Annotated in this window: 54 protein-coding genes and 1 pseudogene (2 of these 55 cut by a window edge); 25 read left to right on the top strand and 30 right to left on the bottom strand. The window is 70.9% G+C overall.

Annotated elements, in window-relative coordinates; all coding sequences use genetic code 11:
- From ACU6WY_RS13815 to ACU6WY_RS13795, 5 genes are all read left to right on the top strand, one after another.
- Positions 1-32: the end of a TetR/AcrR family transcriptional regulator gene (locus ACU6WY_RS13815; protein ID WP_483820215.1), read on the top strand. It extends 535 nt beyond the left edge of the window; the window shows 32 of its 567 coding nt (coding positions 536-567); its start codon lies off the left edge, out of view; the stop codon is at positions 30-32.
- 52 nt (positions 33-84) lie between these two features.
- Entirely contained in the window at positions 85-1,449 is a 1,365-nt protein-coding gene (locus ACU6WY_RS13810) for an MFS transporter (RefSeq protein WP_483820214.1), read from the top strand.
- A gap of 70 nt (positions 1,450-1,519) precedes the next feature.
- Positions 1,520-2,218, top strand: coding sequence for a GNAT family N-acetyltransferase (locus tag ACU6WY_RS13805; RefSeq protein ID WP_483820213.1), 699 nt, complete (start codon positions 1,520-1,522; stop codon positions 2,216-2,218).
- A 126-nt stretch (positions 2,219-2,344) separates the two neighbouring features.
- Complete coding sequence (locus ACU6WY_RS13800) at positions 2,345-2,557, top strand: helix-turn-helix domain-containing protein (protein WP_483820212.1); 213 nt, start codon at positions 2,345-2,347, stop codon at positions 2,555-2,557.
- Positions 2,547-3,854: a HipA domain-containing protein gene (locus tag ACU6WY_RS13795; protein ID WP_483820211.1), complete on the top strand. Its 1,308-nt coding sequence runs from the start codon at positions 2,547-2,549 to the stop codon at positions 3,852-3,854. Before ACU6WY_RS13800 ends, ACU6WY_RS13795 begins: the two co-directional genes overlap by 11 nt.
- 1 nt (position 3,855) lies before the next feature.
- On the opposite strand, the gene ACU6WY_RS13790 is transcribed toward ACU6WY_RS13795, so the two are convergent.
- Positions 3,856-4,065 (bottom strand): multidrug transporter, encoded by a 210-nt coding sequence (locus tag ACU6WY_RS13790; protein WP_483820210.1) that lies wholly within the window; start codon positions 4,063-4,065, stop codon positions 3,856-3,858.
- A 7-nt stretch (positions 4,066-4,072) separates the two neighbouring features.
- The gene (locus ACU6WY_RS13785; RefSeq protein ID WP_483820209.1) at positions 4,073-4,879 is read right to left on the bottom strand and encodes an SDR family oxidoreductase; all 807 of its coding nucleotides are present in this window, start codon (positions 4,877-4,879) and stop codon (positions 4,073-4,075) included.
- A 758-nt stretch (positions 4,880-5,637) separates the two neighbouring features.
- Here ACU6WY_RS13785 and menC point away from each other — a divergent pair.
- The 5 genes from menC to ACU6WY_RS13760 all read left to right on the top strand — a co-directional run bounded on the left by menC (position 5,638) and on the right by ACU6WY_RS13760 (position 11,293).
- Positions 5,638-6,771 carry an o-succinylbenzoate synthase gene (gene menC / locus ACU6WY_RS13780; protein WP_483820208.1) on the top strand — a complete coding sequence of 378 codons (1,134 nt, stop codon included), beginning with the start codon at positions 5,638-5,640 and terminating at the stop codon, positions 6,769-6,771.
- Between the two features lie 77 nt (positions 6,772-6,848).
- Positions 6,849-8,237 carry a glycine--tRNA ligase gene (locus tag ACU6WY_RS13775; RefSeq protein ID WP_483820207.1) on the top strand — a complete coding sequence of 463 codons (1,389 nt, stop codon included), beginning with the start codon at positions 6,849-6,851 and terminating at the stop codon, positions 8,235-8,237.
- A 142-nt stretch (positions 8,238-8,379) separates the two neighbouring features.
- Positions 8,380-9,390: an ATP-binding cassette domain-containing protein gene (locus ACU6WY_RS13770; protein WP_483820206.1), complete on the top strand. Its 1,011-nt coding sequence runs from the start codon at positions 8,380-8,382 to the stop codon at positions 9,388-9,390.
- Positions 9,387-10,190 carry an ABC transporter permease gene (locus ACU6WY_RS13765; RefSeq protein WP_483820205.1) on the top strand — a complete coding sequence of 268 codons (804 nt, stop codon included), beginning with the start codon at positions 9,387-9,389 and terminating at the stop codon, positions 10,188-10,190. The genes ACU6WY_RS13770 and ACU6WY_RS13765 overlap by 4 nt, the downstream gene beginning before the upstream one ends.
- A gap of 104 nt (positions 10,191-10,294) precedes the next feature.
- Positions 10,295-11,293: an IS481 family transposase gene (locus ACU6WY_RS13760; protein WP_483820204.1), complete on the top strand. Its 999-nt coding sequence runs from the start codon at positions 10,295-10,297 to the stop codon at positions 11,291-11,293.
- Here the strand turns inward: ACU6WY_RS13760 and ACU6WY_RS13755 are convergent.
- Together ACU6WY_RS13755 and ACU6WY_RS13750 are read right to left on the bottom strand one after the other, a co-directional pair.
- The gene (locus ACU6WY_RS13755; protein WP_483820203.1) at positions 11,290-14,127 is read right to left on the bottom strand and encodes an ATP-binding protein; all 2,838 of its coding nucleotides are present in this window, start codon (positions 14,125-14,127) and stop codon (positions 11,290-11,292) included. The two genes, ACU6WY_RS13760 and ACU6WY_RS13755, sit on opposite strands and share 4 nt — an antisense overlap.
- A gap of 10 nt (positions 14,128-14,137) precedes the next feature.
- Positions 14,138-15,145: a LacI family DNA-binding transcriptional regulator gene (locus ACU6WY_RS13750; RefSeq protein ID WP_483820202.1), complete on the bottom strand. Its 1,008-nt coding sequence runs from the start codon at positions 15,143-15,145 to the stop codon at positions 14,138-14,140.
- 200 nt (positions 15,146-15,345) lie between these two features.
- Here ACU6WY_RS13750 and ACU6WY_RS13745 point away from each other — a divergent pair, with 200 nt between their 5' ends.
- Genes ACU6WY_RS13745 through ACU6WY_RS13730 form a run of 4 tightly spaced genes read left to right on the top strand, consistent with a single transcriptional unit; the run spans position 15,346 to position 20,983 of the window.
- Entirely contained in the window at positions 15,346-16,605 is a 1,260-nt protein-coding gene (locus ACU6WY_RS13745; protein WP_483820201.1) for an MFS transporter, read from the top strand.
- Positions 16,602-18,224, top strand: coding sequence for an amidohydrolase (locus ACU6WY_RS13740; RefSeq protein ID WP_483820200.1), 1,623 nt, complete (start codon positions 16,602-16,604; stop codon positions 18,222-18,224). The genes ACU6WY_RS13745 and ACU6WY_RS13740 overlap by 4 nt, the downstream gene beginning before the upstream one ends.
- 33 nt (positions 18,225-18,257) lie before the next feature.
- Positions 18,258-19,292: an agmatine deiminase family protein gene (locus ACU6WY_RS13735; protein ID WP_483820199.1), complete on the top strand. Its 1,035-nt coding sequence runs from the start codon at positions 18,258-18,260 to the stop codon at positions 19,290-19,292.
- Positions 19,289-20,983 (top strand): amidase, encoded by a 1,695-nt coding sequence (locus tag ACU6WY_RS13730; protein WP_483820198.1) that lies wholly within the window; start codon positions 19,289-19,291, stop codon positions 20,981-20,983. The genes ACU6WY_RS13735 and ACU6WY_RS13730 overlap by 4 nt, the downstream gene beginning before the upstream one ends.
- A 128-nt stretch (positions 20,984-21,111) precedes the next feature.
- Here ACU6WY_RS13730 and ACU6WY_RS13725 read toward each other — a convergent pair whose 3' ends face one another.
- The 22 genes and pseudogenes from ACU6WY_RS13725 to ACU6WY_RS13620 form a co-directional block, all read right to left on the bottom strand.
- Positions 21,112-22,032 carry a Fic family protein gene (locus ACU6WY_RS13725; RefSeq protein WP_483821929.1) on the bottom strand — a complete coding sequence of 307 codons (921 nt, stop codon included), beginning with the start codon at positions 22,030-22,032 and terminating at the stop codon, positions 21,112-21,114.
- A gap of 202 nt (positions 22,033-22,234) precedes the next feature.
- Entirely contained in the window at positions 22,235-23,518 is a 1,284-nt protein-coding gene (locus ACU6WY_RS13720; protein WP_483820197.1) for a hypothetical protein, read from the bottom strand.
- 115 nt (positions 23,519-23,633) lie between these two features.
- On the bottom strand, positions 23,634-23,996 hold the full coding sequence (locus ACU6WY_RS13715; protein WP_483820196.1) for a hypothetical protein: 363 nt from the start codon (positions 23,994-23,996) through the stop codon (positions 23,634-23,636).
- Positions 23,986-28,152, bottom strand: coding sequence for a type VII secretion protein EccCa (gene eccCa / locus ACU6WY_RS13710; RefSeq protein ID WP_483820195.1), 4,167 nt, complete (start codon positions 28,150-28,152; stop codon positions 23,986-23,988). The genes ACU6WY_RS13715 and eccCa overlap by 11 nt, the downstream gene beginning before the upstream one ends.
- Complete coding sequence (locus tag ACU6WY_RS13705) at positions 28,149-28,943, bottom strand: P-loop NTPase family protein (RefSeq protein ID WP_483820194.1); 795 nt, start codon at positions 28,941-28,943, stop codon at positions 28,149-28,151. The genes eccCa and ACU6WY_RS13705 overlap by 4 nt, the downstream gene beginning before the upstream one ends.
- Positions 28,940-30,277: a ubiquitin family protein gene (locus ACU6WY_RS13700; RefSeq protein WP_483820193.1), complete on the bottom strand. Its 1,338-nt coding sequence runs from the start codon at positions 30,275-30,277 to the stop codon at positions 28,940-28,942. The genes ACU6WY_RS13705 and ACU6WY_RS13700 overlap by 4 nt, the downstream gene beginning before the upstream one ends.
- A complete protein-coding gene (locus ACU6WY_RS13695) occupies positions 30,274-30,534 on the bottom strand; it encodes a hypothetical protein (protein ID WP_483820192.1) in 261 nt (86 codons plus the stop codon). The genes ACU6WY_RS13700 and ACU6WY_RS13695 overlap by 4 nt, the downstream gene beginning before the upstream one ends.
- Positions 30,534-31,607, bottom strand: coding sequence for a DUF6177 family protein (locus ACU6WY_RS13690; RefSeq protein WP_483820191.1), 1,074 nt, complete (start codon positions 31,605-31,607; stop codon positions 30,534-30,536). Before ACU6WY_RS13690 ends, ACU6WY_RS13695 begins: the two co-directional genes overlap by 1 nt.
- The gene (locus tag ACU6WY_RS13685) at positions 31,604-32,377 is read right to left on the bottom strand and encodes an FHA domain-containing protein (RefSeq protein WP_483820190.1); all 774 of its coding nucleotides are present in this window, start codon (positions 32,375-32,377) and stop codon (positions 31,604-31,606) included. Before ACU6WY_RS13685 ends, ACU6WY_RS13690 begins: the two co-directional genes overlap by 4 nt.
- A 103-nt stretch (positions 32,378-32,480) precedes the next feature.
- Positions 32,481-32,771: a hypothetical protein gene (locus tag ACU6WY_RS13680; protein WP_483821945.1), complete on the bottom strand. Its 291-nt coding sequence runs from the start codon at positions 32,769-32,771 to the stop codon at positions 32,481-32,483.
- A gap of 262 nt (positions 32,772-33,033) precedes the next feature.
- Positions 33,034-33,285 (bottom strand): annotated as a pseudogene (locus ACU6WY_RS13675) (hypothetical protein); the annotation flags it as partial.
- 125 nt (positions 33,286-33,410) lie between these two features.
- The gene (locus ACU6WY_RS13670) at positions 33,411-34,259 is read right to left on the bottom strand and encodes a hypothetical protein (protein WP_483820189.1); all 849 of its coding nucleotides are present in this window, start codon (positions 34,257-34,259) and stop codon (positions 33,411-33,413) included.
- A gap of 12 nt (positions 34,260-34,271) precedes the next feature.
- Entirely contained in the window at positions 34,272-34,517 is a 246-nt protein-coding gene (locus ACU6WY_RS13665) for a hypothetical protein (protein ID WP_483820188.1), read from the bottom strand.
- A gap of 236 nt (positions 34,518-34,753) precedes the next feature.
- Positions 34,754-35,452 carry a hypothetical protein gene (locus ACU6WY_RS13660; RefSeq protein WP_483820187.1) on the bottom strand — a complete coding sequence of 233 codons (699 nt, stop codon included), beginning with the start codon at positions 35,450-35,452 and terminating at the stop codon, positions 34,754-34,756.
- 429 nt (positions 35,453-35,881) lie between these two features.
- Positions 35,882-36,175: a hypothetical protein gene (locus ACU6WY_RS13655; RefSeq protein WP_483820186.1), complete on the bottom strand. Its 294-nt coding sequence runs from the start codon at positions 36,173-36,175 to the stop codon at positions 35,882-35,884.
- Between the two features lie 158 nt (positions 36,176-36,333).
- Complete coding sequence (locus ACU6WY_RS13650; protein ID WP_483820185.1) at positions 36,334-36,696, bottom strand: hypothetical protein; 363 nt, start codon at positions 36,694-36,696, stop codon at positions 36,334-36,336.
- A gap of 224 nt (positions 36,697-36,920) precedes the next feature.
- Complete coding sequence (locus ACU6WY_RS13645) at positions 36,921-39,515, bottom strand: ADP-ribosyltransferase (protein WP_483820184.1); 2,595 nt, start codon at positions 39,513-39,515, stop codon at positions 36,921-36,923.
- Complete coding sequence (locus ACU6WY_RS13640; RefSeq protein ID WP_483820183.1) at positions 39,515-39,859, bottom strand: DUF6507 family protein; 345 nt, start codon at positions 39,857-39,859, stop codon at positions 39,515-39,517. The genes ACU6WY_RS13645 and ACU6WY_RS13640 overlap by 1 nt, the downstream gene beginning before the upstream one ends.
- 95 nt (positions 39,860-39,954) lie before the next feature.
- On the bottom strand, positions 39,955-40,266 hold the full coding sequence (locus tag ACU6WY_RS13635; RefSeq protein WP_387055757.1) for a pore-forming ESAT-6 family protein: 312 nt from the start codon (positions 40,264-40,266) through the stop codon (positions 39,955-39,957).
- 20 nt (positions 40,267-40,286) lie between these two features.
- Positions 40,287-40,607 (bottom strand): hypothetical protein, encoded by a 321-nt coding sequence (locus ACU6WY_RS13630; RefSeq protein ID WP_483820182.1) that lies wholly within the window; start codon positions 40,605-40,607, stop codon positions 40,287-40,289.
- Between the two features lie 133 nt (positions 40,608-40,740).
- Positions 40,741-41,313, bottom strand: a complete 573-nt coding sequence (locus ACU6WY_RS13625) for an HhH-GPD-type base excision DNA repair protein (protein WP_483820181.1) — start codon at positions 41,311-41,313, stop codon at positions 40,741-40,743.
- A gap of 269 nt (positions 41,314-41,582) precedes the next feature.
- Entirely contained in the window at positions 41,583-42,908 is a 1,326-nt protein-coding gene (locus tag ACU6WY_RS13620) for a glutamyl-tRNA reductase (RefSeq protein ID WP_483820180.1), read from the bottom strand.
- Positions 42,909-43,019: 111 nt separating this feature from the next.
- Between ACU6WY_RS13620 and hemE the strand changes: the two genes are divergently transcribed.
- The 5 genes from hemE (at position 43,020) to ACU6WY_RS13595 (ending at position 46,765) form a co-directional block, all read left to right on the top strand.
- Positions 43,020-44,057, top strand: a complete 1,038-nt coding sequence (gene hemE, locus ACU6WY_RS13615) for a uroporphyrinogen decarboxylase (protein ID WP_483820179.1) — start codon at positions 43,020-43,022, stop codon at positions 44,055-44,057.
- Entirely contained in the window at positions 44,054-45,565 is a 1,512-nt protein-coding gene (locus tag ACU6WY_RS13610; protein WP_483820178.1) for a protoporphyrinogen/coproporphyrinogen oxidase, read from the top strand. The genes hemE and ACU6WY_RS13610 overlap by 4 nt, the downstream gene beginning before the upstream one ends.
- Before the next feature lie 116 nt (positions 45,566-45,681).
- Positions 45,682-46,083 (top strand): hypothetical protein, encoded by a 402-nt coding sequence (locus tag ACU6WY_RS13605; RefSeq protein WP_483820177.1) that lies wholly within the window; start codon positions 45,682-45,684, stop codon positions 46,081-46,083.
- A gap of 3 nt (positions 46,084-46,086) precedes the next feature.
- On the top strand, positions 46,087-46,497 hold the full coding sequence (locus tag ACU6WY_RS13600) for a phage holin family protein (protein WP_483820176.1): 411 nt from the start codon (positions 46,087-46,089) through the stop codon (positions 46,495-46,497).
- Positions 46,487-46,765, top strand: coding sequence for a hypothetical protein (locus ACU6WY_RS13595; RefSeq protein WP_483820175.1), 279 nt, complete (start codon positions 46,487-46,489; stop codon positions 46,763-46,765). The genes ACU6WY_RS13600 and ACU6WY_RS13595 overlap by 11 nt, the downstream gene beginning before the upstream one ends.
- 230 nt (positions 46,766-46,995) lie before the next feature.
- Here the strand turns inward: ACU6WY_RS13595 and ACU6WY_RS13590 are convergent, their stop codons facing one another.
- Entirely contained in the window at positions 46,996-47,784 is a 789-nt protein-coding gene (locus ACU6WY_RS13590; RefSeq protein ID WP_483820174.1) for a bestrophin-like domain, read from the bottom strand.
- A 114-nt stretch (positions 47,785-47,898) separates the two neighbouring features.
- Between ACU6WY_RS13590 and hemQ the strand changes: the two genes are divergently transcribed.
- The 6 genes from hemQ (at position 47,899) to cofD (ending at position 54,401) form a co-directional block, all read left to right on the top strand.
- On the top strand, positions 47,899-48,570 hold the full coding sequence (gene hemQ / locus ACU6WY_RS13585) for a hydrogen peroxide-dependent heme synthase (RefSeq protein ID WP_483820173.1): 672 nt from the start codon (positions 47,899-47,901) through the stop codon (positions 48,568-48,570).
- Positions 48,567-49,565 (top strand): hydroxymethylbilane synthase, encoded by a 999-nt coding sequence (gene hemC, locus ACU6WY_RS13580; RefSeq protein ID WP_483820172.1) that lies wholly within the window; start codon positions 48,567-48,569, stop codon positions 49,563-49,565. The genes hemQ and hemC overlap by 4 nt, the downstream gene beginning before the upstream one ends.
- Positions 49,562-50,365, top strand: a complete 804-nt coding sequence (locus ACU6WY_RS13575) for a uroporphyrinogen-III synthase (RefSeq protein ID WP_483820171.1) — start codon at positions 49,562-49,564, stop codon at positions 50,363-50,365. Before hemC ends, ACU6WY_RS13575 begins: the two co-directional genes overlap by 4 nt.
- Positions 50,362-51,345 carry a porphobilinogen synthase gene (gene hemB / locus ACU6WY_RS13570; protein WP_483820170.1) on the top strand — a complete coding sequence of 328 codons (984 nt, stop codon included), beginning with the start codon at positions 50,362-50,364 and terminating at the stop codon, positions 51,343-51,345. Before ACU6WY_RS13575 ends, hemB begins: the two co-directional genes overlap by 4 nt.
- A gap of 108 nt (positions 51,346-51,453) precedes the next feature.
- Positions 51,454-52,803, top strand: coding sequence for a glutamate-1-semialdehyde 2,1-aminomutase (hemL, locus tag ACU6WY_RS13565; protein ID WP_483820169.1), 1,350 nt, complete (start codon positions 51,454-51,456; stop codon positions 52,801-52,803).
- Positions 52,804-53,435: 632 nt separating this feature from the next.
- Positions 53,436-54,401 carry a 2-phospho-L-lactate transferase gene (cofD, locus tag ACU6WY_RS13560; RefSeq protein ID WP_483820168.1) on the top strand — a complete coding sequence of 322 codons (966 nt, stop codon included), beginning with the start codon at positions 53,436-53,438 and terminating at the stop codon, positions 54,399-54,401.
- Position 54,402: 1 nt separating this feature from the next.
- On the opposite strand, the gene cofC is transcribed toward cofD, so the two are convergent.
- From cofC to ACU6WY_RS13545, 3 genes are all read right to left on the bottom strand, one after another.
- The gene (gene cofC / locus ACU6WY_RS13555) at positions 54,403-55,041 is read right to left on the bottom strand and encodes a 2-phospho-L-lactate guanylyltransferase (RefSeq protein WP_483820167.1); all 639 of its coding nucleotides are present in this window, start codon (positions 55,039-55,041) and stop codon (positions 54,403-54,405) included.
- 135 nt (positions 55,042-55,176) lie between these two features.
- Complete coding sequence (gene fgd, locus ACU6WY_RS13550; RefSeq protein WP_483820166.1) at positions 55,177-56,187, bottom strand: glucose-6-phosphate dehydrogenase (coenzyme-F420); 1,011 nt, start codon at positions 56,185-56,187, stop codon at positions 55,177-55,179.
- A 38-nt stretch (positions 56,188-56,225) separates the two neighbouring features.
- Positions 56,226-56,279, bottom strand: the 3' portion of a protein-coding gene (locus ACU6WY_RS13545; RefSeq protein WP_483820165.1) for a flavin-containing monooxygenase. The gene runs 1,410 nt beyond the window's last position; the window shows 54 of its 1,464 coding nt (coding positions 1,411-1,464); the start codon falls outside the window, past its right edge; it ends in the stop codon at positions 56,226-56,228.

The raw sequence follows: 56,279 nt of genomic DNA, 5'->3' as shown, positions 1-56,279 counted from the left end.
CGGGCATGGCCGACGCGCTCGACGACGCGTGAGGTCGACGGTCGCCCCGGCCTCGGGTGTCGGAGCCCGGGGATAGCCTGGTGGATGCCATCCCTCGTGGCATCCGTTCCCCTCGATCCCCCAGGAACCCCCGTGATCAGCACCCTCGACCGCCCCGGTTGGCGCACGTGGACGCTGTGGATCGTCGGGGTGCTGGCGTACGTCGTCTCGATCATCAACCGCACCTCTCTGTCGGCGGTCGGGGTCGACGCCGCGGTGCGGTTCCAGGCCGACGCCTCGGCGCTGTCGATGTTCGCCGTGATCCAGCTCTTCGTCTACGGCGCGATGCAGATCCCCGTCGGTCTGCTGCTCGACCGCTTCGGCGCGCGTCCCATGATCGCGATCGGCATGCTCCTCATGGCCGCGGGCCAGCTGGTCATGGCGTTCGCCGACGCGGTGGGGATCGGCATCCTGGCCCGCGTGCTCATCGGCGCGGGTGACGCGATGATCTTCCCGAGCGTGCTGCGCGTCATCGCGACGTGGTTCCCGGCGCAGCGGGCGCCGGTGCTGGTTCAGCTGACGGGGATCATCGGCCAGCTCGGTCAGATCGTGGCCGTCGTGCCGCTGGCCGCTCTCTTGCACGCCACGAGCTGGAGCGTCGCCTTCGGCAGCGTCGCGGGGCTGGGCGTGTTGTTCGCCGTGCTGACGTACGCGATCATCCGCAACCGGCCGCCCGAACGGCGCGACGACCCGGTCGACACCTCGGTCGACACGCAGACCGGCGCGATCCGCGTGGTGAAATCGTCTGCCGACCTGCGGCAGGGATTCCGCGAGTCGTGGTCGCACCCCGGCACGCGGCTCGGTTTCTGGTCGCACTTCACCACGCCGTTCGCGGGCACCGCGTTCATGCTGCTGTGGGGCTTTCCGTTCCTCACGGCGGGCGAGGGGCTCGACCCTGCCACGGCCTCGCTCGTCATGACCTCGCTCGTGCTGTTCAGCATCCTCAGCGGCCCCGTGATCGGGGCGCTGTCGAGTCGGCATCCCTCGCGTCGATCTCGGTGGCTGGTGCTTCCGACGATCGTGTTCCAGGCCGTCGCGTGGATCGTGGTGATCGCGTGGCCCGGGGCCGCCCCGGTGTGGCTGTTGTTCCTGCTGATGTTTGCGCTGTCGACCGGCGGCCCGGCATCGATGATCGCCTTCGATCACGCGCGCACCTTCACCCCCAGCCACCGGCTCAGCACGGCGACGGGCATCGTCAACGGCGGTGGGTTCCTCGCGGCGTTGCTGGCGATCCTCTTCATCGGTGTCGCGATGGACGTGCAGGGCGCGGGCAGCCCCGACACCTATTCGCTGGATGCCTTCCGCCTGGCGTTCCTCACGCAGGTGCCGCTGTGGCTGGTCGGGGGGATCGCGATCGTCGTCGAACGCGGGCGGACGATCCGTCACGTCGCGGGAACGCACCCGCGCTGAGCGGACCCGTCGTGTGGGCGGACGGGCGCTTCCCACGGTGCGCGGATGCCGCGGGTGCCAGACTCGGAGCATGAGCACGACCGGCATCGACATCCGCCCGCTCGACAGCCTCGAGGCGATTCTCGCCGGGGCGCAGCTGTTCGACGACGTCTGGGTCGGTGACCGTGCGACGATGCCGGCGAACATCCTGCGGGCGCTCGAGCACTCGGGCAACTACGTCGTCGGCATCTACGACGACGACCGGATGATCGGCGCATCGGCGGCGTTCTTCGGCCCTCCGGCGGAGCGGACGATGCACTCGCACATCACGGGGGTGCTCCCCGGGCATCAGGGGCGAGGCATCGGGCGTCGACTCAAGGCACACCAGCGCGAGTGGGCGCTGGAGCGGGGGATCGGGCGCATCACCTGGACCTTCGATCCGCTCATCCGCCGCAACGCGCACTTCAATCTCGCCGTCCTGGGGGCGAGCGCCACCGAGTACCTCGTGAACCAGTACGGCGAGATGCCCGACGACGTCAATCGCGGCGACGAGTCCGACCGGCTGCTCGTGACGTGGGCCATCGCCGAGCCGCCCGCGCCGACGCCCGCCGACGACGAGGTGCGGGCGATCGTCGAACTCCCTGACGACATCGAGGCGCTGCGGCGCAGCGACCCCGCGGTGGGCGCCGAGTGGCGGTACCGCGTGCGCGAGGAGCTGCGGGGACACCTGGCATCCGGTCTGCGGATCGGCGGCGTCGACCGCCGCGGCTACCTGCTCGTCGCGCGGTGAGCGGGCTCATTCTTGTGGGATCTTTCCCATGGCGGGACGTGTGGGTTTTATCCCACAGAGAACCTTGTGGGTTTTATCCCACACAACGTAATGTGGGATAAAACCCACAGATGCTCGGAGGTGGCCATGCAGGTTGCACGTTCCGCCGACCTCGGCGCACTCGTCGCGGAGCGCCGCGAACAACGAGGTCTGTCGCAGGAGCAACTCGCCAAGAACGCGGGCGTGACACGCGACTGGCTCGCGCGCTTCGAGAGGGGGAAGCCCTCGGTCACTCTGCACCGAGTGTTCTGGGTGCTCGAGGCGCTCGGGCTGACTCTCGAGGTGCACGATGACGAGTGAACTGCACGCATACCTCGACGGGGTCCGTGTGGGCGCCTTCACGCAATCCCACGCGGGTGCGCTCGGCTTCGAGTACGACGACCAGTACCGGCGCTCACGAACAGCCACGCCGATGTCCCTATCGATGCCTCTCGCTCGACAGGTGCACAAGAACGGCCCCGCCCGTGCATACCTGAGAGGGTTGCTGCCGGACAGCGCCGGCCGTCTCAAGGAACTCGCGAGCGAGTATCACGTGTCCGAGAACAACCCTTTCGCTCTCCTGTCGCACATCGGTCGCGACACTGCCGGCGCTGTGCAGCTTCTGCCGGACGGTGAAGACAGTGATGACGCAGCCACCCGCACGGGTCGATTGCAGAAGCACTCTGACGAGGACTTCGCCGCCCTGGTCCAGGACCTGATCGCCCACGCCGCCACGTGGGGGGTGCGGCGAGCGGGGCGATGGTCGCTGCCCGGCGCACAGCCGAAGACCGCGCTGTTCCGCACGGCTGAAGGGCTGTGGGCCACCCCCCTGGACTCGACCCCGACGACGCACATCATCAAGCCCGCCGTTCCTCCGTACTCCGAACACCACATCGTGGAGTACATGACGATGGCGGCGGCGCGCCACCTCGGCCTCGACGTCGCAGAGAGTGAGATGGCCACCACCCGTGCGGGCGACAACGTCTTCATCTCCCGCCGATACGATCGTGCGTTCACCGGCGAGCGCTGGGCTCGATTGCACCAAGAAGATCTGTGTCAGGCGCTGGCCGTCGAGCCCGACAAGAAGTATCAGAGCGACGGCGGCCCCGGCGTCGGCAAGATCGCGGATCTGTTCCGGGGTCTCCCGAATGGAATCGACCGTCAGAACAACAGTCGAAGGTTCTTCGACGCCCTCGCCTTCAATCTCGCGGCCGTCGGCACCGATGCGCATGCGAAGAACTACTCGCTCCTGTTGAACGGCTCGCGCGCGACCCTTGCGCCCCTCTACGACCTCGGCACGCACGCCCCCTACCCCACGCCGGAGGGGCAGCCGATGAAACTGGCGATGTCGCTCGACGGCGAGTATGTCATCGACCGCGTCGGTGAGAACGCTCTCCGGGTGGCCGGCCGACGACTGGGACTCGACCCCGACGAGGCGCTCCTGCGAGCGCGCGAGATCCTGCGCGGCATCGTGTCGGCATTCGATCACGCTGCCGCAGACGCGACCCACGTTCTGGGAAACGTCCCGACGATTGCCCGAGTTCGGGATGCCATTGCGCGCAACGCTCGCGCGCGCGGATGGGTGGCGTCAACCACCGCCATTCCGCTCCGCGACTGAGTCAGCCGCCCGAGACGGGCGTGTCTTCCTCGGCGGCGGGGTCTCCCTGCCCCGGGCCGGGGCGGACGGCGGCATCGTCGCGCACGTCGATGCGCGTGATGCCGTCGTGCTCGGTGACGTCGAAGCGCGGCGCGGCGTCTTCTTCCGTCGCCTTCGGCGCACTCGTCAGCTGGTCGTGACGGTTCTCTTCGAAGCTCTTCTCGTCGCTCATCTCGTTCTCACTCTCCGGCCGAACGCCAGGCGTCCGACTCCATGTGCGATCCCGCCTGGGGTCCCATCTGCAGCATCCCGCCGTCGACCACCCAGCTGGCTCCGGTGACGTACGAGCCGGACGGCGAGGCGAGGAAGCGGATCACATCGGCGACCTCGTCGGGCTTGCCGGGGCGTCCGAGGGGGATACCGGGGCGGTGGACGCGGTCGGCATCCTCGGCATCCATGTCGTTGATGGGCGTGGCGATCTCGCCCGGGGCGACCGCGTTCGCGGTGATGCCGTACTGCCCGAGTTCGAGCGCCATCGTCTTGATGAGGCCGCCGAGCCCGTGCTTGGCGGCGACATAGGGTGCGGAGCCGACGCGGGGCTGGTGCTCATGCACGCTGGAGACCGCGATGAGGCGGCCTCCGTTTCCGGCCGCCACCATGCGGCGGGCCGCGGTGTGCATCGCGAGGAACGCGCCGTCGAGGTTGAGGGCGATGTCGGTGCGCCAGGTCTTCATGTCGAGGTCGAGGAAGCTGCCCCCGATCCCGCCGCCGGCGTTGTTGACGAAGACGTCGAGGCCGCCGAGCTCGTCGGCGAGGGCGTTCACGGCGTCGGGGATCGCGTCGAAGTCGGTGGCGTCGAACTGCGCGACGACCGCGCGGGCGCCGCGGGCGCGCACGGCGGCGGCAACCTCTTCCGCACCGTCCTTGTCGCTGTTGTAGGTGATGGCGACGTTGAGGCCGGCTTCGGCGAGGGCGAGCGCGGTGGCCGCGCCGATGCCCGAATCGGAGCCGGTGACGATCGCGTGGCGGGGAGTGAAGTCGCTCATGCCCCCGACGCTACGCCGGGAGGCGCGGCGGGGCGCCGCCCTTGCCCCGCCGCGCGCGAGGCGTTACGGCTGCACAACTCCTGCAGAAGCGCCGGGGTGGAATTCGTCCGTTGGGTCGCCGGGGGCTGCACAACTCCTGCGGAACCGCCGGCGCCGTGGCATCCGGGGCTGTGTAGGCCGGATTTGCCGGAGTTGTGCGTCGGGTTGCGGGCGTGGCGGCACAACTCCGGCGGAACCGCCGGGGCCGTGGCATCCGGGGCTGTGTAGGCCGGATCTGCCGGAGTTGTGCGTCGGCACGGGCGCGCGTGCACAACTCCTGCGGAACCGCCGGGGTGGTGGCATCCGGGGCCGTGCAGTCCGGATCTGCCGGAGTTGTGCGTCGGGTTGCGGGCGTGGCGGCGGAGTTCGGCTGCCGGTGGCGGTGTGGATGCCGTGGGGCGGCGTCGCGGCGGGGTGGATTCGTCCGTTGGGTCGCCGCCGGGGGCTGCACAGCTCCTGCATAAGTGCCGGGGGATGTGGCATCCGGGGCTGTGTAGGACGGATCTGCCGGAGTTGTGCGCGGCCTGGGCCGGCGCGGGCGCGGCGTGCATAACTCCTGCGGAACCGCCGGGGCGGTGGCATCCGGGGTTGTGCAGGTCGGATTTGCCGGAGTTGTGCGCGGCCCGCCCCGGCAGGGACGCCGCGGCCCGGCGGCGAACGGCAGGGAGCCGTCCACGGGGGCGCGACCGAAGGGACGGCACGCCGGATACCCTGCCCTCATGCCGCCCCGCACTCCCGCCGCCCCCGTGTTCCTGGATGCCATCGAGCTGCGCGTCCTGCACCTGCCCCTGGTCTCGCCGTTCACGACGTCGTTCGGCACCGAGACGGTGCGCGAGGTGATCGTCGTCCGCGCCGAGACCGCCGACGGCGTCGGCTGGGGCGAGGTCGTGACGCAGGCGGAGCCGTTCTACTCGAGCGAGTACACGCAGGGCGCGTGGGATGTGCTCACCCGCTTCCTCGGTCCCGCGCTCCTCGAACGCCGTACCCTCGCGCCCGAGGAGGTCGCCGGCATCCTGAGCCCGGTCGTCGGACACCGCATGGCCAAGGCCGGGCTCGAGCTCGCGGTCATCGACGCCGCGCTGCGCGCCGAGGGCCGCCGCTTCGCCGACTATCTCGGGGCGGGCAAAGACCGGGTGCCCTCGGGCGTCTCGGTGGGGATCCAGCGCGATCCAGAGGCCCTGGTCGAGACGGTCGGCGGGTACCTCGACGAGGGCTACGTGCGCATCAAGATCAAGATCAAGCCCGGGCGCGACGTCGACGACACCGCCGCGGTCCGCGCGGCCTTCGGCGGCATCCCCCTGCAAGTGGATGCCAATTCGGCCTACACCCTCGCGGATGCCGACACGCTGGAACGGCTCGACGCGTTCGACCTGCTCCTCATCGAGCAACCGCTGCAGGAGGACGACCTCGTCGACCACGCGACGCTCGCGCAGCGTCTGCGTACGCCGGTGTGCCTGGACGAATCGATCGTCTCCGACAAGGCCGCCGCCGACGCCCTGGCGCTCGGCTCCGGCTCGATCATCAACATCAAGGCCGGACGCGTCGGCGGCTACCTCGAGGCCCTCGCGATCCACGACCGGTGCCGTGCGGCCGGGATCCCCGTGTGGTGCGGCGGCATGCTCGAGACGGGCATCGGGCGGGCCGCCAACGCCGCACTCGCGGCGCTCCCCGGGTTCACGCTGCCCGGTGACATCTCGGCATCCACTCGCTTCTACGACCGCGACATCGTGACGGAGCCCGCCGTGATCGAGGACGGACACGTGCGTGTGCCCACGGCCCCCGGCCTGGGAATCGTGATCGACGAGGCCGCGCTCGAGGCGTTCACCGTGCACCGGGAACGCCTCACACGATGAGGGGTGGCGTCGCTCGATAAACTGGATGCCGCGCACTCGCGCTCGCACCCACAACTTTCCCGACCATTGGAGCCACCGTGGCCGAACAATCCCGCCTCGACAAGGTCATCTCGCTCGCGCGCCATCGCGGGTTCGTGTTCCAGGCCGGTGAGATCTACGGCGGTTCGCGATCGGCGTGGGACTACGGCCCCCTCGGCACCGAGCTGAAGGAGAACATCCGTCGCCAGTGGTGGCAGACGTTCGTGCGCGGCCGCGGCGACATGGTGGGCCTGGACTCCAGCATCATCCTGCCCAAGCGCGTGTGGGAGGCCTCGGGCCACGTCGCGACGTTCACCGACCCGCTGGTCGAGTGCCTGCACTGCCACAAGCGCTTCCGCGCCGACAACCTCATCGAGGACTTCGAGGCCCGCAAGGGGCGCACGGCCGAGAACGGCCTCGCCGACGTGCCGTGCCCGAACTGCGGCACGAAGGGGCAGTACACCGAGCCGAAGTCGTTCTCGGGCCTGGTCAAGACCTACCTCGGCGTCGTCGACGACGAGTCGGGCCTGCACTTCCTGCGCCCCGAGACCGCGCAGGGCATCTTCGTGAACTTCTCGAACGTGCTCACGGCATCCCGTCGCAAGCCCCCGTTCGGCGTCGGCCAGGTCGGCAAGGCGTTCCGCAACGAGATCACCCCCGGAAACTTCATCTTCCGCACGCGCGAATTCGAGCAGATGGAGATCGAGTACTTCACGCCCCCCGCCGAGGCGCAGGAGTGGTTCGAGCACTGGGTCGAGGCGTGCTGGAATTGGTTCGTCGACCTCGGGATCGACCCCGAGAACATGAAGCGGTTCGACGTTCCCGAAGACGACCGCGCGCACTACTCCGCCGGCACGATCGACGTCGAGTACCGCTTCGGCTTCCCGGGCAAGGAGTGGGGCGAGCTCATGGGCGTCGCCAACCGCACCGACTACGACCTCAAGAGCCACTCGGATGCCTCGGGCTCGAGCCTGACGTACTTCGACCAGGCCTCGGGCGAGAAGTACACCCCGTACGTCATCGAGCCGTCGTTCGGCCTGACGCGTGCGATGATGGCGTTCCTCGTCGACGCCTACGTCGAAGAAGAGGTGCCCAACGCCAAGGGCGGCACCGACACCCGCACGGTGCTCAAGCTCGACCCGCGCCTCGCGCCCGTGAAGGCCGCCGTGCTGCCGCTCTCGCGCAACGAGCGTCTGTCGCCGCTGGCGCGTGAGGTCGCCGACACCCTGCGCTCCGCGGGGTGGAACGTCGACTTCGACGACGCCGGCGCGATCGGCCGCCGCTACCGCCGACAGGACGAGATCGGCACCCCGTACTGCGTCACGATCGACTTCGACTCGCTCGACGACAACGCCGTGACCGTGCGCGACCGCGACACGATGGGCCAGGAGCGCATCCCGCTCGAGGGCCTGCACGCCTACCTCGCCGAGCGCCTGCGCGGCGCCTGAGAGCACCGACAGAGACCGGATGCCAGACCTCGGGGTCGTGGCATCCGGTCTCTGTCGTTGGTGGCCGGGCATGACAGCGCCGTGACAGCGCCCCCACCGCCGTGACAGCGTCGCGACAGGACCCTCGGCGCATCCTGTCGTCATGACCACCACATCCACCCGCGTTCCCGCGGTGCGAGCCGACGGGCTCGTGAAGACGTTCGGCTCGAACAGGGCCGTCGACGGCGTTGACCTCGTCGTCGAAGCCGGGACCGTCTACGGCGTTCTCGGCCCCAACGGTGCCGGCAAGACCACCACCATCAGCATGCTCACGACGCTGCTGCGTCCCGACGGTGGACGGGCCGAGATCTTCGGCCACGACGTCGTGCGCGAGGCGCACGTCGTGCGCCAGCTCATCGGCCTGACGGGGCAGTTCGCCTCCGTTGACGAGAAGCTCTCGGCCACCGAGAACCTCATGATCTTCGGCCGGCTCCTCGGCCTTTCGCGCGCCGATGCCCGCCGCAAGTCCACCGAGCTCCTCGAGGAGTTCGGCCTGACCGAGGCCGCGTCCCGGCCGCTCGCGAAGTTTTCCGGTGGCATGCGCCGACGCCTCGACCTCGCGGCATCCCTCATCGCCCAGCCGCCGCTCATCTTCCTCGACGAGCCGACCACGGGCCTCGACCCCCGCACCCGCGGGCAGATGTGGGACACGATCCGGCGGCTCGTCGCGACCGGCTCCACGGTCGTTCTCACGACGCAGTACCTCGACGAGGCCGACCAGCTCGCCGACCGCATCGCCGTCATCGACCGCGGACGCGTCGTCGCCGAGGGGACGGCCCTCGAGCTCAAGGCATCCGTGGGTCAGGCCTCGCTCGTGCTGCGCCTGAAGCCGGGCTCCGACCTCGAGGTCGCCCGTGCGACGGTCGGCCGGGTCCTGGATGCCACGGCCATCGTGTCTCCGGAGGCGGCGCGCCTCACCGTGCCCATGTCCGACCCCGACCAGGTCACCGACCTGCTCGTGGCCTTCCGCGACGCGGGCGTGCACCTGAACGAATTCAGCGTGCAGCAGCCGACCCTCGACGAGGTGTTCCTCACCCTGACCGGCAGCGGAGTGCCGGCCGACGACGACGCGGCGCGCGCGAGCGCCGCCGACCTGGAAGGAGTTCGCGCATGACCGCCATCACGATCCCCCGCGACCTGCCCCGCACCGCGGGGCTCGGGCTGACGTTGCGCAACACCCTCACGATGGCGGGCCGTGGTCTGCTGAAGATCCGTCGCACGCCCGAGCAGCTCATCGACGTCACGGTGCAGCCGATCCTCTTCACGCTGATGTTCACGTACATCTTCGGCGGCGCGATCGCCGGAGACGTGGCGAGTTACCTGCCGATCATCATCCCCGGCATCCTGGTGCAGACCGTGATCACCACCTCGGTCGTTACGGGTGTGCAGCTGCGCGAAGACATGGACAAGGGCGTGTTCGACCGGTTCCGGTCGCTGCCGATCGCCCGCATCGCGCCGCTGTCGGGCGCACTGCTCGCCGACACCGTTCGCTATGCGATTGCGACGACTCTGACCTTCGCGATGGGGTTCATCATGGGGTTCCGGCCCGAGGGCGGCCTCGGTGCGGTGGTGCTCGCGGGCCTCCTCGTGATCGTGTGCTCGTGGGCGATCAGCTGGATCTTCGCGTTCTTCGGCGTCATCGCCCGTAGCGCGTCGAGCGTGCAGGGCGTGTCGATCCTGATCCTCTTCCCGCTGACCTTCCTCTCGAACGCCTTCGTGCCGTCGAACACGATGCCCGAGTGGTTGCAGTGGTTCGTCGACATCAACCCGGTGTCGCACCTGGTCACCGCGGTCCGCGACCTCGTCAACGCCGGAACCCTCGGCGCGGACGCCGTCCTCTCGCTCGTCGGCGCGGCCGTGATCGTGGCGGTCTTCGCGCCGCTCACCGTCCGCGCGTACATGCGGAAGGCCTAGTTGTAGTGCCCAGGGACGTTGTTTGACCTGGTTGCCGTGATGTGACGAGAACCTCCCGGCAGAGTGGAGCTGCTACCGCTTCCGCTCTGAACCAGGAGGTTCTCGTGTCTCACGCTAATGCGGCGCTCACGCCGCGCCAAAGGCTTCGGCTTGCCCGGCAGATTGTCGATGACGGCTGGCCGGTCGCTGCCACCGCGCATTTCTTTCGGGTGTCATATCCGACAGCGGCGAAATGGGCTCGCCGGTATGTCGAACTCGGTCCCGAAGGCATGACCGATCGTTCGAGTCGGCCGCACTCGCATCCGAACCGAACGTCGCAGCCAGTGGTGAAGAAGATCGTGCACCTGCGGATCAGGAAGCGGCTCGGACCGGTCCAGATCGCTGGGCGGCTCGGGCTGAGCGCGTCGACTGTTCATGCGGTGCTGGTGCGTTGCAGGCTGAACAGGCTCACGCACGTTGACGTGCGGACGGGCGAGCCGGCGCGTCGTTATGAGCACGAGAGTCCGGGGTCTCTGATCCACGTCGATGTGAAGAAGCTTGGCAACATCCCCATCGGCGGTGGCTGGCGATTCGTCGGCCGAGCCCAAGGCATGAAGAACCGTGCGGCGACGGAACCGAACCGACGCAAGGGCAAAAACAGAGACCCGCTGATCGGCCACGCGTTCGTGCACACCGTCATCGACGATCACTCCCGCGTTGCCTACGCCGAGATCCATGACGACGAACGAGCTGACACCGCGATCGGCGTGCTGCGCCGAGCGGTCTCGTGGTTCGCCGACCACGGCGTGACCATCGAGCGAGTGCTCTCCGACAACGGATCGGCCTACCGGTCGCACGCCTGGCGGCACGCCTGCAACAACCTCGGGATCACGCCGAAGTTCACTCGGCCACGACGCCCGCAGACCAATGGCAAGATCGAGCGTTTCCACCGCACCCTGGCAGACGGCTGGGCCTACTCGAAGCACTACAACTCCGAGTCAGCGCGCCGGGCCGCGCTGCCCGCCTGGTTGCACTTCTACAATCACCACAGGCCCCACACCGCCATCGGCAAGCTCCCGCCCATCAGCCGGATCTCAAACAACCTGCCTGGGCACAACACCTAGTCGAGCAGTCGCCCCAGCAGATCGGCATCCACTTCTCCCAGAGGGATGCCGGGCGCGGGCGCCGGATCTTCTCCGGTGCCCGCGTCGAGGCGTTCCTGCACCCAGCGGCGGAACGGATCGTGGTCGTCGGCGCCCCCGCGGAGGGCGTCGGCGCGCGCGAGTGCCTCGGCGGCGACACCGGGGCGTCCGGAGGCGGCGTTCCAGCCCGCGACGGTCACCAGCACCGCGGCGACGATGGGATGATCGCGGGACTGCACCGAGACCGGAAGCGCCTCCCGCAGCGCCGCGTGCGCCTCGTCGATGCGATCGAGCAAGAGCAATGCCTGCGCGCGCTGCGCCCCGCACCACGCCGTAATCTGCTCCGGGAATCCGGGCTCGAGCTCGATGAGGTCCACCTCGCGCAGCGCCGCGGCACCGTTCCCCGCGGCGACCTCGACCTGCGCCGCCGTCATGCGGGCCTGCGCCAGGGCGCGCACGGAGCCGTCGGCGACGGCGACCGCGTCGATCTCGTTCGCGCGCTCCCGCGCCGCCTCGAGCCGGCCGAGACGCAACAGGATGCCGACCGCCTGCGCCCGCTGCTGGAGCAGATCGGGCACCGATGCGAGGCCCTGGACGGTCTCTTTCGCCCGGTCGATGATCGTCAGCGCCTCGTCGAGCCGGCCCGCCAGCACGAGCCATTCCGCCCGCAGCTGGCTCGCGATGCCGGTCGTCCACGGGTCGCCCACCTCGGTGGACAGGAGCAGAGCCCGCTCGCTCTCGACTCCCAGGGTCGCCACGTCCCCCTCGTTCTGGGCGGCCCCGGCGCGCAGCACGTGCAGAGTGGCCCGCGACCACGCCGGTGCGGCGCCCACCTCTGCGTCGGAGATGTCGACGTGCCACGTGCGGCCGGCCTGGCCGTCGCCGGCCGCCAGCACCGATTCGGCGAGGCGCAGCAGCGGTGCGATGAGCACGGTGAGCTCCGACGGATGCCGGCGGGCGGCCTCCTCGAGCTCGAGACGTCGCTGCGCGTAGCGCCCCGGGTCGATCGAGGCGGCGCGCCCGCGCTCGGGGAACGAGGCGGTGAACAGCGAGACCGCCTCCACGACGACGGTCGGCTCGTCATCGAGCGGGGCATCGGGCTCGGCCACCTCGACGAGCGCGTGCCGGAGTTCGTCGATGCGCTCCCGCACCGCCCAGGGCCAGAGCAGGCTCCGCAGCAGTCGCCGTGCCCCGGGGCGGTCGCCGGCCGAGGTTCGGGTGCGCAGCGCCGCGGAGAGGTTCTCCTCGTTGGCGTCGAACCACGCCAGGCCGGCCCGGAGCGCCGGTCCGCGCATCCCGCCCTCGGTGCGGGCGGCGAGGGTCGTCAGCACGTCGGCGGCGCGTGTGCAGTACTCGTTCTCCGCGCCGTCGGCGCGCAGGCGGTCGAGCCCGTACTCGCGGACCGTTTCGAGCAGACGGAACCGCCCGTCCCGCCGCACGAGCAGCGACCGGTCGACGAGGGCGTCGAACACCTCGGCATCCACGTCGAAAACCGCGGCGACGGCTCCCGCGTCGGCGCTGCCGATTCCGTCGGGGAACACCGCCGCGGCGCGCAGCGCGACCCGCTCGGCGTCGGTGAGGGTGTCCCAGCTCCCGTCGATGAGCGCCCGGAGCGTGCGATGCCGGTTCGGGCTCAGTCGGGGGCCGTTCGACAGCAGGGCGAAGCGATCGGCGAGGCCGGTGTCGATCTCGGCGAGCGTGAGGGTGCGCGCACGCGCGGCAGCGAGTTCGATGGCGAGCGGCAAACCGTCGAGCCGCTGCACGATGTTCTCGGCGACCGCGCGTTCCTCGGGCGTCGGCGCGGTGCCGCGGGCCGACCGCACGCGGCGGGCGAACAGCTCGTCGGCGTCGAGGGCGGGCAGGGGGCCGAGGTCGACGAAGGCCTCGCCGACCACCCCCAGCGGCTCGCGACTCGTGGCGAGAATGCGCAGGCCCGGCGCGCTCCGCAGCAGCGCGAGAGCGACCTCGGCGGCTTCGGCGATGACGTGCTCGCAGTTGTCGAGCACGACGAGCACGTCACGCCCCGAGACAGCGTCGAGCACACGCTCGCGGGAGGTCATCGGGACCGCTCCCGTGGCCTCGGTGAGCCGGATGCTATGCCCCACCGCACCCGCGAGAGCAGACCACACTTCGCCCGGTGTCGCCGGCGCGAGTTCGACGACGAGGACGTCGGGTGTGCCGCGCACGCTCTCGAGCGCCAGCGTCGTCTTGCCGGCGCCGCCCGGTCCGATCACGGTCACGAGCCGGTCGGTGGCGAGGCGGTCGCGGATCGCGTCGAGTTCGGCCGCGCGACCGACGAGCTCGGCGATTGCGGCCGGAATCGCGGGCGGTGCGGATGCCGGGACGACCGGGGCCCCCGCGGCGGCGAGCCTCTCCGCGTGTCCGCGGTCCTCCCACAGGTCGCGTATCAGCCAGTCGAAGCCCTCCTGCGGTATCCACGGGTCTCCGGACCACACCGTGAGCGCCTCGCGCGCGAGCGCCGCGTCGCCGTGCTGGCGGGCGGTGGCGACGAGGTCTTGGAAGCGCGTGACATCGACGTCGTCGCGCGAGAGCTCGAGTCGGTACCCGCCGGGCGTCGAGGTCACGAGGCCGGGCGGCAACGACCGCCGCAGTCGTGACACCAGCGATTGCAGAGCCGCACGCGGGTCATCGGGGGAATCCGACGGCCAGACGTCGTCGGTGAGGGCGCGGTACCCCACGGTGGTTCCGGCGTCGATGGCGAGACGCAGCAGCAGAGCCTGCTGCCCGCGTCCCGGGACCGTTGCCTCCTCCGTGCCCCACGACACGGAGAGGCCGCCGAAGAACCTCACCTGCACGGTGTTCACCCTAGGCCGGGAGTGCGCGCGTCGTACTCGCCCGCACGACGAGCCGCGGGTGCGTGACGCGGACACGGTCGTCGAGCCCCTTGGCCTCCCACACGTCCGCCAGGAGTGCGACGCATGCCGCGCCGAAATCGCGGGGTTCGAGGTCGAACGACGTGACGCTCGGGGTGAGCAGAGCGTGCATCGGCTCGTCGACGTACGCGGCGAGGAGCAGGTCGTCGCCGACGCGGCGCCCGGCGCGGGCGGCGGCGTCGAGCGCGGGTGCGGCCGACCCGCTCGGCACGACGACGAGCGCGTCGATGTCTTCGGTCGCGAGCACGTCGTCGACGGCGGCGGCGACCTCGTCGGCGGCGGGGACGAACGCGATGCGACGCGAGACCGGGATGCCCCCGCGCTCGGCGATCCCGTCGGCGTACGCGCGTGCGATGTCGTGGCTCCACGCGGTGCCGTCGGGGGGCAGCACCGCTCCGATGCGGCGGGCGCCCGCGTCGAAGAGGTGGTCGAGCAGGCGCATCATCGCCGCCGCGTGATCGGACACGACGCTCGCGGTGACCCGGTCGTCGCCGCCGACCAGGTGCTCGCCGCTGATGACGGGGCGTCCGGTGTCGAGGATCGCCCGGATGCCGGCATCCTCGGTCGTCGCATCGACCACGACGTAGCCGTCGACGAACGCGGTCGGCGCGGAGGTGTCGCCGGGGGCCCGGTGGGGCAGCAGGATGACGGAGAGCCCGAGGCGGTCGGCGGCATCCACCACGCCGAAGGCGAACTCGGTGTAGTACGGCAGCCGCGTCGACCCCGGGGGAAGATGCAGACCGACGGCGCCGTAGCGGGCGGTGCGCAGGCTGCGCGCGGGGACGTTCACGGTGTAGTTCAGCTCGCGCGCGACCGCGAGCACGCGCTCACGCGTTTCGGGCGAGACCCCCGGCTTGTCGCGCAGGGCGAAGGAGGCCGCCGCGATCGACACGCCCGCGGCGGCGGCCACGTCGTGGAGCGTCGGCTTTCGGGGGGTCACGCTTGCCGACGCTACCCGACGGTCCGGCGGGGTCTTGCGGTCGCGCCAACTTAAACGTTTAATGTCCCTGAAACACCACGGGCGCGCGAACCGAAACACCCGGTCCGTAGCCTCGGCCTCATCCGGTCGCGATCGACGACGATTCCGACCGGGGCCCCACCCCGCTCCGCCGGTCCGCCGGTGCTCCCGAAAGGTCTCCCGTGTCCTCCTCCACCCGCGACACCGCGGCGGTCGCCGCCGCCGGCTCGACCCGCGTGCCCCTGCGCCTCCCCACCGCGAGCTCGACGTTCATCGTCGGCATCGCCGGCTACCTCGGCGTCAACCTCTCGCCGTACATGATCATCGCCGTGCAGGAGGGCCTGGGCGCCGATGTCCTCACCGCCAGCTGGCTCGTCACCGGTGCCCTGCTGCTCACCGCGCTCACCGGCCTCGCCGTGGCTCCGCTGTGCGCCGGGCGGTCGCGCCGCACGGTCGCTCGCGCGGGTCTGGTGCTCGCCGTCGCCGGCTTCGGTCTCGCCGCCCTCGTCCCCGTCCTGCTCCTCCCGGGTCTCCTCGTCGGCGGAGTCGGCGCGGGTGGGGCGGTCGCCGCCTCGGGCGCGGCGATCGCGGCCTTCCGCAACCCCGACCGGGTCGCCGGCTTCTACGGCCTGGCCAACCGCGGCATCATCACCGTCGTGCTCGCGGTCGTCCCGATGATCGGCCTCGCCCCGATCGACGTGTTCGGGTCGATGGCGGTGTTCAGCCTCGTCGCGCTCGTGCTCGTGACGTGGCTGCCCGGCGCTCCCGCCGCCCCCGTGCACGCGGCGGCCGCGGCCGGTGCGGCGGTGCCGCTCGAGGTTCCGCCCACCGGAACCGTGCGCGCCGCGGCGAAGCCCTCGCGCACCGTCACGATTGCGGGCATGACGCTGCTGGTCGTCTTCGCGCTGTGGGCCGCGAGCGAGGACTCGCTGTGGGCGATGGTCGGGGTCATGGGTGCCGACCAGGCCGGGCTCACGCCCGAGGGCCTCGGCATCGCTCTCTCCGGAGCCACCGCGGGTGGCCTGCTCGCCTCGATCGGACTCATGATCGTGGGCGACCGCCTGGGTCGTGGCATCCCGCTCATCGTCCTGCTCGTGCTGGGCGGCATCCTGAAGATCGTGCAGGGCACGATCTCCGACCCCACGCTCTTCGTGGTCGTCTTCATCGTCTGGAACACCGTCTATGCGCTGGTCTTCGCCTTCTTCATCTCGACGTCGGCCGCGCTCGACGCCGACGGACGCTGGTCGGGCCCGCTCCTGGCCACCTACCTCGTCGGCTCGGCGCTCACGCCCGTGATCGGCGCGAACCTCGTCGCCGCCCTCGGCTACCAGGGCTTCACGATCGCCCTCGCGGTCGCAAGCTTCGTGCTCGCCGTGCCCGCCGGCATCATCGGTCTGCTGTCGCGCCGCCTCGAGCGTCAGGCGGCGGAGGTGGTCGCATGACCCGCACGCTCTACCGCGGTGGACGGATCTTCACCGCCGACCCCGCCCGCCCGTGGACGCACGCGGTGGCGTTCGAGGGGGAGCGCATCGTCGCGATCGGAGATGCCGCCGAGGCGGGGGGAGGCGCCACCGTCGACCTCGACGGAGCGGTCGTGCTCCCCGGCTTCACCGATGCCCACACCCACCTGCTGATGCTGGGGGCATCGCTCGGCCAGGTCGCTCTCACCGACGCGCGCACGCTCGGCGACATCCAGGAGCTGCTGCGCGAGGCCCGCGCCGCCGACCCCGATGCCCCGGCGCTCCGCGGTCGGGGCTGGCTCTTCGACTCGGTGCCCGGAGGAGCCCCGACGGCCGCGATGATCGACGCCGTCGTCGCCGACGTGCCGGTGTACCTGGATGCCAACGACTACCACTCCTGCTGGGTGAACACCGCAGCCCTCGCTGAACTCGGCATCACGCGCGACACCCCCGATCCGCTCGGCGGCACCATCGGCCGCGACGAGCACGGCGAGCCGAACGGCATGCTGTTCGAGACCGCGGCCGTGCAGTACGCCTGGGGTCAGCGCGATGCCTCGATGACGGATGCCGACCGCGACGAAGCCGTGGAACGGGTGCTGGCCGCGTACGCCGCCGCCGGGGTGACGGGCGTGGTCGACATGGCGTTCGACGAGCACGCGCTCGCCGCGATCGAGCGGGCGATCGAGCGTCACGGGGGAGAGCTGCCGCTGCGCGTGTCGGCGCACTGGCTCCTCGAGAACACCGGCGACCCCGATCGCAACCTCGCCCAGCTCGACCGCGTGGTCGAACTGGCCCGCCGCCCCGCGTCACCGTGGCTGCGGGTGGTGGGGGTGAAGCTCATCCTCGACGGAGTCATCGACGCGTGCACCGCCGCGATGGGCGCCCCCTACGCCGACGGCTCGAACGCCGAGCCGATCTGGCCGCTCGACGATCTCGCGCCGATCGTTGCGGCCGCGGACGCCGCGGGTCTCCAGATCGCGATGCACGCGATCGGCGACGCCGCGAGCGACGCCGCGCTCACCGCGATCGAGTGGGCGATCGAGGCGAACGGCGACATCCCCCGTCGCCACCGCCTCGAGCACCTGGAGTACGCCGCCCCCGGCACGGCCGAGCGGATGGCACGGCTCGGGGTGACGGCATCCCTGCAGCCCGTGCACGCCGACCCGGCGATCTTCGCCAACTGGGCCGCAATGCTGGGAGACGAGCGGGTGGAACGGGCTTTCGCGTGGCCCGAGTACGAGGCGGCGGGAACGCTGCTGGCCTTCTCGACCGACGCCCCGACCGCCCCGTACGACGCGCTCGCGAACATGTACGTCGCCGCGACCCGCGCCTCGGCGCTCGATCCGTCGGTGCCGGCGATCCATCCGCAGTACGCCCTGCCGTTGGAGAACGCGATCGGGCACGCGACCCGGGATGCCGCGGCTTCGGTCGGCGACGCCGAGTGGCGCGGGCGGCTGGCCCCGGGCTTCGCCGCCGACCTCGTCGTGCTCGACACCGACCCGTTCACCGCGGGCGCGGCATCCCTGCTCACCGCCCGCGTGGTCGAGACCCTCGTCGCCGGCCGTTCCGTCTTCACCGCGAGCACCCCTGAGGTGTTCTGACAGGATGACCACCTCACCCCCGAAGGAGCCTCAATGACCTGGCGCATGCCCAGCGAGACCGCCTCGCACACCCGCACGTGGATGGCGTTCCCGAGCGAGGGACCCACCCTGGGCGAGACGGATGCCGAGCGCGAAGCCGGTTACGCCGCCTGGGCGGCGGTCGCCCACGCCGTCGCCGACTTCGAGCCGGTGACGATGCTGGTCGACCCGAGCGAGATGGTCCGCGCTCGCCGGATGCTCTCGGGCGACATCGAGATTCTCGAGGCCCCGGTCGACGAATTCTGGCTCCGCGACTCCGGCCCGACCTTCGTCGTCGACCCCGAACGGCCCGGCGTCCTCGGGGCCGTCGACTGGGTCTTCAACGGCTGGGGCGACCACGACTGGGCGGTGTGGGCGAAGGCCGCGGATCACGCACGGATCATCGCCGAGGCCACCGGGGCCGAGCTCGTGCCCTCGCTCCTGGTGAACGAGGGAGGTGGCATCCACGTCGACGGCGAGGGCACCGTGCTCCTCACCGAGACCGTGCAGCTCGACCCGCGCCGCAACCGGTACGCCGACCGCTCCCGCGTCGAGGCCGAGATGCTCCGCGCGATCGGCGCCACGCACGCCGTGTGGTTGCCCCGCGGCCTCACCCGCGATTACGGCGACTTCGGGACGAGCGGCCACGTCGACATCGTCGCGACGCTCCCGTCGCCCGGCGTCGTGCTGCTGCACGACCAGCAGAACCCCGCGCACCCCGACCACGCCGTCTCGGCGGAGCTGCGGGCCTTCTTCGAAACCCAGACGGATGCCACGGGCCGCCCGTTCACGATCCGTGACCTGCCCGCACCGGCCACCGTGCGCGACGCCGAGGGCGACGTGGACTGGAGCTACGTGAACCACCTCGTCGTGAACGGCGGAGTGATCGCGTGCGGCTTCGGCGAGGAGGACGCGGATGCCACGGCCCGCGGCATCCTGGAAGAGGTGTACCCGGGTCGCCGGGTCGTGACGGTCGATGCCCGTGAGCTGTTCGCGCGCGGCGGCGGCATCCACTGCATCACGCAGCAGCAGCCGGAGGTGACGGCGTGATCGACGTCGTCGAGGCCTCGATCGCCGACCTCGCCACGGCCCTCGCCGAGCGCCGCACGACCGCCGTCGAGCTGGTCGAGGCGCACCTCGCGCGGATCGACGCGTACGACGGCCCCGACACCGCGACGAAGCTCAACGCCGTGGTGGTCCGCAACCCCGACGCGCTCGCCGAGGCGGCGGCATCCGACGCCCGTCGCGCCGCCGGGCAGGCGCGGGGGTTGCTCGATGGCATCCCGTACACGGCAAAAGACAGCTACATGGTGCGCGGTCTGACCGTCGCGGCGGGCAGCCCCGCGTTCGCCGATCTCGTCGCCCGCGACGACGCGTTCACGATCGCGCGCCTGCGCGGAGCCGGGGCCATCTGCCTGGGGCTGACGAACATGCCCCCGATGGCGAACGGCGGCATGCAGCGCGGACTCTATGGTCGGGCGGAGAGCCCGTACAACGGCGAGTACCTCACGTCGGCGTTCGCGTCAGGCTCGTCGAATGGCTCGGGCACCGCGACCGCCGCATCGTTCGGCGTCTTCGGCCTGGGCGAGGAGACATGGTCGAGCGGCCGCGCCCCCGCGGCGTGCAACGGCCTGTGCGCGTACACGCCCTCGCGCGGCGTGATCTCGGTGCGCGGCAACTGGCCGCTCGTCCCCACGATGGACGTCGTCGTGCCGCACACCCGCTCCATGGCCGACCTCCTCGCGGTGCTCGACGTGATCGTCGCCGACGACCCCGAGACGCGCGGCGACTTCTGGCGCGCGCAGCCGTGGGTCCCCCTGCCCGCGGCCTCGGAGGTACGGCCGGGGTCGTACGCCGGACTCGCGGCCGGAGCGTCGCTGGAGGGTCTGCGCATCGGCATCCCGCGCATGTTCGTCGGCACCGATCCGCTCGTCGGCACCGGCACCGCGGGGGTCGGTGGGCCGACGGGCGAGCGGATCGAGCCGCGGCCGTCACTCCTCGATCTGTGGGCGGTCGCTCGAGCCGACCTCGAAGCGGCGGGCGCGATCGTGGTCGACTGCGACTTCCCGCTCGTGAGCACCTACGAGGGCGATCGCCCGGGTGCGCCGACGATCCGCACGCGCGGGCTCGTGTCGGAGGAGTTCCTGCACCGCGAGATCGTCGACCTGTCGGTGTGGGCGTGGGACGACTTCCTCCGCGCGAACGGCCACCCCGGCCTGGCGTCGGTGGACGGGGCCGAGATCTTCCCGCACCCCGAGGGCGCCCTGCCCGACCGCTACACGGGCTTCGACGACGACATCGCGGAGTACCCCGCGCGCGTCCGCGAGCACCCGGTGGCGTCGTTCACCGAGATTCCCGAGCTGGCCGCGGGGCTTCGGGGACTCGAAGAGACCCGGCGCCGCGACCTCGAGGAGTGGATGGATGCCGAGCACCTCGACGCCCTCGTCTTCCCGACGCTCACCGACGTGGCGCCGTCCGACGCCGACGTGAATGAAGCCTCGGCCGACATCGCGTGGCGCAACGGCGTGTGGGTCGCGACGGGCAACCTCGCGATTCGGCACTGCGGCGTGCCGACGGTGACCGTGCCGCTGGGGACGCTCCCCGACATCGGGATGCCGACCGGGCTGACGTTCGCCGGCCGCGCGTACGACGACGCGGCGTTGCTGTCGATGGCGGCGGCGTTCGAGGCGCTGCGTCCGCGGCGGACGGTGCCGCCGCGGACGCCGCGCCTGGACGGGTAGGGTATGGCGTCGCGTTCGGGCGGGCCGTGTCGCGGCTTGAGGCACGATTCGCGCGGTGGGGCGTGGTCTTCCCGTCCCACCGCAATGATTGTGCCCCAAGACGGTCGGATGGATCGTAGGGTCGCCCGTCAGCCCTCGTAAGTCATGGGCATGTCGATGACCTCGAAGATCTCGGGCGCAAACCAGCGTTCGCGTCCTCCCCTGCCGTATGTGCCAAGGGAGCGGAGCCAACCGCGCTTCTCGGCGTTCTTTATGAGCAGGCGAGTTCCTTGGTTGGTCATCTCGAGCTCGTCTTCGACCGACTTGACCGTGACGAAGGGGTTCCGAACGATGATGTCCACGAGGCGCGGCAGTTTCGACCGTTCCTTGATCGCCTCCGAGTGGTACTGCTCCCGGATAGAGATCAGTCTGCGAGAGCGATCGACGGCGTCGTCTGCTTGTGCGCGCACGGCCTCGAGGAAGAAAGTGAGCCACCCCTCGATGTCGGCCTTCTCGCGCACAGCCTGGAGCCGCTCGTAGTACTCGTCGCGATGGGTTTCGAAGTAGTTCGAGAGGTAGAGCAGCGGCAGGGGGAGGCGCTTGCGCTCCATGAGGAGGAGGTTGATGAGTAGCCGCCCGATGCGACCGTTTCCGTCGAGGAACGGGTGGATCGTCTCGAACTGGTAGTGCATGAGGCCGGCCTGGACGAGCGCCGGCATGGCGCGACCGTCGTCGTTGACGAATCGCTCCCAATCGGTGAGGAGGTCGCCCAGGTGTTGAGGCAGAGGCGGCACGAACGTTGCGGACGTCGGCGTCGCCCCGGCCCGGCCCACCCAGACGGGCGAGCGTCGGAACTCCCCAGGTGACTTCTCCTCGCCCCGCACTCCGGTCAAGAGCGTCTCGTGGACCTGGAGGATAAGTCTCTGGGTGATCGGCAGCGTGGCTGCCAGCGTGTATGCCTGGTGTGTTGCCTGCAGATAGCGGTGAACCTCTGCCGTGTCGTCGTTTCGCGCGTCCGTATCGATCTCGGCTTGAAAGACCTCGGACAGCGACGCCTGTGTGCCCTCGATTCGCGAACTCGCGAGTGCCTCGCGCCGGAGGTACGTCCACGCTACAACTAACTGCGGGTTTCAGTTGGAGCGTCGCGATGTGGGTGTAACTCGAGTTGGAGCGTCGGCTTCACTCTCCAAGTGACGGAGGTGTCCGTTGGAGCGTTGATCACGCAACTGGCGGTATCCACGCCTCGGGTCGGGGAGACGACGCTCGTGCCGGCTAGCAGAGCGGTCCCGTCCGGTACTGCACCCACCAGCCCGGCATGCCGCTGTCGCCTCCGATGGCCCGGGTGACACCGTTCTCGACAGCGAAACCGCACCAGTACAGGGTGGTGCCGTCGACGAAGTAGCCGAGCGACACGGGTGTGGCGGTGAGCGGCGCCCCTTCGAGATCCGGGGGAACGAACTCACTATCGCTGGAGGTCGCGACCCACGTGGTGCCGCCCTGGAGGTACTGCATCCACTGGATGGAGCCGTAGAAGCCGCCGGTCGCCTTGGTGACCCCGGTGGCCGCGACGGAGCCGCGGTTGTACAGGGTGGTGCCGTCGATGACGTAGTTGCGGGTGACGGCCGTGGCCGTGGCCGGTGCGCGGAACGATTCCACCGACCCCCAGCTGTCCCGGATGATCCAGGTGCTCCCCTTGAGGTACTGCACCCATGACGCACCGAAAGCCGTCCCACCGATGGCCCTGGTGACGTTCGTGTCGACGCTGCTGCCGTTGAAGTAGAGCGTCGTCCCGTCGAGCAGGAAACCGAGGGTCAACGGGGTGGCCGTCGTCGGCGTGCCCGAGAGGGTGGTGTCGTCGAAGCTCTTCGTGCCGTCCACGATGTACCAGGTGTCTCCCTTGAGGTACTGGGCCCATTCGTTGAACGGGAGCATCACACCGAACATCGAGGTTCCCCCGACGACCTTGGTGACGTTGGTGTCGAACAGTTCGCCGCCGTGATAGAGGTTCGTCCCGTCGATGAAGAAGCGGACCGTCACGGGCTGGGCGGTCCACGGCGGCGTTCCGGGGCTCCCACTGGGGAAATTCCGCCCTTCTCGGAGCCCCCATCGGGTGGTGACAGCGGGAGAGTTCAGACCCGCACTGACCGTGCTCGCGCCGGAGCTGAGTGCGGTGATCGTTCCGGAGCCTCCCAGAGTGGGAATGGCGATCCCCGGGAGGGCGATACGGCCGTTCACGTCCGTGATGACGGTGCGAGTGGTCGTGCCGTCCGGGAATTGGTATCCCCCGGCGAGAGTCAGGGTCACCTCACGGCCGGAGGCGGGGACGCCGCCCACGGTGAGGACGAGGGAGGCGCCGCTGATCGTGCCGCAGGACACGCCCGCGTAGGACGGCTTGTCGAACGCGAGGCGCACCTCCGCAGGGTTCGAGGCGGCCGCGGTGGGGGCCGCGGTGGCGATGGCGACCGCGGGAACCGTCCAAGCGGCGCTCCGGAGGAGGGCTCGACGGTCGACTCCCGGGGGTCGATGTGCGGGGATGTGGCGATGTACGGCGCTCATGCGTGGTGCCCTTCGGGTGGTCGTTGCGGAGTGACCAGGAGGGCGCCGATTATTCGCAGGCGATGTTGCGCACTCTTTACACGTGGACCCCGAGCGCGGCGGGTGAAGACCGGGATCAGCCGAGGTGCGCGGCGACGCCCCCGCGGGCAGCCGCGGCCGCCTCGAGCAGCCGCACGCCGATGACACCCTCCGGCTCCCATGTCGTGAAGCACTCGGTCGACCACCGGGCATCGGGGGCGGTCTCGACGGCGCCGTAGACGCGCGCGAGCTCCGCGACAGGCGGCGTCAATCGGGGCAGGAGGACCGTGAGCACGACGCGATCGGCGACGACGACCTGCGCCGCCGCGCCCTCGTCGAGCGGGCGGATTTCGACGGGCGTCTCGGCGAGTTCCTCGGGCGTGAGCACCGCGGAGACTGCCCCGGCGAGGGCATCGATATCGATCGGTTCACGGGTGAATGCGACGCTGCTACGGGGCACGGTTGCCTCTTCTCCGGCGGGTCAGGGGTGGCTCATCGCCCTCCGGAACCGGGGGTGCGGGCGTCGCCGCGCGCACGGGCGGGGACCCAGAATCGCGGGGCGCGCCGACCTCTCGCGTCTCGCCCACCTCCTCGTCGAGAGGCGCGGGTACGGCGGCATCCTCGATCTCGGCGATCGCGTCAGTGGCATCCTCGGGCGACACATCTCTCACGACGGCCTCCGCCGGCGAGCCGGGGGAAGATGCATTCTCCGGTTCACCCGCACTGGCGACGAAGTTCGCTACCTGCACCAGGGTCGGACGCTCGCCGCGGCGGGCGAGGCGGCCGCGGCCGGCGATCATCGGCTCGGCGTAGAGCTTGGGCAGCAGCGCGCCCTCGGAGCGGTCGCCCGACATGATCAGCGCGGTGCCGCCGGTGTCGCGGATGCTCTGCAGCGCCACGTCGAACATCGCCCGCGATGCTCCCGCGACGGGACGGCTCACCACGACGTTCAGTCGCAGGTCACGCGCCGACGCGAGGTACGGCAGCAGCGGGCGCAGCGGCTCGGTGCCGCCGGCGGCGAGGACGTCGAAGTCGTCGGCGATCACGAGGATGCGCGGCCCCGCCTCGCGGTCGTTCTGCCGTTTTTCGAGCTCGACCGCGATCGACTCCGCCAAGAGCCGCGCCTGCCGATCCGACGACGCGTGCCCGCCGAGGTAGGCATCCGGGATCTCGGATGCCAGCTCCCCCCGCGCGTCCATGAGGGCGACGACGAGCTCCTCGGCGGAGTGCCGGTCGATCGCGCCCTGCACGATCCCGCGCAGCGCCGTCGTCTTGCCGCACCGGCTGTCACCGAGCACGAGCAGGTGCGGGTCGCGCGTGACGAGGTCGAGGGCGACCGGCTGCATCGTGTCTTGACGCAGGCCCAGGGGCACGGCATCCGGTTCGTCGATCGCGTCGGGCAGCTCGGACGGCGGCAGCACCTCGGGGAGCAGGCGGATCGGCGCCGCGCCCTGACCGCCCCAGCGGGCCGCGCTCTCGCGCGCGAGCCGTTCGAGGGCCTCGCCGGTGTCGCCGTCGTCGACCTCTTCGAGGAGGGGCAGCGCGATCTGCGCGAACAGCTTCTCGTCGGTGAGCACGCGGCCGGGTTCGTCGGCGCGGAGCGTCTGCGAGAGCTTCCGGGCGATCTGCGAGTCGGCCGGGTCGTTGAGCTTGAGCTCGAGGCGCGTGCCGATGAGGCCCTGCAGGTTCATGCGCAGCTCGTTCCAGCGCGAGAGGGCGACGACGACGTGGATGCCGAAGCTGCCGCCGCGTTCGAGCAGGTGCGCGAGCGGGGCCTCGAGGTCTTCGAAGTCCTGGCGCAGCGCTCCGAGCCCGTCGATGAGCAGCACGACGTCGGCGCTCGGCAGGTCGGGGAGGCGCCCGTCGGCGTGCTGCCGGCGCATGTCGGCGAGGGAGTCGAGGCCGTGGTCGCGGAATACCCGCTCGCGCACGGCGAGCATGCCGGTGAGCTCCTCGAGCAGACGCGTGAGTCGCTCGCGGTTGCCGCGCGTCGCGACACCGCCGACGTGCGGGAACGGCTCGATGCGGGCGAGGCCGCCGCCGGTGAGATCCATGCCGTAGATGCTCACCTGGCGCGGCGAGTGCGTGAACGACAGCGACGCGGCCAGCGTCCGCAGGAACATCGACCGCCCGGACTGCGGGGCGCCGGTGATCGACACGTGTCCGCCCGAGCGCGTGAGGTCGAGCATCCACGGCGACTGCGTCTGCGTCGACGGGGCGTCGAGGAGGCCCATCGGCGCGCGCAGCGTTCCGGCGCCGTCGGCCTGCGGCAGGACTCCGCCGAGCGTCAGCACCGGCGGGAGCGGGGGCAGCCACACGGGGCGGGTGCGCGCGACGCCGCGGGCCAGGCGAGACGTCGCCGCCTGCACGAGCGTGCGGCCCGTGGTCGGGGTCTCGGGCTCGGCGCTGTCGAGATGCTCGGCCTCGGGACTGTCGTCGGGCAGGTCGTACGCGGGTAGCGGCAGCACGGGCGGGGCGTCGTCGTGCCGCGGGCCCGACTCGAGGGGATCGGGCACCGGACCTGAGACGTACCCGGCGCGGAAGCGCGTGTAGACCGACGTGTCGACCTTGAGGTACCCGAAGCCGGGGATGGCCGGCAGGTGGAAGGCATCGGGGGTGTCGAGCACGACGGCCGACTCCGACTCCGAGAACGTCCGCAGGCCGATCCGGTACGAGAGGTACGTGTCGAGGCCGCGGAGGCGTCCCCCCTCGATGCGCTGACTCGACAGCAGCAGGTGCACGCCGATCGAGCGGCCGATGCGCCCGATCGTCAGCAGCAGCTCGACGAAGTCGGGCTCGGCGGTGAGCAGCTCGCCGAACTCGTCGATCACGAGGAAGAGGTGCGGCAGCGCCGGAAGCTCGGGACGATCGCGTCGCATCTGCCGGTAGTGCCCGATGGATGCCGCGTTCCCGGCATCCTTCAACAGGCGCTGCCTGCGCACGACCTCGCCCTGGATGCTCGCGCGGGCGCGCTCGGTCAGCTGCGGGTCGTCGGCGAGGTTGTCGATGATGCCCGCGACGTGCGGCAGGCGGGCAAAGGGCGCGAACGCCGCCCCGCCCTTGTAATCGACGAGGATCATGCTGAGGTCGTCGGGGGAGTGGGTGAGCGCCAGACCCAGGATGAGGGTGCGCAGCAGCTCGCTCTTTCCCGAACCGGTCGCGCCGATGCAGATCCCGTGGGGGCCCATGCCGAGCTGCGCCGACTCCTTGAGGTCGAGTAGCACGGGGCCGCCGCGGTCGTCGACGCCGATCGGCACGCGCAGGAACTCCGCGGCACTGCGCGTACGCCACGCGGCGGAGGTGTCGACGGCATCCACGTCGGCGACGCCGAGCAGCTGCGTCACATCGGGGGCGAGCGCGGTGCCCGCGTCTTCCGCCGAGGTGCGCGTGAGACGCAGCCCCGCGAGCGGGCGGGCGACGATCTCGAGCGCCGCCGGGGTGACGGGATCGATCCGGATGCCACTGACCGCGGCCTCGCCCGAGGACGGGGTCTCGATCGTGGCGGAGTTCTCGTCGACGGTCACGCGCACCGCGACCGTCGTCGGCTCTTTCAGGCGGTCGTCGACGAGGTGCACGACCGTCACGCCCAGGGCGGTGAGGTCGAGGGCGGCATCCAGGCGGGGAACGGGAGAAGCGGCGTGATCGGCCTCGTCGACGAAGATCACCAGGCGCCCGGGCTTCGTGCGCCTGCCCGCGCGGCGCGAGGCGGCGGCCGTCGCGACGCGGTCGCGCAGCTCGTCGCGCAGGAGCGACAGCAGTTCGGGCAGGCTCGGCGCCACCCGGCGGGCGGTGACGGCTCCGGCGGGCGGGGTGTCGCTCGAGAGGTGGGGCAGCAGATCGAGCCCGCGCCAGTCGTCGCGCTGTGCGGGGGCGATCGCGGCGGCGATGTGGACGTCGTCGGGGGAGTGGAACGCGGCGATCTGAGCGGCCATCGCCCGCGCCACGCGCAGGGTGTCGCTCCGCGCGCCGACGAGCGAGACCTGGCCGCCGCGCTCGAGATCGACGGTGGCGGGCATTCCCTGCGCGATGCCGGCGAGGCGCACCATGCGCTCGGCGGACTCGCGCATCACCGGGTCGAAGGGCTGCACCGGGTTCTGCTCGGGCGGCAGTGCGACCTCCACGGCGCGCAGGTCGCCCGTGCCGATGCGCACGCGCAGGAAGTCGGCATCCCCCGGCCGCCGCTCCCACCGCCGCGCGGGGTCGGCCGCGATCTCGACGAGCGTCGCGGGCGCGGGATGCAGCGCGAGCGCGGCGCCGCGCTGCGTGTCGGCGGTCTCGCGGACGCTCTCGCGCGTCTCCTCGAGGTAGTCGAGGTAGCGCTCGCGCTGCACGCGGCGCTGACGGGCGGCGTTGCCGCGCTGCGTGAGCGCCATGCCGAGTCCGCCGACGAGCGCCACGACGAGGATGACGGCCCCCACCACGACCATGATCGGGTTGTTGCGCAGCAGCACGATCATCGTGATCGACGACAGGCTGCCCACGATCGGCAGCAGCGATTGGAGGGGGAACCCGGTCGCGCCTTCGCCGATCGGCGGCGGGGGTGCCAGCAGGATCTCGGGCGCCGGTTCGACGGCCTCGCTGATGCGGGCGGGGCGGTGGACGATGCGGACGGTCATGCGGTCCTCCCCGTCGCGGCGACGAGGGTGGCAGCCAGCTGCACCACGGCGCGATGGGTCAGCGAGCGGCGGGGGCGTCCGCCCGCGGCGAGGCCCGCGTCGTACGGCACGGGGAGGACGGGGTGCTCGGCCCCGGTGGCGAGGGCGCGCGCGACGCCGTCGCCCGCGCGCGCGTGGTCGACGAGCGCGAGGGCCACCGACGGCGATTCGGGCAGCCCGGCGATCGCGTCGACCACCGAGCGTGCGTGTTCGGCCGGCGACCGTCGCGCGTCGCTCACGAGGCACACCGTGTCGCACAGGGCGGCGCACGCGGCGAGGTCGACGAGCGGATGCCGCGCCCCGAAGTCGGTGACCGACACGTCGAAGAAGCGGGTGATCGGTGCGGCTTCCCCGAGCCACGCCCCCACGGCGTCGTCGGCGTCGCGGGGGCGCAGCGGCACCACGCCGTCCCTGCCCTCGAGGCCCGTCAGCGCCTCGGCCGTCGTGCGCGCGGCGGCGCGGGTCTCGTCGGGGGCGACCGGATCGGCGCCCAGGCGCGCGGTCAGGCCCGTCGTTCCGGCGGAGACGTCGATCGCGAGCACGGGCTCGCTCCGTCGTGCGGCGATCACCCGCACGAGCTGGTGCGCGACCGTGCTCGTCCCCGCACCGGCCGAAAGCGACACCACGCCGATGCGGCGGGTCGTCGACAGTCCGCCGCGGATCGCGGCATCCCACCCGGTCAGCTCCACCCGCCCGTTCGCGCCGCTGCCGAATACCGCGGTCGACAGGGCCCGCAGGTCGAGCACGGTCACGAACCGCCGCCGAACATGCCGAGCAGCTCGGCGTAGATGCCCAAGGCGCCTACGAGCAGCGGGATCAGCGCCACCACCGCGAGCGTCTCGACGATGGTGCCGAGACCGCGCAGTCGAGCTCGAACGTGGGGCCGCGGGCGCACCAACACCATCGCCGCGATCAGGGCGGCGACGGCGACCGCCACGCCCGCACCGATCCAGCCGAGACCGCCGACGAGCAGCACGGCGAGCCCCGCGGCGGCGATGACCCCGGCCGCGGCCCACAGCAGCCACCCCTGCCACCGCAGGGGGAACGCGCGGGTGCGGAGCGCCGCAACGAGGAAGAACGCCAGCGCCAGCAGCTCGGTCCAGATCGTGCCCGACAGGGCGAGGACGACACCCGTCACACCCAGAACGGATGCCACGGCCCCCACGCTCCACGTCAGAGCCGCGTAGGCCTCGTCGATCGCGGCGAACGCGCGGGGCCGGGCGGGCGGGGCGCCATCGGCGGCGCGCTGGTCGAGGTCGGTCAGCCCCGCCGCCGACAGCGCGATCCAGGGCAGCGGGCCGGTGGCGAACGCGGCGATGACGCCGGTCACGGCCGATGCCGAGACGGCATCCACTCCCGCCAGCAGCAGGCCGAGGAGCAGCGACGAGAGGACGGCGCCCAGGGCCCCACCCGAGGCGGCACCCCGACGACGATGGGCCACACCCACGCCGAGGAGGGCGACGGTGAAGCCGATCGCGAGGGCGGCCGAGATCCCGGCGAGAAGCGCCGACGGTCCGGATGCCATCGCGGCCGCGGTCGCGCTCCCGATCGGCAGCGCGAGTCCGGCGGCGGCCGCGGACACGCACGTCGACAGGCGACGGAGTCCGCCGAGCCCCAGGCCCGTCGCGATCGCCGCGAGGAGCACGGCGGCCCCGAGGAGGGCGAAGGCCGCGGCCGTCGACGACGACCACGGCGACAGCCATCCGGCGACGGCGAACGCGGCGGCGATGCCCGCACCGCCGGCGACGGTGCGCGAGCGCTCGTCCCAGCGGTCGGGCCGGGCGTCGTGCGCGTCGGCGGCGGCGTCGGTGACGTCGATCACGACGGGCGGCGGGGGCGCGGCATCCAGACGGACCAGGCGTACGAGGGTGCCGTCGGGCAGGTCGAGCTGCTGCGGGGTGAGGGCAATGTCGATCTGCTCGCCGTCGGGGGCGATGACCGCGAGCGGGCGGGCGACCGTGCCGGCGGTCTCGCCGAGCAGGTCGAGCAGACGCGGGATCGCGGCCCCCACGGGCTCGCCGCTCGGCACGACGACCTCGGCGCGGCGTTCGGAGCCCGCGACGGTCAGACGGGTGTAGATGCTCACGGCGTTACGGCTCCGGTGGGGGTCTGGACGGTCGAGGTCGCTTGCTCGGCGCGCTCGGTCAGCAATTGCGAGACGAACGAGACGCCGACGCACGCCGCGCACGCGATCGCGGCCACGATGATCGAGCCCATCAGCCGCTTCCCATGGTCGTTGACCGTGCGGCGTTCGCCGATGTGGCCGTAGACGAGGGCGGCGCCCAGGCGCATGCGCTGGATCTTCGCCTGCTCGATGAGGACGGTGTCGCGCTGGTCGGGCATTAGCGCACTCCTTCCGAGACGCGCAGTAGTGCACGCACGTGCGGGGCGAGGTTGAGCAGCTCGCCGAGGCGCTCGGGATCGAGCGTCGCGAGGACGTCGTTCAGGCGGTTCCACCCGCCGCCGTCGGTCGAGCCGAGGGGCATCAGCACCCCGGGGAGCCGCGGGCTGCCGACGGTCGTGCCGCCGACCTCGTCGATCCAGCGCTTCGCGTCGATGCCGAGCGCGCGAATGCCGACGGGCCCGATGAGCAGCGCGAGCGGTTCGGGGTGGGGGGATGCCGTGGCCCGGCGCGCCAGGTCGGGCGCCCCGATCGCGGCGAAGGAGATGCCGATGAGCGGGAGACCCACCGTCGCAGCGCGCGCCAGGAGTTCGCGCGCCTCCGCCGTCGCCGTCTGGCCGCTCTCGCGCCCCACGCCGGGAACCGCGGCCCACGCGCGCGTCGTCTCCTCCAGGCCCTCGCTCGTGCGACCGACCTGCACCGTTGCGAGCGCGGCCCGGTCGCCTCCGCCGACCGCGACCCAGTGGCTGTCGAGCGGAACGCGCCGCCGCGACCGCTCGGTGAGGTCGTCGCGGTCCCACGGCGCGAGCAGCGGCTCGACCGCGCCCCACGCTGTCGGCTCGGCCCCGCTGAACAGGGCGACCGCGGCCTCGGCGACGCCGCCGAGCCGCACTGGACGCGTGACCCGGTGCCGCGTCGAGATCGTCGCCACGACCTGCAGAGTGGATGCCACCTGCGCCCGGACGAAGAGGGGGTGCACGTTCTCGGGGCTCGGTGAGTCGGCAGTGAGGGCCTCCGCGGGAGCATCGAGTCGCACCCCGCTGTGCCCGTCGTAGAACCCGTCGGCGCGCGTGCGGACGACCCAGTGGCCCTGCACCGCGGACAGCACCTGCGCGAGCGGCGGGGTCATGCGCGAGAACTCGCTCGACACGATGATCGGGCGCAGCCCCTGGCTCGCGGTCTTGTGCAGGAAGTCGCTCATCGCCGTCGTCAGGGCGATGATCGGCGCGCGCGTCTCGGTTCCGGCCCAGCCGGGGCCGGCCGCGTCGAGGAGAGGATGTGCGACGGTGCTCATGCGGCATCCCGGACGGTCAAGGTGCGGTCACCGATCTCGAGGACGACGGCGGTGGGCACGGGCGTGCGCTGGTGGGGGAGAAGCGGAGTCGAGGCGCCCGCGCCGCGGACGAACGTGCCGTTCGTCGAGCCCAGGTCGGTGACCCAGACCTGACGGCCGTCCCATTCGAGACGGACGTGCGACTTCGACAGCGTGCGCGACATGTCGGCCCAGCGGTAGACCTCGGCGGGGGCGTCGGCCGGGGCGGATGGGTCGCGGCCGAGGACGAGCGCGGTGTCGAGCGTGAGGCGCTCGCCCGAGTCGAGTATCAGCGTCGGGACCACACCGCGGCGGGCGCGGCTCGGCCCGGCGGTCGGGGCGGCGTCGGGAAACTGGAATGCCGCGATCGCCGGGGCGAAGGGATCTCGACCCTTCCGGAGATCGAACATCCCGAGCGTGCCGGATGCCAGCGCCCACAGCGCCGAGCCACCCGCGGCCGCGCCCGTGGTGCGGCGCACGATGCGGGCGTCGACGGTGGCGGCGCCGAGGGTGCGGCCGGTGCGGCCGAGAAGCCACACCGCGACGGCGAGGAGCGCGACCGCGACGACGACGACCAGCCAGCCCAGGGCGGGAGGTCCGGCGACGATCACGACGATGCCCGCCGCGAGCAGGGCCAGGGGCATGACGACGTCGAGCGCCACGGCGCCGACGATCTGCCCCGCGCGGGCGCGCTCGGTGAACACGAGCGGATCGACGTCGGCCAGGCGCAACGGATCGTGCGTGCTCGTCATCGGGCCCCCTCCCTCGACCTTCCACCCTAGGCGGGACGCTCCGACGCCGCCCGTTCGGGCCCTCCCTTGCGTGGATAACCCGCGGGGCGGCAGAATTACCGGCTCACCGGCGGGTCAGCGGGGTGTACTCGCGTCGCGCGACCATGGCGAAGATCTCTCGCGCGGCCGCTATCGAGATCTCCTCGAGGTCGGAATCGAGGGGAAAACGAATGGCGTGGTCGAGGACGCCTTTCGTGTCCGGATGCCAGGTGTCGACCTCGACGAGCATCTCGTCCACCGGCCCCGTCTTGGTCTGGCGCCTCCGGAACAGTCGCGCCGGGACGAGTCGACCGTCGATGCGGCGTTCCTGGACGAAGTAGCGGAGGACTTTTCCTGTCGGAGCTTCTCGTGCCACGCGGCGACGCGGTTGAGGGCGCGGAGGCGTGACAGGAAGTCCTCCAGTGCGGCGCTTTCCTCCGCGAACTCGGCGCGCCCCAACGCTCGTCGATTGGCACCTTCGGGGTGAAGCGGCGACGGAAGACCGACGCCTGACCTTCCACCATCTGCTCGCGGATGAAGTAGCGCGTGGACGGTGTCGTGGACGCCTGGCGGAGGACAGCCAGAGCCGCTGGCGGGATCTCCATCTCTCCCGCGGACCTCGGGTTCACAACGAGGCCTACCTCGGGCGCAGCGCCGCTGACGAGTAGGCGGCCCGGCATGAGCAGCGCGCTGCGGCCCTCGCCGAACTCCGCCGGCACCTGGTCGGTTGCGGTGAAGACGGCGAGGAAGTTCTCGTCGTTGCGATGAACGACGAGGGGCTGGATCGCCGTCGGGTCGGGCGTTCCGTCGACGAGAACGACCAATTCGGCTTGCAGCAGCGCCGGTGCCAGCCGCTCTGACGGCAGCTCCCCGGACCGCACCGACCTCATGGTGACTTCGAGGTCGTTCTCGGGGCGAGGCCCTGTCATGTGGGGCTCCGTCATCACCTGGTAGCTCCGCGTGAACCCAACTCCGCGAGCGACCGGGATCCGGAACTCAACCGACCAATCCGGCGTTATGCCTGGCTCGGGATGAGTTCTTCACCTTGAAGGTTTTCTAGCTGATCTACTGCGACCGTCGTTTCGTACACACCCATATCCATCCGCTCCAGGCCCGCCGCCTCTGCGCGCGGGGCATCGCGGCCGACATACACAAGGCGTGCGAGTGTGCGGGTGCCGTCGTTCCATCGACGGACGACCTGGAAGGGCAGTCCTCCGACGTCGGCCGTAAGCTTCAGCGTGTAGGGCTGATCGATGAGGTCAGCGTCAATGACCCGCGCCCAGAGTCGCCGCTCCGTCAGCTTGGCTCCATCGACTGGGGTGTAGGAGGCGAGCACGATGCGTCCGTCTTCTAGCGTGTCGGCAAGAGTGGGCACACCGTCCCATAGGGCAAATCGGCCGCAGACGTCCGAGGGCAGAGCATCACCATGGCCGGGCTGCCAGCCCGAGGCGACATTCGCGTACACCGCCAGGAACTCCTCACGTCCGTCGGAGTGCACCCGCCACAGTTCCGACCCGGGCGGCACTCGCGTCGGCTCGACCCACCACAAGGGCACGAGACCTCTCGCAGTCGGTGCGAAGCCCGTTCCGGTGAAGGGGGGCAGTCCTTTGAATCCTTCCCCGCCCTCCCCGGTGGCTGAGATAAACGTGATTCCCGCGCTCCGAAATCGGAGGACATCCACGTGCGTGCCGTCCGGTGCATCCTGATCGGAGGAGGGGTATCCATGCGCTTCGAGAAGATCGGATGCGGTGTGTGCCCAACCGGTGTCTCCGGCGCGCGCGACGAAGCCGCAGAGCAGATCGTCTCCCTGCGTCCACAGTCGTAGACGGTCCGGCGTCACAATTTTCTCGAAGATGTCCATCACTTGGCTCCCCCTTCACTCCTGGACAGCATCGCGAAGCGTGCGCACCGTCGTCCGGTGATCAGTAAGGTCGCTCAGGCGTATCGGAATCACAATGCCACCATTCGAACCTCGTGGGTCGAGGAGCGTGGCACCGGGTAGTTGAGCGATGCGTTCCGCAGCCTCTCCGCCGGCATAGAACAAGTGGGCAAAACGGTTCGCAGCACCGCGCGGCGCGGGCGTGTGCACGAGTACTCCGTCGGCGTCGGTGATGGTGCCCATCCCCAGCCACTGTCCGTGGTAGAGGCCCTCGGTCGATAGGGAACGTACTTCCCTGGCGTCGCTAGGAGGACGGACATCGCGATCCCGGCCCCGCTCGCCAAAGAGGATGAGCCGGTCGGCCATGGATCCGTCGCGCAAATCTTGGGACGACGCAAACCAGCCCTGACCTGTCCGGATGTACACTCCCGTAGGCCAGACGCGGTCTCGGAGATCCTGGTCCGTCATGTCCTCTGCGATCACAGCTCTACCCAATCGCCTGCCTCCTTATACGCCACCAGAACTTCTTGGCCGTCGGGTGTGATCCGATAGATCTCCGTGCCATCTTTCAGTTCGGTTCTAGTTGGCAGGTGATACTCGGGGATGATCTCGGTCGCACCCTTGCCCACGAACCCTGTACCGAGATAGGGATTCTCCGGCCCGAGCGGATCCATGTCAGGCGGACTAAAGTACGGCCGACCGGAGCGGTATAGCGGCAATCCCGCCTTCTGCGCCGCCTCGCCCGCTGGCACCCGAAGGTCGAACTCGTCGGTCATCCGAAATCGCACGGCATAGGTGCCTCCCGAGGGTTCGGTGAACTTGGTGGGCACAGTTCGATTCTTGCCGTAGTCCAGCCCGAACCCGTCCGCGATCTGGTGTGAGTCGATCAATTTCTGAGCGTCTGCTGCGCGGGCGACGAATCCACCAACGGTGTCTTTCGGTCCGCCCTTCGTCGGCATGCCGGTCACTTCCTGCGAAAATCGCCCCGAGATGACGTGACGAGGCAGCTTAACCCAGGGGTCCAACGGTTCCTGATTGATTTCGAGGGCGTCGGGGAAGTCTTCTCGTGAGGGTGACCCATTCGTCTGCAGACGGACGTAATCATCGCCTCCGGAGTGTCGAGAGTACCGCTGGCCGCGGTACTCGAACTGCGTTTCGCTTACGGGAATCGTCAGCATCCGTTACCCCACCGGTATCCATTCTTGGTTGCGCAGCACGGCGATGAGCCTTTGTGTCCCATCATCCAGGACTCCCCACATCTCGGTGCCGTCTCTCATGTCGACCCGGTCGGCGCGGTACTCGGGGATGATGTCGTCCGCCGTCTTAAGGAAACCATTCCCCGTAAACGGAGGCGAATAGGCCGCAGGCTCGGCAACGTAATACCGGATCGTCACCATTCCACGGCGGAGGCCGCGCGGCGCCGCAAGCGAGTGCTTTACATTGACGACGAGCTGAGCGACGCGGCAACGCCCGGCTTCGCACTAATCCAATTACGTGAGTGGTCGCGACCCGAGGCCAACCAATGCGATGGTCCGCGAGAAAATTCACGTCTTTCGGATCAGTTCCCGGGACCACGGGCATCTCGGACGCCGTAGTCCTCGGACGAGTCAGCCCCTGCTCGGAGGGCGCCAGCCGAACCGGGCGGCTCGGTCGAGCGCCACGAGCCCGCGGCTCCTGGCCTGCCGGATCTCTTCCTCCAACACTTCATCTGTGGGAGCCACTCGGTCGGAAGCGGAGATGGCCTCTCCGATCACCTGGATGGGAACGCCGTCGACGAAGTGTCGCGGACCAAGCGGGAGCAGCGTAGAACCGGGGAGAAAAGCAATCTCTCCGTCTTGTGGGAACGCGGAGAGCGGAGCAACCTCTCGGCCGGTCTCGCTCACGATCACGATGGCTCCCATGCTGCTCATGTTTCCGGTAGCAAGTCGGACGTCCCGTGTGGCGGGGAGCACGCTGTCGAGGGGGATCGGTGTGGTGATTTCGCGAGGAAAGCCCCGCCAACACAGGCCGCGGTATCGAGGGAGCGTCGCGAGGGCTCCGGTCAAATCGGATGTGTTGCTCATCGTGGGATCTCCGTCCGCACAATCACTTGCGTGACCGCATTGGCGACGCCGTCATCGCCGAGGTCTTCCGCTTGTCCCCCGCGCCGGGCCATCGCCTCGGAGGAAGCCGAGAGATACGGGCCGGCGCCTGACGGGTTTTGAGCGACATAGTGAAGCCCCGGGAAAAACTCGCCTTCATCCATGTGAAGGACGCCACGCGGCTCGACCAACGAGTTCAGAGTCGAAATCCACGTGTCGCCCCACTTCGTGTACGCCCATTCGCCGAGAACGACCGCGGCCGCGGGCCTCCACAGGATGGTGGAGAGGCGCCCCTCAGTGCTCCGCACGTGGACTTCGGAGATATCGAGGATCACGTCCACGCCCGCATTCCCACCAACGCGAAAATTGACGTCGCCCCGGTTGTCCACACTAGTGACCGCCGCGACAGACCGTAGGAAGTCGACAGCAGCACGGGTCCATCGGCCGCGAGCGTTGTTGGATCGCCCGCCCAGCATCTTCTCGATACCGACGGATCCTAACGTTCTCGCAACATGGCGCTCGAGTTGGGCCCACACCTCCTCTTCGCTCGGGATACCGGAATCCGTCACTCACGCACCTCCCGCAGATGAACGCGCCAAATGCCGGCGCCGTCTTGGAACTTGCTGAGGACGTCGAACGTCGTGCTGCGCTGATAGAGCAACTCGGCTTCATCGGCGTACCGTGAAAGAGGTGAAACCGACGAGGGAGTTATGCCGTCGATGGTAATGATGCCCGGTGTCTCGTCCCGGCCCAGCGCCTGAACTGCGAAACGGTGTGCGACGCCAGGATCCGTCGTCGTGCTCATGAATGACGGGTCGCTCCACCTCTGCCCGGCTTCGAACTGGTCGAGCAGATTCTGTGTCATGGTGACTCCGCGAGAGAAGAAGTGCCCAGGCGTTGCTTCAGCGGGAAGGTTGGCCAGCCCCTGCGTCAAGTCTGCAACTCTGCTCTCGAGAAGATCAACGTCCTGGGGCGCGTCCCCGTAGTTTCGCAGATAAGGATTGATCGCGTCGTACCCCTCGTCCGTGGTGTACCAGTAGATCGCCTTGGCTTGGTCCGGGGTGAGCGCAGGGTAGGCCTCGGAGATCCGCTCGGCCCATTCGTCCACACGCATGGGGTCGACTTCACCCGAGGCGAGGCGGAATTCGTCATTGATTGCGTTGAGGCGATCGACGGGAAGCGGTGGAGCATCCGCACCCGTGTGCAGCGGGGGTGCGTCGAGGCCGGTGTGGGGCGGAACGTGCGGAGTGTCTGCTGCCCCACCGCCGTCGCCACTTTCGGTGTTGCTCGCGTCGTCGCCACGACCGGGACCGCTCGCGTCGTCGCCGCGGCCCACGCCGCTGCCTCCCGCGTCGGAGCCGCCGTGTCCGCCGTTCTCGCCGCCGGCGTGGCTGCTGCCGCCGCCGGTCTCGGTCGAGGGCTCGCGTACGACCGTCGACTCGCCCGCTCCGCCCGTTTCCGTACGAACCGGCGCGTCCTCGACGATCGAGTTCACGGCACCGGGGCCGGCCTCGCCGCGCACGCCCCCAGCCGAGACGAGCTCGGGCTCGCGCACGGGCGCCGCGACGCCGGCATCCGCTCCACCGTCGGTGCGCACGGGAACGTCGACGCCGCGCGCGGCGTCGAACGCGCCGGCGGGCATCTCGATACGGCCCGAGGGGATGGCATCCATCGGCGGGAACTCGTACACCGGGATGCCATCGTCGACACGTGCCGTGATGCTGTTGAGGTCGACTCCCGCATCGTCGAGGGCACGCATCGCGGCGATGGGGTCGTCGGCGACGAACGGCATATCGGGGGTGTTGAGGTGGAAGCCGTCGGTGGCATCCGAGCCGAGCCGTCCGATGATGCCATCGAGACCCTTGATTCCCGCCCCGCCGAGCTTCATCGCGCCGTTCATCGCGTGCGCGGTCGGATCGACGAAGTCCACGAACTTGGCCGTCTTGGACACGGCGGATGCTGCCCCTGCCGCGGTCTTCACGCCCGACACCGCCGCGCCCGCGGGGATGATGATCGTGGCCACGTTGAACACCGACTCGCCCAGGGCGGTGCCGGGGTCGTCTTGCCACTTGTCCCACGCGATGAGGGACTTGCCCATGTTCAGGAACGCCTCGTCGGTGGTGTCCTTGAAGTCACGGAGTTGCTGGGGGACCAGCTGACCGCCGAAATTCTGGGCGACGTCGTCCGCCATCAGAAGGATGTTCAAAGGTGGCGTCGAGTTCATGAGAGCGCCCGCGGCGAGCGTGCCGAGGCCGCCCCATGCCGAGCCCCAGGCATCGGTGGAGAAGAAGGTCCACGTGGCGGGGTCGAAGCCGACCAGGAGGGAGCCCAGACCCGACAGCGTGCCACCGATGCCGCCGACGATGACGCCTTCCCACAGGAAGTCTTTGACCACGAACTTCGCCGTCGCCTCGCCGCACCCCTCGGTGCGCTCGACGTCGGCACCCCACGGCATCTCGGTTCCCTCGGGGATCTCGGAGATGCCGTAGCCGAGAGCATCGTCCTCGGACTGTGCCGCGTGCAGCGGGGCCGCCCCGTACAGGGCTCGGATGCGGTTCGCGCAGGCCCGCTCGGCCTCCCACAGCTTGACCTGCTGCGCGTTGACCGCCGCGATCAGCTCGTTGTTGCGGTCGACGTGCTCCTGCGACTCGTGCCACTCCTTCGTGACCGTGCGGTACTTCTCCGGCTTTGCCGCGCTCGACGAGGATGTCGTCGACGAGCCCCACGAACCCTGGTAGGTCGGCATGGCCGTCGCGCCGCCGTAGGGCGACTGCGCCGCCGTCCACGCCGGATTGATCTCGCGCACCTGCACGCCAGCCTGAATCGAGTCGACGAACGTCTGTGCCTGCACACGCAGCGAGTCGAGCTCGGCCTTGATCGGGCGCACGTCGGCGGCGAACGCGATCAGGGCGGCCGACACTTCGGCGAGGTTGTCGCTGACCTGCGTGGCCTGCGAGCTCACCGGGGTCATCAGCCCCAGCAGGGTGGGGGACTCTGGCGCCTCGTAGACGCCGGCCATGCCCTGCCACGTGAAGTGCACATTCGAGCCGTGATCGGCGACCTGGCCCGAGATCGTCCCGACCGTGCGGGCGTTCTCTTCGATGGCTTCCGGGTTGATCTCGTCACCCGGGATCTCGCCGACCTTGATCGCGTCCGGCATCACATCACCCCGTGCGGGAGAGAGGGCGGGTACACGGCGGCGACGGCGGCACTCTGCGCGTTGGCCGCCATCTCCATGTCACCCGCGACGTACGCTTCGGTGGCGCTGACGACGCCCTGCGCCGCCGCACCGATGCGGGCGCTCATGCCCTGGATGCGGGGGCCCTCCTCCTGCTGGAAGTAGGCCTGGACGGCCTCCGAGATCGCGCCCGAGTTCGTCGCTGTCACGGCCCCCTCGAGAGCCGGGCTCAGCGAGTTCAGCGCGGCGCCGAGCGCCTCGGCATCCACGTTGACGTCGTGCAGCACGGCCACGACGCCCGATGGCTGAATGCTCCACCTCGTCATCGCCCGTTCCCCTTCATGTGCTCAGACCCGCACGGCCCCGCGCGCTGCCACCACCGATGCGGGTGCAGTGCGCACCCGGCATCATGCAGACATCGTCAGCCGATCGACTCCACCGCCGCGCGAGCCTTGCTCAGCGCGGTCTGGGCGGACTCGTCGTTGCGCTCCAGCGACGAGCGGAGGGTCTGAATGATGCCGCGCACCTCGGCGGCGGCGTTCTTCCAGCGGAGCTCCTTGCCGCGGTAGTCCTCGGACACGCCGTCGGCGGAGTAGTCGGCCATCGCGGCCTGCACGTCGCGGTCGCGCTGGTCGATCAGCGACTCGAGCTGCGCGGCGACGCGGTTGAAATTGTCCTGAGCGTTCTGCGAGGCCGCGATCGAGTAGTCGCGACGATCTCCCTGGTTCACCATGAGTTAGTCCCTTCCGATTCTCAGCGGCCGCCGAAGCGCGCGGCGTCGAACGACGATCCGGCTTCGAGGCTCGTGGTCTGGTCGACCATGGACGACTCGCCCTCCTGGAAGGAGCGGTCCATTCCGGAGATGCCGCCCAGGACGCCGTCGAGCGCGAGCTTCAGCTCGGCCGAGATGGCATCCGTGCGCGACTTGAAACGGTCGAAGGCCGCGCGGCCCGCGCCCTGGAACTGTCCCTCGAGCGGTTCGGCCGCCTCGAGCAGCTGGCGCACCAGCAGCGACAATTCATCACTGGAACCCGAGGTGGCTTTACCCAGCACACCCAGAGTGTCGGAACCCATTGCGAACTTCACGAGAGCCCACCCTTCGATCGCGAATCACGTGCAACGAACCCTGAAACCCTAACCACGCCCGAGAGGCCCAGGAAGAAAGATGAGAGAACTCTCCTTTTTCTCCCCCGCTGTGGAGGAGGGATCAATCGCCCGCCTTCGCCGCTGCTTTCGCGGCGCGCTTGTACTCGCGCACCTTGGTCAGCGACTCTGGGCTGGTGATGTCGGCGACCGAACGAAACGAGCCCTCGTCTCCGTACGACCCGGCGGCTTCGCGCCACCCGACACCGTCGTAGCCGTACTGCTTGCCGAGCAGCGCGAGGAAGATCTTCGCCTTCTGCTCGCCGAAGCCCGGCAGCGCCTTCAACCGCTTCAGCACGGTCGCGCCGTCGGGATCGTCGCGGGTCCACAGGGCCGCGGCATCCCCGCCCCAGTCCTCCTCGATCGCCGTGCACAGCGCCTGCACGCGCTTCGCCATCGAGCCGGGGAAGCGGTGCACGGCGGGCGACTGAGAGAAGGCGGCCGCGAAAGCCTCGGGGTCTTCGTGCGCGAGGGCCTTGGCATCCATCGATCCGACGCGCTGCTCGATCTTGAGCGGTCCTGCGAACGCGGTCTCCATCGCCACCTGTTGGTCGAGCAGCATGCCGATCAGCAGTGCGAGGGGGTTCGTCGAGAGCAGGTCGTCGGCGGCGGGGTCGTCGGTGATGCGCAGGCTCATTTGCCCATTCTCGCCCGGGTCAGGCGGGTTCGGCGATCCACTTCTGCGCGTAGGGCATGGCATTCAGGGATGCCAGGTCGACGGTCACCGCGCGGGGCGGGCGTGCCTGTGGTTGGGTCTGCGCGCGCCGCGTGTGAGGAGGGGAGGGGTGGGGGCGGAGGGAGGGCGGATACCGGGGTTTCGGTCCTCCGTCGGTCACGGGTCCTCCGTCGGTCACGGGTCCTCCGCCGGTCACGGGTCCTCCGCCGATCGCGGGGAGGGTGCCCGGGTCAGCCCGCGTCGGCGATGCGCGCGGCGGAAGCCTCGGGCTCGGAGACCTCGATGCCGAACAGCGCGGACAGCGCGTCGATGTAGTCGTCGGCGCGGCCCGACTCGGCGAGTTCGTGCGCGCGGGTCGTGGGAGTGTGCAGCAGCACGCCGACGAGGTGGCGCAGGGCCTGCTCGGTCTGTCCGCCCTCGTCGCCGCGGGCACGAACCCGGGCGACCTCGGCGTCGAGCACCCCGAACACGTGGGCGCGCAGGGCGACGACCGCGGGGGTGATGTTCTTGCGCTCGCCCACCGAGGCGAAGCGGCGCGCGGCGTCGCGCACCAGGTCGCGCGCGGCATCCGTGGCCTGGAGCTCTTCGAGCGGGGCGTGGAGGCGGATGGTCTCGAGGTCGAGCAGGTCGATGCCGGGAACCGCCGCGACATCGGGGTCGACGTTGCGGGGGAGGCCGAGGTCGATCACGAGGCGGCGTCCGGTGTGTTCGACGGGGCAGCCGGCGGGAGCTGCGACGGCCGCTTCGGCGGCGGTGCGCCCGGCGGCGAAGGTCGCGGCACTGAGGACGTGGTGCTCGCTCGTGGTGCACGTGATCACGAGGTCGGCGTGCGCGACGGCGGTGGGGAAGGTCTCGGCCGAGACGGCGCGGAGGCCGTGCTTGGCGGCGAACTTCGCGGCGCGGCCCGAGGGGGAGTGCACCGAGATGTCTTCCGCGCCCTGGTCGCGGAGGGCTGCGACCGTGGCGGCGGCGTAGGCGCCCGTGCCGACGAGGAGCACCCGCTGAGTGGACCAGTCGGCGATGCGGCTGTCGGCCAGCTCGAGGCCGAGGCGCACGAGGGAGCGGCCGGCGCGACCGATCGCGGTGGCGTTCTTCACGCCGCGCTGCGCCTCGGACGCGCGCTGGAACAGGCGCTCCAGCTCTCCGGACGTGGTGCCGAGGTTGCGCGACTCCGTGAGGGCGCGCCGCACCTGACCGGCAATCTCACCTTCGCCCACGACGACGGATTCGAGACCGGATGCCACCGAGAACAGGTGCTCGGCCACATCTCCGCCACCGAGCACGGTGTACGAGCCCGCGAGCTCACTCGCGGGCACGCCGGTCGCCGCCTCGATGGCGCTCAGCGTGGCCTCGACTCCCACGGCGACTGCGGCCGTGACCGGCTCGTCCATGTCGACGTAGGCCTCGAAACGATTGCAGGTGGCTACGACGACCGCTCCCTGCACGCACTCGTCGTGCGCGGCGATCAGGGGGGCAACGGGGGTGGTGGGTACGCTGAGCCGCTCGAGGAGATCGAAGGACGCGGTCTTGTGACTCGCGCTGACACAAAGCAGCACGCTCTTATTCTACGCCCGGCCCCTCCGAGGTATTCCGGGCCGCCTCTCGACATCGAGGCATCGCTCCCGATCCCGCGTGGGCGAACGGGCCCGGGTGCGAGGATGGATGCCATGGCCTCCCTCGACGCGCCCCTCCTCCGTGCCCTCCGCGGCGACCGCCCCGAGCGGCAGCCGGTGTGGTTCATGCGGCAGGCGGGGCGCTCGCTGCCGGAGTACCGGGAGCTCCGCGTGGGGACGCACATGCTGGATGCGTGCCTGACCCCCGACCTGGCGGCCGAGATCACGCTGCAGCCGATCCGCCGACACGGGGTGGATGCCGCCATCTTCTTCAGCGACATCGTGGTGCCGCTCCGGCTGGCGGGCGTCGCCGTCGAGATCGAGCCCGGCCGCGGCCCGGTGTTCGCCGATCCCGTGCGCACGGCTTCCGACGTGGACCGCGTCACCGCGATCGACCCGCGGGAGGTTGCCGCCGCGGCCGCGCCCATCCGCGAGGCCGTCGGTCTCGTCACCGCAGAGCTCGGCGACGCGGTGCCGCTCATCGGCTTCGCCGGTGCGCCCTTCACGCTCGCGGCCTACCTGGTCGAGGGGGGTCCGTCGAAGGAGCACCTGCGGGCCCGGGGCATGATGCACGCCGATCCCGAGTCCTGGCACCGCCTCGCCGGCTGGCTCGCCGAGGTCTCCGGCGCCTTCCTCCAGGCGCAGATCGAGGCGGGGGCGCAGGCCGTGCAGCTGTTCGACTCGTGGGCCGGCTCGCTGTCGCGCTCGACGTTCCTCGAGTTCGTCGCCCCGCATTCGCGCGCCGCGCTCGAGGGCATCGAGGTTCCCCGCATCCACTTCGGCGTCGGCACGGGGCCGTTCCTCGCCGACATGCGCCTGGGGGGCATCGCCGACGCGGTGGGCGTCGACTGGCGGATGCCGCTCGACGAGGCCGCGGCGATCGTCGGGCCCGACGTGACCCTGCAGGGCAACATCGACCCGGCCCTTCTCGGCGCCCCGTGGCCGGTGCTCGCAGCTCACATCGACGACATCCTCGCGCGGGGCCGTTCGGCGCGCGCCCACATCCTCAATCTCGGCCACGGCGTGCCGCCCGACACCGACCCGACGGTGCTCAGCCGCATCGTCGCCCACGCGCACGGGGAGACGGTGTGAGCGACCCGCTCGAGCGACTGGCCGAGCACGCGCACGAGACCCACGTCGTCATCGCCGGCGGCGGAGTCTCCGGGCTCGTGGCGGCGCTGGAGTGCGCGAAGGTCGGCATGCGGGTCACGGTGCTCGAGGCATCCGGGGTCTTCGGGGGCGTCATCCGGTCCGCGAACGTGGGAGGCCTCATCCTCGACGTGGGGGCCGAAAGCTTCGCGACCCGCGGGGGAATCGTCCGCGGTCTGGTGGACGAGCTCGGTCTCGGCGATCGAGTGGTCGCGCCGAACCCGGTCGGTGCGTGGGTCGCGGGAATCCCGGGGGTCGGGGCGGCGCCCCTGCCGAAGGGCGGAGTGCTCGGCATCCCGGACAATCCCTGGGCCCCCGACGTGCGACGCGTGATCGGGTGGGCAGGTGCATGGCGGGCCTACGTCGACCGCGTGCGGCCGCCGCTGACGATCGGCCACGAGCGGAGCCTCGGCGCGCTCGTCCGTAGCCGAATGGGCGCGCGCGTACTCGACCGCCTCGTGGCGCCGGTGACGAGCGGTGTCTACTCCGCCCGTCCCGACGACATCGACGTCGACCTCGCCGCCCCCGGACTCAACGCCGCCCTCACCCGCCTGGGCTCGCTCGGGGGAGCGGTGGCCGAGGTGCGCGCCGCGCGCGCCACCGCGCCCGCGCCCGACGCCCCCGCGTCCGACGTGCCGGTCGAGGCCGGAACCGCCCCGCGCACGCCGGCTCCCGGCGGTGCGGTCGAGGGCATCGCCGGCGGAATGTCGCTGCTGGTCGATGCCCTGGTGGCACGGCTGACCGATCTCGGTGCCGACCTCCACACCGACGTCGCCGTCGAGGGACTCGTCCGCGACGACGAGAAGTGGCGCGTCGAGACCTCCGGCGAGGCCGACGCGCTGCTCGCCGACGCCGTCATCGTGGCGCTGCCCGAAGGCGCCGCGCGCGCTCTGCTCGCCCCGGTCGTGCCGGGGCTCCAGGCGACCGAGCCGGTCGCGCCGGTCGTCGAGGTCGTCACCCTCGTCGTCCACGCCCCCGTGCTCGACGCCGCTCCCCGCGGCACGGGTGTGCTGACGGTGCCGGGCAGCTTCGTGGGCAAGGCCCTCACCCACTCGACGGCCAAGTGGGACTGGGTTCAGGATGCCGTCGAGCCCGGCATCCATGTCGTGCGGGTGTCGTTCGGGGCGCAGGGCGAAGAGCCCGCCACGGCCGACCTCGACGAGGAAGCTGCGGCCGCGCTCGCGCTCTCCGAGGCCGCGGCGATGCTCGGGGTGCCGCTCCCTCCGTCGTCGCTGCGCGCCGCGCATCGTGTGCGGTACGTGCAGTCGCAGCCCGGGGCCGCGATCGGTCGGGCGGCGCAGACCGCGGCCGCGCGGGGTGCCGTCCGGGCGGTGGCCGGTCTCGCCGCGACGGGCGCGTGGCTGTCGGGAACGGGTCTCGCGCAGGTGATTCCGGATGCGCGGGCAGAGGCCGACCGAGTGCGGAGCGCCGCACTCTGGAGCCGCGGCTGAGGCCTCGCGCGCCGATGGTCGGCCCGCGGTGCGGCGATGTCAAGGCCGGATGCCGGAATCGGAATACATGGCTATCGTGAGAGTCGACCAGCAGTGATCGAGCGTGAGGAGACCCCATGAGGGGCAAAGCAGCACTCGTCGTCGGACTCGTTGCGGGCTACGTGCTCGGAGCACGCGCCGGCCGTGAGCGGTACGAGCAGATCAAGGTGCAGGCCGAGAAGGTCTGGGATCAGCCCATCGTCCAGGGCCAGGTCGCCAAGGTGAAGGCGTTCGGCGTTTCCGCGCTCACCGCCGTTCCCGGCGTGGTCTGGAAGGGCGCGAAGTCGGTCACCGGCGCCGCCGCGAAGTCGGGCAGCGTGTCTGAGCGCGCCGAGCGTGCGGGCCGTGCCGCCAAGGCATCGGCCGGCGAGGTCGCCGACGCCGTCGAGAGCTCCGTCGACGACGCCACGAGCGCCGAGAAGTCCGCCACCGAGAGCGCGCGCGCGAGCAAGAGCAGCTCCACCTCGTCGGAGAGCTGACGCATGACGACTCCCCGCGGTTTCCGCGATCGCGCAGACGACAGTCTGTTCACGCTGCTCGGCGACATTCCCGAGCTCGTGCGCAACCTCGTCGTCGCCGAGATCAACGGTGCGAAGGCGTGGGCGCAGAAGACCGCGAAGGATGCCGGGATCGGCGCCGGGTGGTTCGTCGGCGCCCTCATCGTGATTTTCTGGGCCGTTCCCGTGTTCTTCGCCTTCGTCATCGCGGGCCTGTCGTCGTGGTGGCCCGTGTGGCTGTCGGCGCTCGTGGTCTTCGGCGTGATGGTGGTCATCACCGCGATCCTGGCGTTGCTGGGTTACCTGCGGTTCAAGAAGCTCTCGAGCCGCGAGAACCCCGGCAAGGCGATCGCCGAAGACGTCCGCATCGTGAAGGAGGCTGGCGATGAGTATTGAGCGTCCCGTTCCGGTGCCGCGCACCGCGGTTCCGCTGGGCATCACCGACCCCGTCGAAGAGGCCCGCGCCGAGCTGAAGGCCGCTCTCGCGGCCATCGAGGTCAAGGCGAACGTGCCGCGACGCCTCAGTGAGGCCGTCGATACGCGGGTCGCCGAGGCCCGCGAGGGTGCTCGTCGCAATCCGGCCGCCGCCGCCGCGGTCGTCGCCGGTGTGGCCTCCGCGGTCGGTCTTGCCGTCTGGGCCGTGGTTCGCGCCTACACCCGCTGACGCCTCGCCGTCGCCCTGACGCGGTGCTGCGCCCGTCGGCGCCGCATCACGGCATCCGTTTTCGTCGTCCAACGCACACGATCCGCACGAACGCACACGGTCGGTACGTCCCGAACGTGTGCGCTCGTGCGGATCGTGTGCGTTCGCCCCGCCGGGCAGCCCGGCCGCAGCGCCGCCGCAGCCCGCCGCGCCCACGCGCGGCCGCGCGGCCGCGAGGCCGTCGCCGCGGGTCAGGGCTCGTGGGTGAACAGGTCGTCGAGGAGGTCCTGGAAGTACTCGGGCGTCACGGCGATCGGGCCGGCGTAGGCGTGGTCGAAACCGGCGATCGCGTACAGCAGCAGACCGACGAAGAGCGCGAGCATCCCCGCCATGAGCAGGTGCACGCGGAGGTTTCGCACCTCGATGAGCGCGATGAGCACCGCATTGAGCACCGCGCCGACGCCCAGCACGATCCACAGCACGTTCGGCAGCGCCAGGGTCGTCAGGGCGATGCGCTCGCGCCGGTTCTCCACCAGGAGTTGAAACTGGTCGAGCGACTGTTCGACGTACAGGATCTGGGCGGGAGTCGTGGGCTGCACGGCGGCGATCGCCTGCTGCATCGCCGTGACATTGGCATCCGTGTCGGACGGGATCTCCAGCCGGCTCTGCTGCGGCCAGTCCACATCGATGACGTTGCGGGTGTACGCGATGACCTGCTCCTGCAGCTCGCTCGCCTGCGGCTCGGGGAGAAGCGCCGCGGTGCGGTACAGCGAGGCCAGCGACGACGACTCCTCGAGCACGATCCCGTCGACCTCGGTGAAGTTGCCGTAGGCCGCGGCGGCGATGAGGGCGAGGGTCACGCCGTAGAAGACGCCGTACGCGCCGACCGCGTAGCTGAGCACGCGGTCCCACTCCTCACCCTGCGGGGCGACCTTGTGCACCCAGCGCCGCAGGATGAGCAGGATCGCGCACGACCCGCCCACCACGAGCGCGATGAACAACGGCAGACCCACCGACAGGGGAACGTCGTACAGCCACATGGGCGCGCCTTTCCGGACGGCATCCCCCGACGCCGTCGTCGCACGATACCAGCGGTGCTTCGCCCCCGAGTCAATCGGTTTGGACACCCGCCCGCACAGGACGAGACTTGACCCATGGCCCACGACGAATCCTCTTCCGTGTACACCCTGTGGGCGGTCCTCCGCCGTGACCCCGAGCACCCGGTCACCGCGGTCGACACCGCCGAGCTCGCCGACCTGACGGCGCTCATCGAGGCCGACGGGGTCACCGTGCGCGGCTTCTACGACGTCAGTGGACTCCGCGCCGACGCCGACCTCATGGTCTGGCTGCACGGCGAAGACCCCCAGGCGCTCCAGCGCGACCTGCGGCGCCTGCGCCGTACCGAGCTGCTGAAGAACCTGCTCCCGACGTGGAACGCCATGGGCGTGCACCGTGACGCGGAGTTCAACCGCTCGCACGTGCCCGGCTTCCTCCGGGGCATCGAGGCGAAGGACTGGCTGTGCCTGTACCCCTTCGTCCGCAGCTACGAGTGGTACCTGCTGCCCGAGGCCGAGCGTCGCGAGATGCTGATCGAGCACGGCAAGAAGGGGTCGGCGTACCGCGAGGTGATCGCGAACACCGTGGCATCCTTCGCCCTGGGTGACTACGAGTGGCTCCTGCCGATGGAGTCCGACAACCTCACCGACCTCGTCGACATGATGCGCGATCTGCGCTACACCGAGGCGCGCCGTCACGTGCGCGAAGAGGTGCCGTTCTACACGGGGCGCCGGGTCACGCTCGACGAGATCCCCGAGATTCTCCAGTGAGCGCGCCCCTGCGCCTGGGCACGCGCCGCAGCGCACTGGCCATGGCGCAGTCGCAGATGATCGCCGACGCGGTGGCCGAGTCCTCCGGCCGCGACGTGGAGCTCGTGCCCATCGTCTCGGAGGGCGACGTCAACCGCGCCTCCCTGTCACAGCTCGGCGGGCGCGGGGTCTTCGCGAACGGTCTGCGCGAGGCGCTCGCTGCCGGGCGCTGCGACTTTCTCGTGCACTCGCTCAAAGACCTGCCGACGGCCCAGCCCGACGGACTGGTGATCGCGGCGACGCCCCGGCGCGAGGATGCCCGCGATGTCGTGGTCACCCGCGACGGCACACCGCTGTCGGAGCTCGAGCCGGGTTCGCGCGTGGGCACCGGATCACCGCGCCGCATCGCGCAGGCCCTGCGGCACAACCCGCGCCTGGACGTTCGCGACATCCGCGGCAACGTCGACTCGCGTCTCGCGCGCGTTCGCGACGGAGAGTTGGATGCCGTCATCCTCGCGGCCGCGGGCATCTCGCGGCTCGGCGGCGACCTGGGCGGCCTCGAGGCCGAGTACCTGGGACTGAGCGAATGGCCGACCGCGCCGGGGCAGGGGTCGCTGGCGGTCGAGACGCGCACCGACATCGATCCCGCGATCTTCAGCGCCCTCGCGGCCCTCGACGACCTCGACACCCGCGTGGCCATCACCGCCGAGCGCACGGTGCTGTCGGTGCTGGATGCCGGATGCCACGCGCCCGTCGGCACGCACGCGGCACTCTCGGACGGCGACCTGCGCCTGCGCGCGGTCGTGTACGCGCTCGACGGTGCGCATCGGATCGGAATCGATCGGACGGTACGGGTGGACCAGGGGTATGCTCGGGAAACTGGCAGTGGCAATGATGCGGATGCTGCCGACGACGGGGGACCCATCGCGCGTGCGACGCGTGCGGGCCAAGAAGCCGCGCGTCGGTTGCTCGAACGCGGGGCGGCCGACCTGGTACCACGAGAGTCGACCACATGAATGAAGGCCATCGGCACACGCCGACCTCAGAGAAGCCGCTCGCCGGTCGGCGCGTTCTCGTGCCCCGCGGCGGTCCGTGGGGCGACGGTGTCGCCGCGAGCCTGCGTCAGCGCGGCGCCACCCCGGTCATTGCACCGTTGATCAACTTCGCCCCCACCAACGATCAGGCGACCCTCGAGCAGGCGCTCGCCGATCTCGCCGCGGGGGCGTTCGACTGGCTGACGCTCACCAGCGCCACCACGGTCGACGTGCTCTACGCGTACCGGGCCGAGATCCCGGCATCCACCAGGGTCGCCGCCGTCGGCGAGACGACCGCCGCGGCCATGCAGGCCGTCGGGTACCGCGTCGACCTCGTGCCCGATCGCGACAACTCCGCGCAGGGCATGGCCGAGCAGATGATCGCCCTCGAGGCCGAGCCGCGCAACGTCCTCACCCTGCGCAGTGAGATCGCCAAGCCCGTGCTCACCCGCATGCTGATCGAGGCCGGGCACCACGTCCGCAGCGTCGTGGCCTACCGCACGGTCGGCGTGCCGGTCACCGACAAGATCGCCGCCGACGTGCACTCCGGACGCATCAACGCGATCCTCGTCACCAGCGGCTCGGTGGCCGAACAGGTGGTCGCGCAGTTCCCCGAGATCCCGGCATCCACCGTCATCGCCGCGATCGGACCGCGCACCGCCAAAGATGCCAAGCGCGCGGGCCTGAGCGTCGACGTCGTCGCCGACACCCAGACGGTCGAGGCGCTGATCGAGGCCGTCGCCCGCTTCGCCCTCCCCTCGGAGTCAGAGACCCCCGCATGAGTTTTCCCGAGCACCGTCCGCGGCGTCTGCGCCGCACCCCCGCCGTGCGCCGCCTGGCCCGCGAGACCCACCTCGTTCCGTCGCAGCTCGTGCTGCCGCTGTTCGTGCGCGAAGGCATCACGGAGCCGAGCCCCGTGGGGTCGATGCCGGGCGTCGTGCAGCACTCCATCGACTCGCTCCGCCGCGCCGTAGCCGAGGCCGCCGCGGCCCGCATCGGCGGCGTCATGCTCTTCGGTGTGCCCGAGACCCGCGACGCCGTGGGGTCGGGCGCCGATGATCCGAACGGCATCCTGAACGTCGCGACCGAGGCCGTGGTGGCCGAGGTCGGCGACGCGCTCGTCGTGCAGACCGACCTGTGCCTCGACGAGTTCACCGATCACGGACACTGCGGCGTGCTGCGCGCCGACGGGGCGGTCGACAACGACGCCACGCTCGAGCGCTACACCGCCATGGGCCTCGCCCAGGCGCGGGCCGGGTCGGCGATGCTGGGCCTGTCGGGCATGATGGACGGCCAGGTCGCCGCGGTGCGCGACGCGCTGGATGCCGAGGGCTTCACCGACACCCTGCTGCTGGCCTACTCGGCCAAGTACGCGGGGGCGTTCTACGGTCCGTTCCGCGAGGCCGTCGATTCGCAGCTGCAGGGCGACCGCCGCTCGTACCAGCTCGACGCGGGCAACGGTCGCGAGGGCGTCCGCGAGGCGCTGCTCGACGTCGACGAGGGCGCCGATGTCGTCATGGTCAAGCCGGCGCTGCCGTACCTCGACGTGCTCGCCGACGTGAAGGCGTCGGTCGACGTGCCGGTGTGGGCGTACCAGGTGTCGGGCGAGTACGCGATGGTCGAGGCCGCCGCGGCCCACGGCTGGATCGATCGCCGTGGCGCGATCCTCGAGAGCCTGCTCGGCATCCGCCGCGCCGGCGCCGACGCGATCCTGACGTACTGGGCCCTCGAGGCCGCCCACTGGCTCCGCGCCGAGCTCTGACCCTCGCGCCCGCGCCCGCGCCTGCGTGCGTGAGTTGCCAGAATCTGTCGCTTCGGCCGAGCTGAAAGCGACAATTCCTGGCGACTCACGCCGGAGGGGCGGGGGAGAATGGGACACATGACCGATCTCAACGACCAGTGGTTCGCCCGTGCCAAGGACGTCATCCCGGGCGGCGTGAACTCGCCGGTGCGGGCCTACGGATCGGTCGGCGGGACGCCGCGGTTCGTGCAGTCCGCCGCGGGTTCCCGGATCACGGATGCCACGGGCCGCGAGTACGTCGACCTCGTCGCCTCGTGGGGTCCGGCCCTCCTCGGCCACGCGCACCCCGAGGTGGTCGGGGCGGTGCAGTCGGCGGCATCCAAGGGTCTGTCGTTCGGGGCGCCCACGGGGGCCGAGGTCGAGCTCGCCGACCTGATTGCCCACCGTGTGCAGGTCGGCGACCTGCGGCCGGTTGAGAAGGTGCGGCTGGTCTCCACGGGTACCGAGGCGACGATGACGGCGATCCGTCTGGCGCGAGGTGTCACCGGCCGCGACCTGCTCATCAAGTTCGCCGGGCACTATCACGGGCACTCCGACGGGCTGTTGGCCGCGGCCGGTTCGGGCGTCGCGACGCTCGCCCTTCCCGGTTCGGCGGGTGTGCCGGCGCCGATCGCGGCGCAGACGCTCGTGTTGCCCTACAACGACCTGGATGCCGTGCGCGAGGCGTTTGCGGTGCACGGCGAGAACATCGCGGCGATCATCGTCGAGGCGGCCTCGGCCAACATGGGCGTCGTTCCGCCGCTGCCCGGCTTCAACGCCGCGCTCGCCGACATCGCCCACAGCCACGGCGCGCTGCTGATCATGGACGAGGTCCTCACCGGCTTCCGCGTGCACCCCGCCGGGTTCTGGGGCCTGCAGGCCTCGCAGGGCGAGACGTACCTGCCCGACATCCTCACCTTCGGCAAGGTCGTCGGCGGAGGGATGCCGCTGGCCGCCCTCGGCGGCCGTGCCGACGTCATGGACCACCTCGCCCCGCTCGGCCCGGTGTACCAGGCGGGCACGCTGTCGGGGAACCCGCTGTCGGTCGCGGCGGGCCTCGCAACGCTGCGACTGGCGACCCCCGAGGTGTATGCCGCGGTCGACGCTTCGGCCGCGCGCATCGCCGACGCCCTCGACGCGGCGCTCACCGCCGAGGGCGTCGTGCACACCGTCCCGCGCGCGGGCTCGCTCTTCGGCGTCGCGTTCCTGCCCGAGGTTCCGCGCGATTACGCCACGGCGCTCACGCAGCAGTCGTGGCGCTACGCCCCGTTCTTCCACGCCATGCTGGATGCCGGTATCTCGCTGCCCCCGAGCGTGTTCGAGGCGTGGTTCCTCACCGCCGCGCACGACGACGAGGCGCTGGAGCGCGTGCTGGAGGCGCTGCCGGCGGCCGCGAGGGCCGCGGCCGGCGCGGCGGACCCGACGCTGCTCGCGCAGTAGCGGCCGGGGCGGGGCCGGGGCGGCGCTTGCGTCGCGCTCCGACGCGGGCGCGGGGGCTGCGGCCGGGGCTCGCGAGCCGCCGCTTGCGTCGCGCACAACTCCGGCGCGGGCGCGGCGAGGGCGGGCGGGGCTCGCGGAATGCCGCGGGCGGCGGCGGAGCGGCCGCGCGAGGTGCAGGAGTTGTGCCCGGTGCGGCGGTGCGCGGGTGCGGCGTCCGGAGCGGCCGTCGCTACGTGCGGCAGCGGCGGCCGGCGACGCACAACTCCTGAAGAACGGCGGCGCTGCTGGGCGTGGCCCCCGGAATTCGAGGGCTGGCGGCGGCGAGGGCGCGCGAGGTGCAGGAGTTGTGCCCGGTGCGGCGGTGCGGCGGTGCGCTGGGCGCTGGTGCGGCGGTGCGGCGGTGCGGCGGTGCGCGGGTGCGGCGTCCGGAGCTGCCGTCGCGACGTGCGGCAGCGGTGGCCGGCGACGCACAACTCCTGAAGAACGGCGCCGCTGGCGGCCGGGGCTCCCGGAATTCCAGGGGCGGCGGCCGAGCGGGCGCGCGCAGTGCAGGAGTTGTGCCCGGTGCGCCGGGCCCGGGCCGACCGCCCCCGGACGGATCGCGCCGCCCCGGGCGGTGGAAGACTGGACGGATGCAGACTCCCCAGCCCCGCATCGTCGTGCTCGCCGGCGGTGTTGGCGGATCGAAGTTCACCCTCGGCGTCCGTGCGGCCCTGCGTCGGCGGCGGGCGCCCGAAGCCACCGTGGTCGTCAACACCGGCGACGACCTGTGGCTGTCGGGCGTGCGGCTGCAGCCCGACGTCGACTCGATCACGTACGCGCTCGCCGGGGTCAACGACACCGTGCGCGGCTGGGGGCGCGCGGGCGACACCGAGCGCGTCAACGAGGAACTGCAGGCCTGGGGCGCCGGGTGGCCGTGGTTCACGCTCGGCGACCTCGACCTCGGCACCCACCTCGCCCGCACCGGCTGGCTGCGCGAGGGGCTGACCCCGACCGAGGTCCTCGGTCGGATGGCGGAGCGGTGGCCGCTTGGCATCCGGTTGCTCCCGATGACCGACAGCGAGGTCGACACGCACGTGCACGTCGAGGACGGTCGGCGCCTGCACTTCCAGGAGTGGTGGACCCGCTATCGCGCCGGCCTGGTCCCGACGCGGTTCGAGAACCCCGGAATTCTGGATGCCGTGCCCGCCCCGGGCGTCGTCGAGGCGATCGCGCAGGCCGACGTGGTGCTGCTGGCCCCGTCGAATCCGGTCGTCTCGATCGGTCCGATCCTCGCCGTTCCCGGCATCCGGGAGGCGTTGCGCTCCACGACGGCGCGGGTCGTGGGAGTGTCACCGATCATTGGGGGACGGGTCGTGCGCGGCATGGCCGACGTGTGCCTGACCGCGATCGGGGTCGAGACCTCGGCCGCGGCCGTCGCGCGACACTACGGCGCGCGATCGGCCGACGGGGTGCTGGATGCGTGGTTGCTCGCCGAGGAGGACGCCGAGGCAGCGGCCGGCGTTGAGGCCGCGGGGATCCGGGCGGTCGTCGCGCCGCTGTGGATGCGCGACGAAGACGCGTCGGCGGCGATCGCCGAGGTGGCGCTCAGGGCCTGATTCAGGCCGCCGCTGCCGCCAACACCGCCGCCGTCCGCGGCCCCACACCCAGCGCCACGGCCTCGGCGAGTTGCGCGGCGGTGTCGACGTCGCGGCGGAGGGTCGACCCGCGCGGAACCGCGAGGTCGGTGCAGCCCAGCAGCCGGTGGCGGGCTGCGGAATCGGCGCCGAAGGCCGAGACCCACACGGCGCCCGGGCGGGCGGTGACGAGGGTGGAGCCGGTGCCCTCGGCATCCGGGACCAGGCCCCGCTCGACATGGCCGGCGAGTTCGAGCGCGGCGTCGAGGTCGTGCGGCGTCAGCGCGGGAAGGTCGCCCAGCAGAGCCGCGCGGGGCGCGCCCTGACCGGCGGCGACCGTGCCGAGCGCGATCGCGGAGTCGAGGCCGCGCACGTCGCCCTCGGCGATGACGTCGACCGCGGGCCACTGCGACACCTGCGTGCGCACGCCGGGATCGTCGGTCACGACGAGCACCCGCGTGACCCGGGGTGTTGCCGCGACCGCGGCGATCGTGTCGAGCGCGATCGCCCGCGCGAGCGCCTCGCGATCGGTGGCGACATCGGCCAACCGGGACTTGCCCTGCGCGGCGGGCTTCACCGGCACGACGACGGTCCAGCCGTCGCGGATCTCAGAAGTGCTCATCGCCTCCATTGTGTGCCGAACTCCGGAGTTATCTGCTTAGGGTGGCGTTTTCGGTGCGAATGGGGCAGGGCGCGCCCGATTCTCAGGAGTTCGGCCCGCCCCGTCCCCGCACCCACCGCCCTGGACGCCGCCGAGTCAGGCGAACCGCGCCCGCAGCCGCGGCAGCACCTCGGCGCCGTACGTGCGCAGGAACTCCTCCTGGTCGTGGCCGGGGTCATGGAACACGAGGTGGCGGAAACCCAGGTCGACGTAGTGCGCGATGCGCTCGACGTGCTCGTCGATGTCGGTCGAGACGATGAACCGGGATGCCGCCCGCTCGATGGGCAGCTCATCCGCGAGGCGCTGCATCTCGAGCGGGTCGTGCACGCTCATCTTCTCTTCGGGAGTGAGGGCGAGCGGCGCCCAGAAGCGGGTCTTCTCGAGCGCGGTGTCGTGGTCGGGGTGGTACGAGACCTTGACCTCCATGAGCGTGTCGATGTCGTCGCGCGTGCGCCCCTCTTTCGACAGCCCCTCGTCGAGGGCCGGCAGCAGCTTCTCGGTGTACAGCTCCGGGTCTTTGCCGCTCGTGGTGATGTAGCCTTCGGCGATGCGGCCGGCGAGACGCGTCGCCGCGGGGCCCGAGGCGCCGATGTAGATCGGCACCTTCTGCTCGGGACGGTCGTAGATCGTGGCATCCTTCACCGAGTAGTAGGTGCCCTCGAACGTGACCCGGTCTTCGGTCCACAGCTTGTCGATGAGGGTGATCGCCTCTTTCAGGCGCTGGAAGCGCTCGGGCGGCTCGGGCCACTCGAGGCCGAGGGTGACCTCGTTCAGCGCTTCGCCCGTGCCGACGCCGAGGGCGACGCGGCCCGGGAACATCACGCCGAGCGTCGCGAACACCTGAGCGATGACGCCCGGGTGGTAGCGGAACGTGGGGGTGAGCACCGACGTGCCGAGCATCACGCGCTGCGTGCGGGCGCCGAGCGCGCCGAGCCAGGGCAGGGCGTTGGGGGCGTGTCCGCCCTCGTGCCGCCACGGCTGCAGGTGGTCGGAGAGGAAGACAGAGTCGAAACCCATCTCCTCGGCGAGCACGCCGAAGTCGAGCAGCTCGTTCGGCCCGAACTGTTCGCTCGAGGCCTTGTATCCGAATCGCAGCGGAACGCTCATGACTCTCCTTCTCCGTGACCCGCGAGCGGGCCGATGCGTCAGCCGCGCACGGGGCTGTGCGCGGGTTCGAACTCCGACCCGTCGGTACCGGT

It is taken from the genome of Microbacterium sp. ZW3a (assembly GCF_057167165.1).
This window is presented reverse-complemented; position numbering and strand designations above follow the sequence as displayed.

What these genes read in the sequence shown, in the direction of transcription:
- ACU6WY_RS13645 (WP_483820184.1), bottom strand. Translation starts at nt 39,515, where the DNA reads ATGCCGGACGCGATCAAGGTCGGCGAGATCCCGGGTGACGAGATCAAC.
- ACU6WY_RS13695 (WP_483820192.1), bottom strand. Translation starts at nt 30,534, where the DNA reads ATGCCCGACCAGCGCGACACCGTCCTCATCGAGCAGGCGAAGATCCAG.
- ACU6WY_RS13600 (WP_483820176.1), top strand. Translation starts at nt 46,087, where the DNA reads ATGACGACTCCCCGCGGTTTCCGCGATCGCGCAGACGACAGTCTGTTC.
- menC (WP_483820208.1), top strand. Translation starts at nt 5,638, where the DNA reads ATGCCGCCCCGCACTCCCGCCGCCCCCGTGTTCCTGGATGCCATCGAG.
- ACU6WY_RS13660 (WP_483820187.1), bottom strand. Translation starts at nt 35,452, where the DNA reads ATGCTGACGATTCCCGTAAGCGAAACGCAGTTCGAGTACCGCGGCCAG.
- ACU6WY_RS13640 (WP_483820183.1), bottom strand. Translation starts at nt 39,859, where the DNA reads ATGACGAGGTGGAGCATTCAGCCATCGGGCGTCGTGGCCGTGCTGCAC.
- ACU6WY_RS13665 (WP_483820188.1), bottom strand. Translation starts at nt 34,517, where the DNA reads ATGGGCACCATCACCGACGCCGACGGAGTACTCGTGCACACGCCCGCG.
- ACU6WY_RS13810 (WP_483820214.1), top strand. Translation starts at nt 85, where the DNA reads ATGCCATCCCTCGTGGCATCCGTTCCCCTCGATCCCCCAGGAACCCCC.
- ACU6WY_RS13720 (WP_483820197.1), bottom strand. Translation starts at nt 23,518, where the DNA reads ATGAGCGCCGTACATCGCCACATCCCCGCACATCGACCCCCGGGAGTC.
- hemL (WP_483820169.1), top strand. Translation starts at nt 51,454, where the DNA reads ATGGGACACATGACCGATCTCAACGACCAGTGGTTCGCCCGTGCCAAG.
- ACU6WY_RS13790 (WP_483820210.1), bottom strand. Translation starts at nt 4,065, where the DNA reads ATGAGCGACGAGAAGAGCTTCGAAGAGAACCGTCACGACCAGCTGACG.
- ACU6WY_RS13595 (WP_483820175.1), top strand. Translation starts at nt 46,487, where the DNA reads ATGAGTATTGAGCGTCCCGTTCCGGTGCCGCGCACCGCGGTTCCGCTG.
- ACU6WY_RS13605 (WP_483820177.1), top strand. Translation starts at nt 45,682, where the DNA reads ATGAGGGGCAAAGCAGCACTCGTCGTCGGACTCGTTGCGGGCTACGTG.
- ACU6WY_RS13655 (WP_483820186.1), bottom strand. Translation starts at nt 36,175, where the DNA reads ATGGGAGCCATCGTGATCGTGAGCGAGACCGGCCGAGAGGTTGCTCCG.
- fgd (WP_483820166.1), bottom strand. Translation starts at nt 56,187, where the DNA reads ATGAGCGTTCCGCTGCGATTCGGATACAAGGCCTCGAGCGAACAGTTC.
- ACU6WY_RS13690 (WP_483820191.1), bottom strand. Translation starts at nt 31,607, where the DNA reads ATGAGCACCGTCGCACATCCTCTCCTCGACGCGGCCGGCCCCGGCTGG.
- cofD (WP_483820168.1), top strand. Translation starts at nt 53,436, where the DNA reads ATGCAGACTCCCCAGCCCCGCATCGTCGTGCTCGCCGGCGGTGTTGGC.
- hemB (WP_483820170.1), top strand. Translation starts at nt 50,362, where the DNA reads ATGAGTTTTCCCGAGCACCGTCCGCGGCGTCTGCGCCGCACCCCCGCC.
- ACU6WY_RS13590 (WP_483820174.1), bottom strand. Translation starts at nt 47,784, where the DNA reads ATGTGGCTGTACGACGTTCCCCTGTCGGTGGGTCTGCCGTTGTTCATC.
- ACU6WY_RS13630 (WP_483820182.1), bottom strand. Translation starts at nt 40,607, where the DNA reads ATGGGTTCCGACACTCTGGGTGTGCTGGGTAAAGCCACCTCGGGTTCC.
- cofC (WP_483820167.1), bottom strand. Translation starts at nt 55,041, where the DNA reads ATGAGCACTTCTGAGATCCGCGACGGCTGGACCGTCGTCGTGCCGGTG.
- ACU6WY_RS13795 (WP_483820211.1), top strand. Translation starts at nt 2,547, where the DNA reads ATGACGAGTGAACTGCACGCATACCTCGACGGGGTCCGTGTGGGCGCC.
- ACU6WY_RS13735 (WP_483820199.1), top strand. Translation starts at nt 18,258, where the DNA reads ATGACCTGGCGCATGCCCAGCGAGACCGCCTCGCACACCCGCACGTGG.
- eccCa (WP_483820195.1), bottom strand. Translation starts at nt 28,152, where the DNA reads ATGACCGTCCGCATCGTCCACCGCCCCGCCCGCATCAGCGAGGCCGTC.
- ACU6WY_RS13740 (WP_483820200.1), top strand. Translation starts at nt 16,602, where the DNA reads ATGACCCGCACGCTCTACCGCGGTGGACGGATCTTCACCGCCGACCCC.
- ACU6WY_RS13800 (WP_483820212.1), top strand. Translation starts at nt 2,345, where the DNA reads ATGCAGGTTGCACGTTCCGCCGACCTCGGCGCACTCGTCGCGGAGCGC.
- hemE (WP_483820179.1), top strand. Translation starts at nt 43,020, where the DNA reads ATGGCCTCCCTCGACGCGCCCCTCCTCCGTGCCCTCCGCGGCGACCGC.
- hemQ (WP_483820173.1), top strand. Translation starts at nt 47,899, where the DNA reads ATGGCCCACGACGAATCCTCTTCCGTGTACACCCTGTGGGCGGTCCTC.
- ACU6WY_RS13635 (WP_387055757.1), bottom strand. Translation starts at nt 40,266, where the DNA reads ATGGTGAACCAGGGAGATCGTCGCGACTACTCGATCGCGGCCTCGCAG.
- ACU6WY_RS13805 (WP_483820213.1), top strand. Translation starts at nt 1,520, where the DNA reads ATGAGCACGACCGGCATCGACATCCGCCCGCTCGACAGCCTCGAGGCG.
- ACU6WY_RS13625 (WP_483820181.1), bottom strand. Translation starts at nt 41,313, where the DNA reads ATGAGCCTGCGCATCACCGACGACCCCGCCGCCGACGACCTGCTCTCG.
- ACU6WY_RS13685 (WP_483820190.1), bottom strand. Translation starts at nt 32,377, where the DNA reads ATGACGAGCACGCACGATCCGTTGCGCCTGGCCGACGTCGATCCGCTC.
- ACU6WY_RS13770 (WP_483820206.1), top strand. Translation starts at nt 8,380, where the DNA reads ATGACCACCACATCCACCCGCGTTCCCGCGGTGCGAGCCGACGGGCTC.
- ACU6WY_RS13785 (WP_483820209.1), bottom strand. Translation starts at nt 4,879, where the DNA reads ATGAGCGACTTCACTCCCCGCCACGCGATCGTCACCGGCTCCGATTCG.
- ACU6WY_RS13765 (WP_483820205.1), top strand. Translation starts at nt 9,387, where the DNA reads ATGACCGCCATCACGATCCCCCGCGACCTGCCCCGCACCGCGGGGCTC.
- ACU6WY_RS13575 (WP_483820171.1), top strand. Translation starts at nt 49,562, where the DNA reads ATGAATGAAGGCCATCGGCACACGCCGACCTCAGAGAAGCCGCTCGCC.